49 protein-coding genes are annotated in these 57,671 nt (G+C 62.5%); 14 read left to right on the top strand and 35 right to left on the bottom strand.

Going from position 1 to position 57,671, the window contains the following annotated elements:
* Positions 1-230: 230 nt before the first annotated feature.
* The 14 genes from AC070A_RS08500 to AC070A_RS08435 all read right to left on the bottom strand — a co-directional run bounded on the left by AC070A_RS08500 (position 231) and on the right by AC070A_RS08435 (position 17,795).
* A complete protein-coding gene (locus tag AC070A_RS08500; RefSeq protein WP_058323092.1) occupies positions 231-587 on the bottom strand; it encodes an SPW repeat protein in 357 nt (118 codons plus the stop codon).
* 310 nt (positions 588-897) lie between these two features.
* Entirely contained in the window at positions 898-2,640 is a 1,743-nt protein-coding gene (gene ggt / locus AC070A_RS08495) for a gamma-glutamyltransferase (protein ID WP_192495526.1), read from the bottom strand.
* A 259-nt stretch (positions 2,641-2,899) separates the two neighbouring features.
* A complete protein-coding gene (locus tag AC070A_RS08490) occupies positions 2,900-4,513 on the bottom strand; it encodes a GMC family oxidoreductase (protein WP_112996520.1) in 1,614 nt (537 codons plus the stop codon).
* 22 nt (positions 4,514-4,535) lie between these two features.
* Positions 4,536-5,753, bottom strand: coding sequence for a mandelate racemase/muconate lactonizing enzyme family protein (locus AC070A_RS08485; protein ID WP_113132595.1), 1,218 nt, complete (start codon positions 5,751-5,753; stop codon positions 4,536-4,538).
* Between the two features lie 5 nt (positions 5,754-5,758).
* Positions 5,759-7,036: an MFS transporter gene (locus AC070A_RS08480; protein WP_492383823.1), complete on the bottom strand. Its 1,278-nt coding sequence runs from the start codon at positions 7,034-7,036 to the stop codon at positions 5,759-5,761.
* Positions 7,037-7,145: 109 nt separating this feature from the next.
* The gene (aldA, locus tag AC070A_RS08475; RefSeq protein ID WP_492383822.1) at positions 7,146-8,570 is read right to left on the bottom strand and encodes an aldehyde dehydrogenase; all 1,425 of its coding nucleotides are present in this window, start codon (positions 8,568-8,570) and stop codon (positions 7,146-7,148) included.
* A 194-nt stretch (positions 8,571-8,764) separates the two neighbouring features.
* Complete coding sequence (locus AC070A_RS08470) at positions 8,765-9,643, bottom strand: LysR substrate-binding domain-containing protein (RefSeq protein WP_112996426.1); 879 nt, start codon at positions 9,641-9,643, stop codon at positions 8,765-8,767.
* Between the two features lie 265 nt (positions 9,644-9,908).
* Positions 9,909-11,933, bottom strand: a complete 2,025-nt coding sequence (locus AC070A_RS08465) for a beta-N-acetylhexosaminidase (RefSeq protein WP_492383821.1) — start codon at positions 11,931-11,933, stop codon at positions 9,909-9,911.
* A gap of 82 nt (positions 11,934-12,015) precedes the next feature.
* On the bottom strand, positions 12,016-12,957 hold the full coding sequence (locus AC070A_RS08460; RefSeq protein WP_057255404.1) for an ABC transporter ATP-binding protein: 942 nt from the start codon (positions 12,955-12,957) through the stop codon (positions 12,016-12,018).
* Complete coding sequence (locus AC070A_RS08455) at positions 12,954-13,769, bottom strand: ABC transporter ATP-binding protein (RefSeq protein ID WP_112996428.1); 816 nt, start codon at positions 13,767-13,769, stop codon at positions 12,954-12,956. The genes AC070A_RS08460 and AC070A_RS08455 overlap by 4 nt, the downstream gene beginning before the upstream one ends.
* Positions 13,766-14,668 carry an ABC transporter permease gene (locus AC070A_RS08450; protein ID WP_492383820.1) on the bottom strand — a complete coding sequence of 301 codons (903 nt, stop codon included), beginning with the start codon at positions 14,666-14,668 and terminating at the stop codon, positions 13,766-13,768. The genes AC070A_RS08455 and AC070A_RS08450 overlap by 4 nt, the downstream gene beginning before the upstream one ends.
* The gene (locus AC070A_RS08445) at positions 14,665-15,648 is read right to left on the bottom strand and encodes an ABC transporter permease (RefSeq protein WP_112996430.1); all 984 of its coding nucleotides are present in this window, start codon (positions 15,646-15,648) and stop codon (positions 14,665-14,667) included. The genes AC070A_RS08450 and AC070A_RS08445 overlap by 4 nt, the downstream gene beginning before the upstream one ends.
* 19 nt (positions 15,649-15,667) lie before the next feature.
* Entirely contained in the window at positions 15,668-17,281 is a 1,614-nt protein-coding gene (locus tag AC070A_RS08440; RefSeq protein WP_113132622.1) for an ABC transporter substrate-binding protein, read from the bottom strand.
* Between the two features lie 289 nt (positions 17,282-17,570).
* Positions 17,571-17,795 carry an EamA family transporter gene (locus AC070A_RS08435; protein ID WP_492384392.1) on the bottom strand — a complete coding sequence of 75 codons (225 nt, stop codon included), beginning with the start codon at positions 17,793-17,795 and terminating at the stop codon, positions 17,571-17,573.
* Positions 17,796-17,986: 191 nt separating this feature from the next.
* Between AC070A_RS08435 and AC070A_RS08430 the strand changes: the two genes are divergently transcribed.
* Positions 17,987-18,784, top strand: coding sequence for a C1 family peptidase (locus AC070A_RS08430; RefSeq protein ID WP_112996432.1), 798 nt, complete (start codon positions 17,987-17,989; stop codon positions 18,782-18,784).
* A gap of 45 nt (positions 18,785-18,829) precedes the next feature.
* Here the strand turns inward: AC070A_RS08430 and AC070A_RS08425 are convergent, their stop codons facing one another.
* From AC070A_RS08425 to AC070A_RS08415, 3 genes are read right to left on the bottom strand one after another with little or no spacing between them, the layout of a single operon-like run.
* Positions 18,830-21,988, bottom strand: a complete 3,159-nt coding sequence (locus tag AC070A_RS08425; RefSeq protein ID WP_112996522.1) for an efflux RND transporter permease subunit — start codon at positions 21,986-21,988, stop codon at positions 18,830-18,832.
* Between the two features lie 30 nt (positions 21,989-22,018).
* On the bottom strand, positions 22,019-23,164 hold the full coding sequence (locus AC070A_RS08420; protein ID WP_375293090.1) for an efflux RND transporter periplasmic adaptor subunit: 1,146 nt from the start codon (positions 23,162-23,164) through the stop codon (positions 22,019-22,021).
* Positions 23,165-23,218: 54 nt separating this feature from the next.
* The gene (locus AC070A_RS08415; protein WP_492383819.1) at positions 23,219-23,827 is read right to left on the bottom strand and encodes a TetR/AcrR family transcriptional regulator; all 609 of its coding nucleotides are present in this window, start codon (positions 23,825-23,827) and stop codon (positions 23,219-23,221) included.
* A gap of 242 nt (positions 23,828-24,069) precedes the next feature.
* Between AC070A_RS08415 and AC070A_RS08410 the strand changes: the two genes are divergently transcribed.
* Complete coding sequence (locus AC070A_RS08410) at positions 24,070-25,038, top strand: DUF808 domain-containing protein (RefSeq protein ID WP_057255396.1); 969 nt, start codon at positions 24,070-24,072, stop codon at positions 25,036-25,038.
* 76 nt (positions 25,039-25,114) lie between these two features.
* Here AC070A_RS08410 and speB read toward each other — a convergent pair whose 3' ends face one another.
* Positions 25,115-26,068, bottom strand: coding sequence for an agmatinase (speB, locus tag AC070A_RS08405; protein WP_057255395.1), 954 nt, complete (start codon positions 26,066-26,068; stop codon positions 25,115-25,117).
* Between the two features lie 241 nt (positions 26,069-26,309).
* Between speB and AC070A_RS08400 the strand changes: the two genes are divergently transcribed.
* The 4 genes from AC070A_RS08400 to AC070A_RS08385 are packed head-to-tail and all read left to right on the top strand — an operon-like array spanning position 26,310 to position 30,231.
* Positions 26,310-27,416 carry an extracellular solute-binding protein gene (locus tag AC070A_RS08400; RefSeq protein ID WP_492383818.1) on the top strand — a complete coding sequence of 369 codons (1,107 nt, stop codon included), beginning with the start codon at positions 26,310-26,312 and terminating at the stop codon, positions 27,414-27,416.
* Between the two features lie 30 nt (positions 27,417-27,446).
* The gene (locus AC070A_RS08395) at positions 27,447-28,514 is read left to right on the top strand and encodes an ABC transporter ATP-binding protein (protein WP_057255394.1); all 1,068 of its coding nucleotides are present in this window, start codon (positions 27,447-27,449) and stop codon (positions 28,512-28,514) included.
* 9 nt (positions 28,515-28,523) lie between these two features.
* Complete coding sequence (locus AC070A_RS08390; protein WP_492383817.1) at positions 28,524-29,426, top strand: ABC transporter permease subunit; 903 nt, start codon at positions 28,524-28,526, stop codon at positions 29,424-29,426.
* 10 nt (positions 29,427-29,436) lie between these two features.
* The gene (locus AC070A_RS08385; protein WP_057255392.1) at positions 29,437-30,231 is read left to right on the top strand and encodes an ABC transporter permease; all 795 of its coding nucleotides are present in this window, start codon (positions 29,437-29,439) and stop codon (positions 30,229-30,231) included.
* Between the two features lie 60 nt (positions 30,232-30,291).
* On the opposite strand, the gene AC070A_RS08380 is transcribed toward AC070A_RS08385, so the two are convergent.
* Positions 30,292-31,176 (bottom strand): helix-turn-helix transcriptional regulator, encoded by an 885-nt coding sequence (locus AC070A_RS08380; protein ID WP_492383816.1) that lies wholly within the window; start codon positions 31,174-31,176, stop codon positions 30,292-30,294.
* A 385-nt stretch (positions 31,177-31,561) separates the two neighbouring features.
* Between AC070A_RS08380 and AC070A_RS08375 the strand changes: the two genes are divergently transcribed.
* Both AC070A_RS08375 and AC070A_RS08370 read left to right on the top strand, forming a co-directional pair.
* Entirely contained in the window at positions 31,562-31,939 is a 378-nt protein-coding gene (locus AC070A_RS08375) for a cupin domain-containing protein (RefSeq protein WP_057255390.1), read from the top strand.
* Between the two features lie 14 nt (positions 31,940-31,953).
* Positions 31,954-33,348: an NAD(P)/FAD-dependent oxidoreductase gene (locus AC070A_RS08370; RefSeq protein ID WP_057255389.1), complete on the top strand. Its 1,395-nt coding sequence runs from the start codon at positions 31,954-31,956 to the stop codon at positions 33,346-33,348.
* A gap of 105 nt (positions 33,349-33,453) precedes the next feature.
* Here AC070A_RS08370 and AC070A_RS08365 read toward each other — a convergent pair whose 3' ends face one another.
* From AC070A_RS08365 to AC070A_RS08315, 11 genes are all read right to left on the bottom strand, one after another.
* A complete protein-coding gene (locus AC070A_RS08365) occupies positions 33,454-34,392 on the bottom strand; it encodes a LysR family transcriptional regulator (RefSeq protein ID WP_057255388.1) in 939 nt (312 codons plus the stop codon).
* Positions 34,393-34,492: 100 nt separating this feature from the next.
* Positions 34,493-35,209, bottom strand: a complete 717-nt coding sequence (locus AC070A_RS08360; RefSeq protein WP_057255550.1) for a GntR family transcriptional regulator — start codon at positions 35,207-35,209, stop codon at positions 34,493-34,495.
* Positions 35,210-35,316: 107 nt separating this feature from the next.
* Positions 35,317-36,489, bottom strand: coding sequence for a serine hydrolase domain-containing protein (locus AC070A_RS08355; RefSeq protein ID WP_112996434.1), 1,173 nt, complete (start codon positions 36,487-36,489; stop codon positions 35,317-35,319).
* A 139-nt stretch (positions 36,490-36,628) separates the two neighbouring features.
* Complete coding sequence (locus AC070A_RS08350) at positions 36,629-37,663, bottom strand: extracellular solute-binding protein (RefSeq protein WP_057255386.1); 1,035 nt, start codon at positions 37,661-37,663, stop codon at positions 36,629-36,631.
* Between the two features lie 19 nt (positions 37,664-37,682).
* The gene (locus AC070A_RS08345; protein ID WP_058330137.1) at positions 37,683-38,483 is read right to left on the bottom strand and encodes an ABC transporter permease; all 801 of its coding nucleotides are present in this window, start codon (positions 38,481-38,483) and stop codon (positions 37,683-37,685) included.
* Positions 38,476-39,396 (bottom strand): ABC transporter permease, encoded by a 921-nt coding sequence (locus tag AC070A_RS08340; protein WP_492383815.1) that lies wholly within the window; start codon positions 39,394-39,396, stop codon positions 38,476-38,478. The genes AC070A_RS08345 and AC070A_RS08340 overlap by 8 nt, the downstream gene beginning before the upstream one ends.
* Before the next feature lie 5 nt (positions 39,397-39,401).
* Positions 39,402-40,502: an ABC transporter ATP-binding protein gene (locus tag AC070A_RS08335; RefSeq protein ID WP_492383814.1), complete on the bottom strand. Its 1,101-nt coding sequence runs from the start codon at positions 40,500-40,502 to the stop codon at positions 39,402-39,404.
* A 473-nt stretch (positions 40,503-40,975) separates the two neighbouring features.
* Positions 40,976-42,679 carry an amidohydrolase gene (locus AC070A_RS08330; protein ID WP_112996435.1) on the bottom strand — a complete coding sequence of 568 codons (1,704 nt, stop codon included), beginning with the start codon at positions 42,677-42,679 and terminating at the stop codon, positions 40,976-40,978.
* Positions 42,680-42,787: 108 nt separating this feature from the next.
* Positions 42,788-43,555 carry a DUF899 family protein gene (locus AC070A_RS08325; protein WP_057255382.1) on the bottom strand — a complete coding sequence of 256 codons (768 nt, stop codon included), beginning with the start codon at positions 43,553-43,555 and terminating at the stop codon, positions 42,788-42,790.
* A 118-nt stretch (positions 43,556-43,673) separates the two neighbouring features.
* Complete coding sequence (locus AC070A_RS08320) at positions 43,674-45,146, bottom strand: ComEC/Rec2 family competence protein (protein WP_162728142.1); 1,473 nt, start codon at positions 45,144-45,146, stop codon at positions 43,674-43,676.
* A gap of 234 nt (positions 45,147-45,380) precedes the next feature.
* Entirely contained in the window at positions 45,381-45,791 is a 411-nt protein-coding gene (locus AC070A_RS08315) for a hypothetical protein (protein ID WP_057255380.1), read from the bottom strand.
* Between the two features lie 340 nt (positions 45,792-46,131).
* Between AC070A_RS08315 and AC070A_RS08310 the strand changes: the two genes are divergently transcribed.
* The 5 genes from AC070A_RS08310 to AC070A_RS08290 all read left to right on the top strand — a co-directional run bounded on the left by AC070A_RS08310 (position 46,132) and on the right by AC070A_RS08290 (position 50,845).
* Entirely contained in the window at positions 46,132-46,833 is a 702-nt protein-coding gene (locus AC070A_RS08310) for an RNA polymerase sigma factor (RefSeq protein ID WP_112996437.1), read from the top strand.
* An 89-nt stretch (positions 46,834-46,922) separates the two neighbouring features.
* The gene (locus AC070A_RS08305; protein ID WP_492383813.1) at positions 46,923-47,444 is read left to right on the top strand and encodes a DUF4142 domain-containing protein; all 522 of its coding nucleotides are present in this window, start codon (positions 46,923-46,925) and stop codon (positions 47,442-47,444) included.
* Positions 47,445-47,452: 8 nt separating this feature from the next.
* On the top strand, positions 47,453-47,767 hold the full coding sequence (locus AC070A_RS08300) for a cupredoxin domain-containing protein (protein ID WP_057255377.1): 315 nt from the start codon (positions 47,453-47,455) through the stop codon (positions 47,765-47,767).
* Positions 47,768-47,943: 176 nt separating this feature from the next.
* Positions 47,944-48,966, top strand: coding sequence for an LLM class flavin-dependent oxidoreductase (locus AC070A_RS08295; protein WP_057255376.1), 1,023 nt, complete (start codon positions 47,944-47,946; stop codon positions 48,964-48,966).
* 148 nt (positions 48,967-49,114) lie between these two features.
* Positions 49,115-50,845: an adenylate/guanylate cyclase domain-containing protein gene (locus tag AC070A_RS08290; protein ID WP_057255375.1), complete on the top strand. Its 1,731-nt coding sequence runs from the start codon at positions 49,115-49,117 to the stop codon at positions 50,843-50,845.
* Between the two features lie 98 nt (positions 50,846-50,943).
* Here AC070A_RS08290 and AC070A_RS08285 read toward each other — a convergent pair whose 3' ends face one another.
* The 5 genes from AC070A_RS08285 to AC070A_RS08265 form a co-directional block, all read right to left on the bottom strand.
* The gene (locus AC070A_RS08285) at positions 50,944-51,321 is read right to left on the bottom strand and encodes a hypothetical protein (protein WP_057255374.1); all 378 of its coding nucleotides are present in this window, start codon (positions 51,319-51,321) and stop codon (positions 50,944-50,946) included.
* Positions 51,322-51,442: 121 nt separating this feature from the next.
* A complete protein-coding gene (locus AC070A_RS08280; RefSeq protein WP_057255373.1) occupies positions 51,443-52,213 on the bottom strand; it encodes an ABC transporter ATP-binding protein in 771 nt (256 codons plus the stop codon).
* Positions 52,214-52,222: 9 nt separating this feature from the next.
* Positions 52,223-53,206 carry an ABC transporter substrate-binding protein gene (locus AC070A_RS08275; RefSeq protein WP_057255372.1) on the bottom strand — a complete coding sequence of 328 codons (984 nt, stop codon included), beginning with the start codon at positions 53,204-53,206 and terminating at the stop codon, positions 52,223-52,225.
* A gap of 40 nt (positions 53,207-53,246) precedes the next feature.
* Positions 53,247-54,110 carry an ABC transporter permease gene (locus AC070A_RS08270; RefSeq protein ID WP_192495515.1) on the bottom strand — a complete coding sequence of 288 codons (864 nt, stop codon included), beginning with the start codon at positions 54,108-54,110 and terminating at the stop codon, positions 53,247-53,249.
* 9 nt (positions 54,111-54,119) lie between these two features.
* On the bottom strand, positions 54,120-55,472 hold the full coding sequence (locus tag AC070A_RS08265; RefSeq protein ID WP_492383812.1) for an LLM class flavin-dependent oxidoreductase: 1,353 nt from the start codon (positions 55,470-55,472) through the stop codon (positions 54,120-54,122).
* A 551-nt stretch (positions 55,473-56,023) separates the two neighbouring features.
* On the opposite strand from AC070A_RS08265, the gene AC070A_RS08260 reads away from it, so the two are divergent.
* Entirely contained in the window at positions 56,024-57,385 is a 1,362-nt protein-coding gene (locus tag AC070A_RS08260; RefSeq protein ID WP_058329984.1) for a dicarboxylate/amino acid:cation symporter, read from the top strand.
* Positions 57,386-57,671: the final 286 nt, after the last annotated feature.

Below are 57,671 nucleotides of genomic sequence, written 5' to 3'. Positions count from 1 at the left end.
GCACCATAGGGCAGGATTGAATGCGCGGTGCATCGTCGGGCCTCGCTCGGACGCGTTCGAAGGGAGCTAACTTTTTGAAATCACGCAAATCTGAAAGAAGATCGTTCTACACGGTTTCAGGATTTGCTCTCAATCCGGGTGAAGCTGCAAACTCGAGATTGCATCGACATTACGCCAGCTGTTCGCGGCCCGGAGCTGCGGCGCCGGGCCGCGACCTTCACTGCTCGTCATCATGCATGCGCATGCGGGTGCTGCCGTTCGTCCCAGACCGACCAGATCGCGAGCGCAGTCACCAGTGCCCCGAGGACGACATGCGTCCACATGGGGCTGGCGCTGGTCGAGAAGCCGAGCAGCCAGGGGGAAGCGATCAGCCAGAGCCCGACGACGAGGCTTGCCCATTCCTCCCATTCCGCAAACATGGCAAGTGTTGCGATCGCCAGAACGCCGAGCACGACGGCGGCGGCCCAAGCGTTCCAAGCCGGAACGCTCTCGACAACGAAGCCCATGATCCACGGGGAGATGAACAGGCAGACGGCGAGAACCAGATTGATCCAGTCCTGCGCTTTCTTTCCTTCCATCAGTGCCATGACAACCTCCACGAATGAAGTTTGACCAAAGCGTACGACCGCGTGCGGCGCACGCTCTGGAAATCATAATAAATTCAATCGAAAACGCTTTCAAATCTTTTTCGCGCGAGCACCCGGTGATCGCACATGCGAAAGCGCGCAGCGAACCGGCGATCCGCTGCTTTCAAAGGGTGTCAAAGCACCGACTGGCCGCCTGTTATCTCGGGCTCTAGATCATTCCATTGTTTCATCGAAACACTGAAGTGATCTAAGTCTTTGAAATTACGCAATTCCGGACGGAAAACCGTTTCGCACTTTTCCTGGAATTGCTCTAGTAACCGCGCCCAGCACCTGCGCCGATGCGGCTGTCGACGGCGCCATTGTAGCGGGCGCCGCCGCCGGCCTCGATGTCGGAGAGGCTCTCGCCGCCGACGAGGATGCCGGTCGCCTGCCCCCAGATCGTCCAGCTTTCGTCGATCTGAACGTTATGGCCCATCGCCGACAGCAGCTTGCGGGTGTCGGGCGAGAGCGCATAGGGCTCCATGAACACCTTGTCGGGCAGCCACTGGTGATGGATGCGCGGCGCATCGACGGCTTCCTGGATGTTCATGCCGTGATCGATGACGTTGAGGATCGCCTCGAGCGTAATCGTAATGATGCGTGCGCCACCGGGGCTGCCGATCACCATGAACGGCTTGCCGTCCTTGGAGATGATCGTCGGGCTCATCGACGACAGCGGCGTCTTGCCGGGCGCGATCGCATTGGCCTCGCCCTGGATCAGCCCATAGAGATTGGGAACGCCCGGCTTCGAGGTGAAATCGTCCATCTCGTTGTTGAGCAGGATACCGGTTCCCGGCGCCACCACGCCGGCGCCGAAGGAGCCGTTCAGCGTATAGGTGACGGCGACCGCGTTGCCCTCGTCGTCGATGATCGAATAGTGGGTCGTCTCCTTGCTTTCGCCGAAGCCCTTCGGGATCAGCGTCGCGGAGACACCGGCGCGGAAGGGATCGATCTTGGCACGGATTTCCTTCGCATAGGCCTTGTCGGTGAGCTTGGCGACTGGGTTTTCGACGAAATCGGGATCGCCGAGCGACGTGTTACGGTCGACATAGGCATGGCGCATCGCCTCGATCATCGCGTGAACCGTGTCCGCGGCGCCATAGCCCATGTAGGAAAGCGGATAGCCTTCGAGCACGTTGAGGATTTCACAGATGATCACGCCACCGGAGGACGGCGGCGGCGAGGAGACGATGTCATAGCCGCGATAATTGCACTTGACCGGCTCCAGTTCGCGCACCGCATAGCGCTCGAAGTCCGCCTTGGCGAGCACGCCGCCCTTCTCTGAGCTCGCCTTGACGATCTGATCGGCGATCGCGCCCTTGTAGAAGGCGTCCGGGCCTTTTTCGGCAATGCTCGAAAGCGATGCGGCAAGGTCCGTCTGGACGAGTTTTTCGCCGGCCGCAAAGGCCTTGCCGTCGGGCTTCAGGAAGATCGCGGCCGCGGCCGGATCTTTCGCCAGCCTTTCGGCCCTGCCCTCGAAGGTACTGACATCGCCCTCCTCCAGCACGAAGCCATCCTTGGCTAGCGCGATCGCCGGCGCGATCAGTTCGGCAAGCGGCTTCGTGCCATAGCGGCTCCGCGCAACCTCGAAACCCATGACCGGCCCCGGCACGCCGACGGCGAGATAACCATCGGTGCTCAACCCTTTGATGACATCTCCCTTCCCGTCGAGATACATGGTCTTGGTTGCCGCCTGCGGCGCCCGCTCGCGGAAATCGAGGAAGGTCGTCCTGCCGTCCTTGAAGCGGATGGTCATGAACCCGCCACCGCCGATATTGCCGGCAGTCGGATAGGTGACGGCGAGCGCATAGCCGACTGCAACCGCCGCATCCACCGCGTTGCCGCCGCTCTTCAGGACCGCGACACCTACATCCGAGGCCAGGTGCTGGGCAGTCACCACCATGCCATGCTCGGCCTTAACCGGTTCCGGCGAGGCGGCTCGGCCCTCCGGCGGAGCCAGGCTCAGCGCAAGAAACAAGGTGACGGGCAGGCTCTTCAAGCGAAAACTCAGCATGCGTCTCTCCCTCGCAGGCGTTGCTCGCAGTGCCTTGCCGGCGGCCGCGACGCGGACGCCCGCCACCGCGTTCAACGCGGCGGCAACAATCTTTTGGCCAGGCAAGCACTGATTGTGGGCAGCTATGAAGTCAGCGGAGTATAGCCACGCCCGGTCGGCGATGGCAATTCACACCTGACCGATGGCAGCGTTTGAACGCGAGGGGCTGTCTTGGGGCGGGCTCCCCCCGCAGGCAACGTGGGGAACCATACGGCTCTCTTCAGGCGGCATCCGCCAGGATGAGAGCCGCGCCCTTTTCCGCAACCATCATCGTCGGAGCGTTGATGTTGCCAGCCGTAATGTTCGGGAAGATGGAGGCGTCGACGACGCGCAGACCCGGAACGCCATGAACCCGCAGGCTGCTGTCGACGACGGAGCTCGCCTGGTCCGGCCCCATCGCGCAGGTGCCGCAGAGATGGTAGATCGAGCCTGAGTTTTCGCGAAAATAATCCATCAGCGCGTCGTCGCTCTGAACGCGCGGCGCGGGCGAGATTTCTTCCGCGGTCAGTGAGGAGAGCGCCGTGGCCGACGCGATCCGCCGCACCAGCCGGCTTCCCTGCAGCACTTCGTCGATGTCGCGGTCGGTCGTCAGGTAGTTCGGCCGGATCAGGGGCTTTTGCGCGGGGTCGCCGGATGCGATCTGGATGCTGCCGCGGCTGGTCGGCCGGCAGGAGTTGAAGCAGATCAGGTAGCCCGGATAGGGCTCCGGTTTCAGCCCGGCCTTCGGATCATTCGGGATCCGATAAGACAGGGGATTGAAGTAAAGCTGGATGTTCGGCCGCTCTTCGTCAGGTTTGCCGCGGAAGAAGCCACCGGCCTGATTGACGCTCATCGAGAACGGACCCTTGCCGGTGAGCAGATATTGCAGGCCGAGCCGCATCTGGCCGAACAGGCTGCCGAACTCGTCGTTGAGCGTCGGGATGGTGGCACGATAGTAGAAGCTGGCGCAGAGGTGATCCTGCAGGTTCTGGCCAACCGCCGGCAAATGCCGCTGTGTCTTAACCCCGAGCGAAGACAGCGTCTTGCCGTCGCCGATGCCCGAGACCTGCAGCAGCTGCGGGCTGCCGACGGCCCCGGCGGCAAGGATGACTTCGCGGCCGGCGGTAAAGCGCCGGCGGGCACCGTTCTGGACGACATCGACGCCGGTCACGCGCCCGTCATCCGCAAAGACCAGCCGCTCGGCCTGGGCGTAGCGCTCGATCGTCAGGTTGGGCCGTTTGAGCGCAGGGCGCAAATACTCGGCGCTCGAATGCGAGCGGCGGCCGTTGTTGGTGTTGACGTCGTAGACGCCAGCGCCTTCGAGCGAGGCTCCATTGAAATCCTCGTTCAACGGCAGTTGCAGCGATCCGCAGCTTTCAAGAAAGGCGTCGGTGATCGGATGCGTCATGCCGCGCATCGGGGTGATGTGGATCGGGCCTTCGCCGCCATGCCATTGCGACGATCCGCGCGCATGGGTTTCGAGCCGGCGGAAATAGGGAAGCACGTCGTCATAGCCCCAGCCCGCATTGCCGGCGGCTTTCCAGTCGTCAAAATCGTCGCGCGCGCCGCGCACGTAGATCATCGCGTTGATCGATCCGGAGCCGCCCTGGACCTTGCCGCGCGGCACGTAGATGCTGCGATCCTGAAGCTCGGCTTCCGGCTCGCTCGAATACATCCAGTTCACCTGAGGGTTATAGTAGCTGCGGGCGTAACCGACCGGGATCTTGAACCAGAAGGAATTGTCGTTGCCGCCGGCCTCGATCAAGAGCACCTTGTGGTGACCGTTCTCGCTGAGCCGGCTCGCAAGGATGCAACCCGCCGACCCGGCGCCGACGATGATGTAATCGTAGATCATCTCGTGTCCCTGATATCCGAATTCACCCGCGCGCGGGGGCAAAGGCCTTCACGTCCGCCGGCCGGCTGTCCATCTGGAGGTGCAGACGCTCGCCGGTGTAGGGCGTGTGCTTTTCGACGACGTCCATGTTGAGCTCGATGCCGAGGCCGGGCTCGCGCGAGGGGATGAGGTAGCCGTCCTCGACGGTAAGCTTGGTCTTCAGTACGTCGGCGTGGAACCCGGAGAAATCGAGGATCGCCTCGTGGATGAGGAAGTTCGGCGTGGCAGCCGAAAGCTGGATACTGGCCGCAGCCCCCACCGGACCGTTGTAGAGATGCGGCGCGATCTGGGCGTAATAGGCCTCGGCCATGCCGGCGATCTTCTTCGCCTCGAGCAAGCCGCCGACGCGCGCCACGTTCATTTGCAGGATCGACGCGGCCTTGAGTTCGAGCACGCGCTGGAACTCGTATTTGGTCGTCAGGCGCTCTCCGGTCGAAACCGGAATGGAGGTTGCGCGCGCCACCTCGGCCATCGCCGCTTCCTGTCCCGGCGGCACCGGCTCTTCGAACCAGAGCGGATCGTATTTTTCCAGGCGCTTGGCAAGGCGGATGGCCGAGGACGGAACCATCTGGCCGTGGGTGCCGAAGAGCAGATCCGCACTGCTTCCGACCGCGTCGCGGATCTTGCGGCAGAATTCCTCGCAGCGGTCCATGACGCCGAGCGAAAGCTGGTGGCCGGAATAGTTGGTGTAGGGCCCGGCCGGATCGAACTTGACCGCGGTGAAGCCCATCTCGACCATCTCGACCGCGCATTCGGCGGCGAGATCCGGATCGTTGAAATCGAACTCGCCGGCGGCGTTCTTCGGGTAGAGGTAGGTATAGGCGCGGAGCTTCTCGTGCACCGTTCCGCCGAGGAGATCCGAGACCGGCCGGCCGGCGGCCTTGCCGATGATGTCCCAGCAGGCGATCTCGAGACCCGAGACGATGCCCATCATCGTCGGATCGGGGCGCTGGGTGAAGCCGCTCGAATAGGCCGAGCGCCAGAAGCGCTCGATCTGGTGCGGATCATGGCCGAGCAGGTGCCGCTCGAACACGTCCTCGATCAGCGGCGTCATGGCGCTCGGATGGAACGAGGTCGCATAGATCTCGCCGATGCCTTCGATGCCGCAGGCGGTCGTGAGACGCACGAAGATCCAGTACATGCCGCCAACATGCGGTGGCGGGACGGCGACGGCATAGGTCTTGAGAGACGCGATCTTCATGGGTGTCATCCCTTTTTCTTGAGGCGGGCCATCAGGGCCAGGGTGGCGATGGCGCCGAGGACGCAGACGGCGGCGATATAGCCGAAATAGAGCTGGTAGCCGGTGATGCCCGGATAGCGGTCCGAGAGGTATCCGTTGACCAGCGGCAGGTAGGTGTCGGGCGCGTAGCCGACCAGCGAAATGATGCCGATGGCGAGACCGGTGATGTTCGCCGGCACATGGCAATCGTCGAGGATCGCCCAGTAGAGCCCGCGGATCGTATAGGTGATGAGGCCAACGAGCAGCACCAGCCCGACGAAGAGGACGGTCGAGCCGATGCCAGGCAGGGCGATCATTACCACGAGACTGGCGGCCGCGACTATGAAGCTCAGGAGCAGGATGCCGGTCTTGCCGTAGCGGTCGCCGAGCAAGCCACCGCCGATACCGCCCACCGGGCGCAGCCACAGCTTGACCGTGACGATCAGGCCGGCCATGGCGGCGGAAATGCCGAAGCCGCCCTCCTGCAGATAGGCCGAGAAGCTGTAGGTGGCGAGAAAGACGTGGTAGCCGCAGAAGATGATGGCCGCGACCAGCCAGACCTCGGGAATGCTGAGCAGCGTCCTGATGTCGGCGAGAAGGCTGCCCTCGCGCTTGCGCGCGGTCCTGTCCGCGGCAACCGGTTGCGACACCGCGAAATAGGCGATGCCGACGACGACGCAGAAAATGGCGTAGAGCAGCACGACGTCGCGGAAGCCGGTGGCAAGTCCGGCGCCGCGCGTTTCCGTCGTGAAGACGAAGAGCGCGATGGCGACGCTTGCGAGCAGTGCTTCCACCAGGCCACGTCCGCCGTCGAGGATCCCGAAGAAGCGTCCCTGCTCATTGGCACCGGCGATCAGGTTTACCTGCTTGAGCGTCGCTGCCCAGAAGGTGAGACCCGTGGTGACGCCGAAGCCGCAATAGATGACGAGGAGCGACGAATAACCGGGCAGCGTCGCGTACCAGAGACCAAGGAGGCCAGTGCCCACCATCGACAGCAGGATCAGGATGCGCGGTTGGACGCGGTCGGCAAGCCACCCGCTCGGCAGGTAGCCGACGAGGAAGCTGGTGCCGAGGATGGAATAGAGGACGCCAAGCTCGGTGTTGCTCAGCTTCAGCACCTCCAGCATCGTCGTCTGGTAGGACTGACGAAGATAGAGGATCGGATAGATCGCGCCGGCGGCGATCACGATCAGCGCCAGCTGAAGGTAGCGGCTGCGGGCCGACACGGATGGTGCCGCGACTTCGGTTTCGGCAATTGAGCTCACGGGCAGTCTCCTCCCTGGCCGACAGCGAGAGCATTGCCACCGGCCCGGTATTGATGTTGGTGTCAGAGCAATTCCGGCTTCGGTCCGGAATTGCTGAATCTCAAAGGGTCTAGTGTTTCAGGACGACGAGGCGCGTCTGGGTGAATTCCAGCATGCCGTGCTTGCCGTCGTCGCCGCCGAGACCCGAACGTTTCCAGCCGGCATGGAAGCCTTGATAGGGATCGGCCGGGAAGCGGTTGACGTAGAGTTCGCCGGCCTCGATCGCATCGCTGGCACGCATCACCGTGCGGTAATTCTCGGTGAAGAGCACCGAGCTCAGGCCGAACTGATGGTCGCTCGCCTTTGCCAACGCTTCCTCGAAGGTGGAGTAGCGGAGAACGGCGAGCACCGGGCCGAACACTTCCTCGCGAACGATCTCCATGTCCTGCCGGCAGCCGGAAATCAGCGTCGGCGGGTAGAAATAGCCGTCTCCCTCAGGCAGATAGCCGCCGGTCTCAACGACGGCGCCTTCGGCCTTCGCCCGCTCGACCATCTCGTGCACGCGCTTTTGGGCGGCGACATTGGCGAGCGGCCCCATACGACCAGCATCCTCGGCGCGGTCGCCGAATGCGCGGGCGGTAAAGCCTTCGCGCAGCTTGGCAAGCAGCCGATCATGGACGCTTTCATGAACGTAGAGCCGCTCGGCGCTGGTACAGACCTGGCCGCAATGGGTGGTCTTGGCGGCGATGATCATCTGCGCCACGGCATCGAGATCCGCGTCCGGTTCGACGATGACGGGCGTCTTGCCACCGAGTTCGAGCGACGGCTTGGCGATGTTTTCCTTGCAATATTCGAGCACGACGCGGCCGGCCGAAACGCTGCCTGTCAGCGTGATCATACCGATGCCCGGATGGGTGCAGAGCGTCTTCGCGACATCGTGCGACATGGTGAGGATGTTGACGAGGCCGTCGGGCAGACCCGCTTCGACGATTGCCTCGGCGACGGCAAACGCGGAGGTCGGCGTGTTGTTGCTCGGCCGGACGACGACGGCGTTGCCAGCAATCAACGCCGGGGCGATCTTCCGCACTAGCGTGTAGATCGGATAGTTGAACGGGATCAGGCAGGCGGCGACGCCGATCGGCACGCGCTTCAGGATCAGCGTTTCGCCCGGATTGTCGCTCTCGATCACCTCGCCCTCGATGCGGCGGGCCCATTCAGCGTGGTAGCGCATCAGCTCGGCGCCGTAGATCACTTCGGCGGTCGCATCGGCAAGGCTCTTGCCCGACTCCTTCGCCAGCGCGGCACCGATGCGTTCGGCCCGGCTCTCCAACACCGCCGCCAGCCGGCGCAGCGCGTCACCGCGCTGGATTGCCGGCAAGGCACCCCAGACGCGCTGCGCCTTCACCGCGGCATCGACCGCTGCCTTCGCCTCGTCATCCGTTGCCGCCGGCACGGAGGTGAACACCTGGCCGGTCGCCGGATTGCGCACGTCGATCACAGTCGTAGAGGAGCTTTCGATGAAGCGGCCGCCGGAGAAGTTGCGATAGGGGCTCATGGCATCTCGGAATTGTTCGCCGCGATCCGCACGCCGATGGCGGTGCGGGAGGCGGACTAGCCGGGAGAGAGCTTCACGAGCGATGATCCGGCCTCTCTCCCTGACCGCAACCGTCAGGAAAATTGATGCGACGATGCGGAAAAGGGCACAAGCGAGTAATTTTCGGTGAGAGCATTCCAAAAAGGAATGCTTGCTCACTCGGCCCGGTCGGCGGCGGCCTCCGCCAGCAACCAGGCGCGGAAGGCATCGACCTTGCGGTTGCCTGCCGATTGCGGCCGTGTCACGAACCAGTAGGATTCATGGCCCTCGACTGCAACGTCGAAGAGCTGCACCAACTGACCCGACTGCAATTGGTTGCGGACCATCGAGCGGTCGGCAACGGTGACACCGAGCCCGGCGCAGGCTGCCTCGATCGCCAGATCGAGCAGGTCGAATTCCAGTCCGCCGCGGGTATCGACGTCCTGAAAACCCGCCGCATCCAGCCAGTGCCGCCAGGTCAGATAACGCCGGTCGGGCGAGGCAAGCACATGCAGGAAAGTGAAGCGCTGCAGGTCGGACGGACCTTCGACTTTCGCCCCCTCAAGCAAGGACGGCGCGCAGACGACGACATGTCGCTCCGTCATGAGAATGCTGGCATCGAGCATCGGCCACTCGCCGTCGCCGAAGCGGATCGCGCAGTCCAGAAGCCCGCGCTCGGCAAGCGTATCCGTGGCTTCCGTGCTGAGGCTGATATCGACGTCGGGCAGAGCCTCGCGCAACCGGGCAAGACGCGGCAGTAGCCAGCGCTTGGCAAAGGTCGGCGGCACGTTGATCCTGAGCCGGTTCTGGTTGCTCTTCTCGGTGATGCTGCGCAGCGAAACCTCGATGCTGTGAAACGCCTCCTGGATCGTCGCCAGCAGTTCGGCGCCGGCGGGCGTCAGTTCAAGGTGATGGTGGCGGCGGATGAGAAGGTCTTCGCCGAGCGCGTCCTCGAGGTTGCGGACCTGCCGGCTGACGGCACTCTGCGTCAGGTTGAGCCGCTCGGCCGCCCGCGTGAAACTGCGGGTCTGCCCGACCACCTCGAAGACTTTCATCGCCGACAATCCAGGAAGTCTTCGCATCGATATTTTGGCCTCAGAAAGCTTTGCACACACATCTCCGCGACTGTCGTCGCGGGATCGATGCGCACTTTTGCGTGCCACGCTCCAGCGTACAAGCACGAAAATCCAAATCGCTCCAGGCTGACCGCAAGCACGCGCCCGGCTATCTCCGAACGACAAACGGCGGCTTACGCCGCCGCTTGCCTATCCAATCAATCGCCTGGCCAAGCCCAGACGAAAACTGGAAACTCACTCGCTCCTACTCCGCAGCATAAAAGCCGTAGAGCACCGGCATCAGCCCGACCAGCGCTTCAAAACGCTTGAAGGACTTGCGCTCCGGCCGCGTCCAGCCGGTTTCGGCGAGCGCGGAAAGCCGCGGGAACACCAGCCGATCGAAGACAGCCCGGTCGGTCATCGGCTCCGACCATATGCAGCATTGCACGCCGAGCAGGTGTTTCTTCTGCGCGTCGGTCCAGCCCTCAACCGGATCGAATGTGTAGAGCCTTTCCGGATCCGACCAACCGGCCCAGCTGGCGCCAGGCTCCGACCAGGCCGGGCTGTTGGCCATGTCGAGATAGTAGACCTGACCGGGGCAGACGACGATGTCGTAGCCCTCCTCGGCAAGGGCTGCCGACGCCTCGACCGTGCGCCAGCCAAAAAGTAGCGACTTCGCCTTGTCGATGACGTTGCCATGCGCGGCCTCCTGCCAGCCGCCGGTCACGCAGTTGCGGCTGGCGAGGAACGCCTGCACGCGCGCCAGGAATTCACCCTGCAGTACCGCAGCACCCGATCCATCGATTTCGTCGGCGCCGTGGGTGTTGGTGACGACGTTCAGGCGCTTGGCATGGGTTCCGGCAACCTCGTCTCCGGCAAGCGCCCGAAGCCGTGCGAGCGCCTCAGGCGAGCCCGACCAGGCGCCGAGTGGCACTTCATCGGCGCCGACGTGGATGGCCCGCATCGGGAAGAGTTCGATCAGTTCGTCGAAGATGATCTCCAAGACGCGGTAGGTCTCTTCGCGCGCCGGGTTGAGGCAATTGTTGGGGAAGCCCTGAACCGAAAAGTAGCTGCCTTGTTCCTCGGGATCGCGCAGTTCGGGGATTGCCTGCAGCATCGCGAAGGAATGCCCGGGAATGTCGATTTCCGGCATCACCTCGACACCAAGGCTTGCGGCAAGTGTCACGATCTGCCGGATCGCGGCCTTCGTGTAGTAGCCGCCGGTCGGCTGCGGACCGGAGCCGAGCAGCGGCGGGATCTTGCGGCCATGGCCACGCCAGGCGCCGATTTCCGTCAAGGCCGGATAGGCATCGATCTCGACGCGCCAGGCCTCGTCGTCGGTCAGGTGCCAGTGGAAGCGATTGAGCTTGTTCCAGGCCATCAGCCGCAGGAAACGCTCGACTTCGGCGGTGCTGTAGAACTGTCGCGCGACGTCGAGATGGGTGCCGCGCCATCCGAGCGCCGGCTCGTCCCCGATCTCGCCGCCGGTCGGAAACACGAAGGTGCCCGGATGCAGCCGCGCGCCGCGCAGGATCTGCCCGAGCGTGATCAGGCCATAGAGGAGGCCGGTCTGCGTGCTGCCGGAAACGGCGACGCCGGCGGGAGAGAAGCGGATGACATAGGCTTCCGGGCCGAGGTCGCCGGCCTGCGACAGCGAAACCGGAAAGCCGCCTTCCGATGCCGGGCGGACGATACCCTCGACCGGGAACAGACTTGCGGTGAGATCGGCAAACGCCTTTGCAGCGCTCTGAGCTTCCTCGCCCTCGGGTTTGAGGTCGAGCCCCGGAGGCGCCACCAGTTGCCCGGAAACGGAAACGGCCTGCGGCCACGGCACAATCGAGACCGGGACCGGCGCCACCTTCGGCACCGGATAGACGGCAGCACCACGCTTCAGTTCGGAATTGTCACCGTGCGCCCGCGAAGCAAGCACCGCGACCGGCGCCATTGCGCCATCGGAAAGCACCAGGAAGGCAGCGTTGGCGCCATCGGTCCAATGGCGCGGCTCATAGCTCATCCCGTGTGCCTTCAGCGTCCAGGTGGCGCCCGGCGGCACTTCGAGGCCTTCCGGCGGTGCGAACTCCGCATAGTTGGAGAGGCGGATCAGGAGCCGGCCACCTTCAATCTCGGCAGCTGGGTCGATACGAGCCGGGCCGGAAACGCCGAGGCGAAAACCCTTGAGCACTCGATCCGAGTTGTTGGTCAAGGTCAGTGCATAGACCGACCTGTCAGCTGTGCCGATCGGCACCCAGAGGGTTTCCAGCAGGAATTCAGATTTAGCGGCAAACGTCATCAAACGGCTCCATGAATGTTAGTTTCTGCAGCCGGCCGAAGGCCGGCGGAGTACTCGGGGGCTTGACCTGGGTTCACATAGCTCACGTCGGGGCTTGGCCAAGGGCGCGGACGAAATGGTTTTCGGCGACCTCCTCCATCACGTCCGATGCCGGCCGGCTGAGGCGCCGCACCTCTTCGGCATGGGCAAGGAAGCGGGCACTCTGCCCCGGCACGAACGGGCGATCCGGATCGGGCACGGCCGAAAGAAGAAGCTGGGTATAGGGATGGCGAGGGTTGCCGATGACGTCGGCCGTCTCTCCCCATTCGACCATCTGGCCGGCAAACATCACCACAACCTCCTCGGCGATGTGGGCGGCCGTGGCGATATCATGGGTGATGTAGAGCATTGCGAGATTCCGTTCGCGTTTGATGCGCGCGAGAAGCTCCAGGATATCGAGCCTGATCGAAACGTCGAGCATCGACGTCGGCTCGTCGGCGACGAGCACGTCCGGCGCAACAGCAAGCGCCCGGGCGATGTTGACGCGCTGGCGCTGGCCACCGGAGAGCTCATGCGGAAACTTCCGCGCCGTGATGTTTGGATCAAGGCCGACATCGGCTAGCAGCCGCGCGACCGCGGCCTTCGCTTCGCCGACGTTCTTTGCATGGCCATGCAAAAGCAGCGGCCGCGCGAGGTGATGGTAGACGGAGAACACCGGGTTGAGTGACGCGAAGGGGTCCTGAAAAACCATCTGGATCGCGCGGCGACGCAGCTTCTCGGCGGCGCGGTCACCCGCCTCGGTAACATCGGCGCCGCGAAACTGCATCGTTCCGGCACTCGGCGTATCGAGCCGCGCGACGATGCGTGCGCAGGTCGTCTTGCCGCAACCGGATTCGCCGACGAGGGCCAGAGCCCGGCCAGGCTTCAAAGACAGGGATATTCCTCGCAGCGCCTCGACGGCGCCGAAGCTGCGTCTGATGTCCTTCAGCCGGACGATCGCGTCCTGCTGCTGCGGTATTGTCGTCGCTACCGGCATCACATTCATTCGACGACCCCCAGGCTGCGGACGGTGGGTGGCAGTTGCGGGATCGCGCCCCAGAGTTTGCGCGTGTAATCGTGTTGCGGTGCACTGCTGATCTGTTGGGTGTCGCCGACCTCGACCAATTGCCCCTTCAGCATAACACCGATGCGATGGCAGAGCTGCGCCATCAGGTGCAGATCATGGGTGATAAACAGCACCGAGAAGCCGAGGCTGCGCTGCAGATCGACAAGCTGCTCCAGGATTTCCCGCTGCACCACGACATCGAGCGCCGTCGTCGGCTCGTCCATGATGATCAGTTCCGGCTTCAGCGCCAGGCAGATCGCAATGACGATGCGCTGCCGCATGCCGCCACTGAACTGGTGCGGATAGTCGTCGAGGCGATTGATCGGGATGCCGACGAGCCGGAACATTTCTTCGGCCCGCGCCCGGGCCTGGGGCCGCGTCGCGCCGGTGTGTTTGCGCAGCACGTCGAAGAACTGCGCCTCGACCCGCATCAGCGGGTTGAGCGAGTTCATGGCGCTCTGGAACACCATGCCGATCCGCCGCCAACGGACATTCTGCAAGGCGGATTCAGGCATCTTGAGAAGGTCTTGCCCATCGAGCAGGATCTCGCCGCCAGCCACCCAGGCCGGCGCCTTGGAAAGCCGGGTGATCGCATAGGCAATCGTGCTCTTGCCGCAGCCGGATTCACCGGCAAGGCCGAATAGCTCACCGCGCCGAACCTCGAAAGAGACGTCGTTGACCGCGCGAAAGGCGCCGTCGTCGAGCAAGTAGTCGACATTGAGATTGCGGATCTGAAGCAGCGCATCGCTCATCGGGCTGCCTCCAGTTGGCGGCGGCGCAGCCGCGTGAGACGGAGCCAGCGGCTCAACGCCGGACCGGAGCGAAGCTGCGGATTGGCGATCTCGTCGAAGGTGAAATTGATGAGCGCCAGGCCAAGACCGACGAGGGCAATGCCTGCGGCCGGTACGGCGATGTCCCACCAGGCGCCGACGATGATCGCCGAGGAGTTCTGCGCATTGTAGAGCATGGTGCCCCAGGTCACCCGCAGCGGATCGCCGAAGCCGAGATATTCGAGCGTCGTCTGCGCGACGATCGCGTAGATGATGCTGCCGACGACGTTGATGCCGATCAGCGGCACCAGATTGGGCAGGATTTCCACGAAGATCACCCGCCAATGCGGCTCGCCGACCATACGCGCCGCCACCACGAATTCGCGTTGCCTGAGCGCCATGGTCTGCGACCGGGTCATGCGCGCGCCCCAGGGCCAGGAGGTGAGAGCGATGATCGCCATGATCGCCAGCGGCCCAACGGTGCCGGCAAAGGAGGCGAGCAGGATCAATAGCGGAATGTTGGGGATCACCAGCACGGCATTAGTCGCGAGGTCGAGTGTCGCGTCAGTGCGCCCGCCGAAATAGCCGGCGACGAGGCCGACGATGGTGCCGAGCGCGGTAATGGCAAGGCCGGTGGCAAAGCCGACGGAAAGCGATGGCCGCGCGCCCCAGACGAATTGCGAAAAGACGTCGCGGCCCATCTTCGTCGTGCCGAAATAATGCTCGACCGTCGGTGGCTGGTGCGAGCGGCCGACGCGCTCGCTCGGATCGCCGGGCGCCAGAACCGGTGCGAACAGCGCCATCAGACAGAGCGTGAGAATGATGATAAGGCCGGCGACGGCTTTTTTCTGCCGCCAGAACAAGGAGACGCCCGCATTCATGCCCTGCCCTCCCTTATGCGCGGATCGACCACGCCATAGATGATATCGACCAGGAGATTGGCCCCGAGCGTCGCGATCGTCATCAAGAGCAGCTGTCCCTGGATGACCGGATAATCGCGGGCGACACTCGCGGTATAAAGCGTCAGGCCGAGGCCGGGATAGTTGAAGACGATCTCGGTGACGATCGAACCGCCGAAGACCGCCCCCAGCATCAGCGCCAGGTTGGTCAAAACCGGCAGCATGGCATTGCGCGCCGCATAGCCGAACATCACGGCCGCTTCGGACAGGCCCTTGGCGCGTCCCATGGTGACATAATCTTCGCCAAGCACCGAAATCATGCTGGAGCGCATCGTTGTCTGGAACTCGCCGATGAGATAGGGCGAAAGCGTCAGCACCGGCATGATCGCATGCAGGAAGACGCTGCCGAAGAAGGTAAAGTTCAGCCCGGGATCAAGGCTCGGATCATAGGCGTAGCCGACCGGCAGCAGCCGCAGCGTAACGCCAAAGGTGAACAACGTCGCGAGCGCGATGATGACCGGCGGCACGGCGATCAGCACGACCGAGAAGGGCGAGACGAAGCTGTCGAAACGGCCACCACGACGCCAGGCGGCAATGGCGCCTAAGAGCACGCCGATTGAGAGCGAAAAGGCAATCGCCGTGACGACCAGGAACGCGGTCCAGCCGGCCGAGCGGCCGAGAACCTCGACGACGGTCTGCGGGTAATACTTGACCGAAACACCGAGATCGAAATGGGCCAACCCGACGACGTAGTCGACGAACTGCCGCCAGATCGGCTGCTCGATCGCGCCGAAGCGCGCCTTGATCGCCTCGATGGCCGCGGGCGTCGCCCGCGGTCCGAGCTGGGCGATCATGCTGTCGACGGGGCTCCCCGGCATCAGCCGGGGAACCGCGAAATTCATGACGATCGCGAATAGGAACGCCACGCAATAGACGGCAAGCCGTCGACGGGAAAGTCGCATCGTTGGGGCCTGTTGTCGCTTATTGCACGGGCTTGAGGCGGAGCAGGTGCACCAGCCGCATCCGGTTGTTGTCGTGGTCCTCCGGGTTCATGACAGGTTCGTCCTTGGTGACCCAGCCGGTAAAGCGTTTGGTCGAGAATTGGTACCAGGTCGGGCCGTTGAAGACGGGAACGACAGGCAGGTTGTCGGCAACGATCACCTGCACCTGGTCGAACAGCGTCTTGCGCTCCTCGTCCGTCGCGGCGCGGCGGTATTCATCGAAGACCTTGTCGAGCTCGGGGTTGGAATAGCGCGACGGCGCGCTGGTGATGCGCCCGCCGAAGCCGGTCGACAGCGACTGGAAGTAGCCGCGGAAAGGCGTCGGGCCATCGGCGCGGGAATTCATCACCGCCTCGAAGCTGCCGTCGAGGATCTGCTTCTGCCACTGCTCGTATTCGGGCGTGGCAACCGACGCATTGACGCCGATCTTGCGCAGGCCTTCAGTTGCGATCTGCACCGCGTCGATCCAGTCGGTCCAGCCGTTCGGAACGATGATTGGGAAAGCGATCGGCTTGCCGCTCGGCGTGGTGCGGAAGCCGTCGCCGTCCTTCTTGTAACCGGCGTCGTCGAGCAGCTTGTTGGCCTTGTCGATGTCATAGGCCAGCCACTCGTCCTGCGCACCCTCGGCTGCCTTGTTGCGCCAACTGTCGAAGCGCGGCGGCAGGCCGCTCGCAAGGGTGTTGACGACGGGATAGCCAAAGCCGGCAATATCGACCATCGCGGTGCGATCCATCGCGAGGCTGAAGGCGCGCCGGAAGGTCATGTCGTTGAAGGCCTCGGCATTGCCGGGATTCGACGACTTGAAGTTCATCTGGAAGGCAACGGTTTCCGCCGGTGGCTGCCAGTAACCATTGTGCTCGGCGTCAAGGCCGACATAGGTCTTGTCGATCTGCGGCAGGAACGACCCAAACCAGTCGATCGCGCCTTCCGGCAAAAGCGCCAGCATCTGGTCGTTGCCGGAGATCTGCGGCAACTTCAGGCAATCGACCTTGAGCGAGGCGGCGTCCCAATAGTTGGGGTTGCGGCATTGTTCGTAGACCTGCGGCGTGAAGCGGCGGATCTCGGTCATCGGGCCGGAGCCGACAGGCGTTTCGTTCTTGAAGGCCAGCGGATCCTTCACGTCCTTCCAGATGTGCTCGGGCACCACGGGAAAGTCGGCGAGCGATTCCGGGAAATGCGTGTCGACGCCCTTGAGATTAATCTTCACTTCGGTCGGTGATGGCGCCTCCACCGAGGCGACCGTTTCGCCGACGCCGACGGTATCGACGGCCGGGTTCTTCAACATCATCTCGAGGGTAAACTTCATGTCGGCCGAGGTCAGCGGCTTGCCGTCCGACCATTTCACACCGTCACGCAGGGTATAGGTGATCGACTTCAGATCGTCGGCGAACTTGTAACCTGTCGCCAGCCGCCAGACCGGCTTGCCGCTGTCATAGTCGTTGAATATCACCAGCGGTTCGTAGACGAAATCCATGGTGCTCTGCCGCCGGCCGCCGAGGTCGAACGGGTTGAAGTTCTGCACCCAGCTCGTTTGTTCCTCGATGTGCATGGTGAGCACCGCTTCGGCCCGGGCCTCGGCGGCCCCGACCATCATCAGCGCTGCGGCGACCGGTCCAAGACGCCATCGCGCCGCCGTCACCCTCTTCCTCCCGGCCTCCGGAGCGTTACCCAAAAGCCGCATTTCCTCGACTGCCGTCATGACGAATTCCCCCTCAGGTTTCGTTGATCGATCTATTAAGTCAAGTAATTTGACTTAACGATAAGTCTGCCAAAGAGGCGCTGTCAATCGGGCTAATTCGCCCCGCCTAAAGTTTCGGGAAAAGAGGGTGAGTGGTATTTCTCATTGCAATACCAATTGCGGAAATCGAGCCTCGGGGATCGGTTCAGCCGCCCAATTTTGATCGCAGAACAACCTGTCTCAGCATCGCAAAGAGAATCACGGCGCAGCCCAGGATCTGCGAAAGGCTCAATGGCGTCCCGAGAAATGCCAGCGTGAAAGGCAGCACCCAGACCGGTTCGCAGCACATGATGACCGACGCCCTCGCCGCCGAGATCATCTGCTGCCCGCGAAACTGGAGAACTTCCGGAGTTGCCCCGTTAAAACTCAGGATATCTAACGTGCAAGATCATGATAAACTCTACCATTGCGTGTATCAATTCGAAACATAGCGAACTGCGATCCTTGGCCGGAGCGTGGTTTAGCCTGAGCACGCCTCGAAATACCGGCGGACTGCCGGAACCTGCCCAGTGACATCATTCCTTCAACCTACGCAGCTGGAGCTGCTGACAGGAGGCCTACATGTCCGTGCATGAAGCAATTCTCGATCTCGGCTATGATCCCACCATCAGAGAGGATGGCCCGCTCGTCCGGCCGCCGGTGCCTGCGGCGCTGCCGACCTCGGCCACTGTCGACCCACAATATCTCCCGCCTCCGAAGGCGCAGGGGACGCCACGCCATGTCGGCAGTCCCGGGAGTTGCGCCGCCTGGGCTTCGACCTATGGGCTCGCCACCTACACGGCGGCCGCAGCGGCGAGCCAGTCCCCATCGAGCACCGCGCTGCAGGCAAGCCCAGCCCATATCTATATCGAGGTCATGAAGAGCTATGGGCAAAAGGGCTGTGCAGGATCGCGGCTTGCATCCTACCTCAACCTGCTCAAGCAGAGCGGAACGCCGAATTGGCAGACCGCCCCCTATTATCCGAACTGCCCCGAGCTCTGGTCGAGCTACGACCCCAACGCCGCCGCCGATGGCAGCTTCCAGATTCCCGGCTGGGCCATCGTCGAAACCAGCGATCTCGACGCGATCAAGGCGGTCATCGCCGCCGGCGGTGCGCTTTGTTATGGCACGTCGCTCAACGAAGGCTTCATGAAATACGAAGGCCCCGGCCCGATGACGGGCCCCCTCAACAAGGTCCCGAATGTCGGCCATTGCATGCTAATTATCGGCTACGACGACGATCAGCAGGCGATCCTCATCCAAAACAGCTTCGGACAGGACTGGGGCTGCGAGTGGAACGGACGTCGCGGCTACATCTGGATGAGCTATGAGCTGTTCCAATATCTGGCTCAGGGCCAGGCCATGTATGTCACGGCCTGACCCCAGACAGTTCTAGCCCGAATTGGCTTTGAAAGGGCCGTGGCGTTATTCCGCCGCCACGGCCGGCGGATAAGCAAGCGGCTCATTAAGTTCGGCATCCGCATGGACCTCTTCCGCCTTATCCGGCTCGACCGTGTCCTTCTTGGGCTCGCGCCCGAAGAAGAGCGCGTAGCCGGCGGGCAATACCAGAATGGTCAACACCGTCGCGACCAGGATGCCGCCCATCATGGCGTAGGCGAGCGGTCCCCAGAAGACCCCGCGGGAGATCGGGATCAGGGCCAGCACCGCAGTTAGCGCCGTCAGCGTGATCGGGCGGAAGCGTCGCACGGCCGATCCGATGATCGCCTCGGCGCGGTCCATGCCGGCGGCAATGTCCTGGTCGATCTGGTCGACCAGGATGATCGAGTTGCGCATGATGATGCCGAGCAGCGCGATGACGCCGAGGATCGCGACGAAGCCGAAAGGGGCACCGCTGATGAGCAGGGCCGCCGCCGCACCGATGATGCCGAGCGGTCCGGTGGCGAGAACCAGCATCGCCTTGCCGAAATGCTGGAGCTGGATCATCAACAGCACGACGATGACGCCGAGCATGATTGGCGCCTTGGCGGCGATCGAGGCCTGGCTTTCGGCTGAATCTTCGGCCCCACCCTGAATGGCGATCGAATAGCCGGCAGGCAGGCTGTCGCGCAGCGGTTGCATCTCACCGAACATCTTCATCGCCACGTCGTTCGGCTGCACGCCGTCCGGCAAGGTTCCTCGCACGGTGATCGTCGGCAGGCGGTCACGGCGCCATTCGATGCCCTGCTCGAGTACCGGTACGACCTTGGCGACCTGCGAGAGCGGCACGAAGCCGCCGAAATCGGTCGGGATGTAGATGGAATCGACCGAGCTCAGCAATTTGCGGCTTTCGGCCGGCTCGCGGGCGACGATCGCCACCGTCTCCTCGCCGTCGCGGAAGTTGTCGAGCGGCGCGCCGGTGACGCTCGCCTGCAGCATCTGGCGGATGCGCTGGGATGTGACGCCAAGCGCGCGGGCGCGATCCTGGTCGATGACCAGCTTCATGCCCGCTACCGGCTCCAGCCAATCGTCGTGAACGGCGCCCAGAAGTGGGTTCTCGTGGAACTTCGCCGTTACCCGGTCGGCAATGCGCCTGACCTCTTCGCGGTCCGGACCCATGACGCGCATCTGTACCGGCCAGCCGGTCGGCGGCCCCAGGAACAGGCGGTCGACCTTGGAACGGATCGACGGGAAGTCGGCGGCAAGGATCGCACGCATCTTGGCAATCAGCCGCTCGCGCGCCGGTTCGTCCTTGGCCATGACAAGAAGCTGGGCGAAGTTCGGATTACGCAGTTGCTGGTCGAGCGGCAGGAAGAAGCGCGGGGCTCCCTCGCCGATATAGGTGGCGATGAAGCGCTTGTCCTCATCATCCATCATCCGGGCTTCAAGCGCCTTGGCCTGCTTTTCGACCTCCTTAATGCTCGTGCCCTCGGGCAGCCACAGATCGACCAGGATTTCCGGCCGCGACGACTGCGGGAAGAAGTTCTTCGGAATGAACTGGAAGGCCCAGAGGCTGACGAAGAAGATGGCGAGCGTGGTCGAAAGCACGATGATGCGATGGCGCACCGCCCAGGCAACCGTCGAACGCAGATGACGATAGAAGCGCGTGTCGAAGACGTCGTGATGGTTTCCGGCGTGGCTGCGCTGCTTCAAGAGCATGTTGCCGAGCCAGGGCGTGAAATAGACCGCAACGAACCAGGAGACGACCAGCGCGATGCCGACCACATAAAACAGCGAACGTACATATTCGCCGGCGGTCGAGGCGGCAAAGCCAACAGGAATGAAGCCGGCGGTGGTGATCAGCGTGCCGGTCAGCATCGGGAAGGCGGTGGAGGTATAGGCGAAGCTCGCGGCTTCGACCTTGACCAGTCCCTCCTCCAGTTTTCTTTCCATCATCTCGACGACGATCATGGCGTCGTCGACCAGGAGGCCGAGCGCAATGATGAGGGCGCCGAGCGAGATGCGCTGCAGATCGATGCCAAGCTCGTACATGATGGCGAAGGTCGCGGCGAGCACCAGCGGGATGGTGATCGCGATCACCAGGCCCGAGCGCCAGCCGATCGACAGGAACGATACGATGAGCACGATCGCCAGCGCTTCGCCGAGCGCCTTCATGAACTCGCCGACTGCTTCCTTGACGACCTCAGGCTGGTTGGAGACCTGGTCGACACTGACCCCATAGGGCAGCGACGTCTCGAAGCGCTGATAGGTCTCTTCGACCGCCTTGCCGACATCCGTCACCTTGAAGCCCTTGGCCATGACGACGCCGATCTGGACGCTGTCCTGGCCGTTGAAGCGGAATTTGCGCGAATAGGGATCCTCGAGCCCGGAGCTTACCGTGGCGATATCGCCAAGGCGCGTGACCTGGCCGCCGGCGCGAAGCCTAAGGTTCTTCAGGTCCTCGACCTTGTCGAGGCTGCCTTCGACCGAGATGCGCACCGAGAGGGAACCGGTATCGACGGAGCCGGCCGGGTCGATATTGTTCTGACCGGCAATCGTGCTGCGTAGGTCGTTGAGCGTCAGGCCGCGTTCGGCGAGCACCTTGGAGGAAACGTCGATATAGATCTTCTCCGGCTGGTCGCCGATGATCACAGCCTTCTCGACGCCCGGCGTCGTCAGCAGCATATCGCGCGCCTGGATCGCGAATTTCTTCAGCTCCGGATAGCTGTAGCCCTCGCCGCTTAGTGAATTGAGCGTGATGAAGGTGTCGCCGAACTCATCGTTGAAATAGGGGCCGAGCAAGCTTTCGGGCAGTTCGTTGGAGATGTCGCCGACCTTCTTGCGCACCTGGTAGAATGCGTCCGCCACTTGCTCGGCATTGGTATCGCCTTCAACCTGCAGCGTGATGATCGCACTGCCGGCGCGGGTATAGGAGCGCACGAAATCGAGGTGCGGCGTTTCCTGCAACTTCCGCTCGATCTTGTTGACGACCTGGTCCTGCATTTCCTCGATCGAGGCGCCTGGCCAGAAGGCTTGCACCACCATGACGCGGAAGGTGAAGTCCGGATCCTCCTTCTGCCCCATGCGCATCAGGCCGAAGGCACCGGCGAGAATGATGAGGCCGAACAGGAACCGCGCCATGCTGGGATGCGCGATCGCCCAGCGCGAAAGGTTGAAAGGCCGCTTTTCTTCGGAAGAGGAGGTCATCATCGGCTCGGTTCCGCTATCCTGGTGACGTCAGCGCACAACGGTTTCGGCTGCGGCAGCAGCCTGGTGCGTCGTATCGTTGGAGATCGTCACCTTGAGATCGTCCGTCATGAACTGCGTTCCGGCGGCAACAACGAGATCGCCGACTTTGAGGCCTTCGGTGACCCGCACACCATTGGTGGTGAAGTCTGCAAGCGTGACCGGGCGGCTGCGGACGGTTTCCGTACCGCGGTCGACGACCCAGACGATCGGATAGCCATCCTTCTCAGCCAGCGCGCTCAAGGGTACCGAGACGAACGACACGCCATTGCCGGCAGAAGCTTCGATGGTCGCGGTCATGCCGAGAAGGACGCGTTGGTCGTTCGGCAGGCTGACACGCACCGAGAAGGTGCGCGATTGCTGGTCGGCGCTGCCGGCAACCTCGCGCACGGTGCCATCGAGCGACAGGCCCGCATCGGACCAGATCCCGACCTTGACCGGCAAGCCAACCTTGAAATTGCTGATTTCCGTTTCGGGTACTGCGACCTGGACTTCCTTTTCGCCTTCGACTGCAACGGTGGCGACCGGCGTGCCAGAACCGACGACCTGGCCGACATCGGCGTTGATCGAGGTCACGATGCCCGGCCGGTCGGCGACGAGGCTGGTATAGACCACCTGGTTCTTCGCCTGTGACAGTGCCGACTTTGCTGCATCGCGCGTGGCGACGGCCTGGTTGTAACTCAGCACCGCCTGGTCGAACTGGGCCTGCGAGGCGAATTTCCTGGCAAGCAGCTGCTTGGCGCGGTCGCGCACCAGCTCGACCGTTTCGACCTGACGCTCGGCCGCATCCAGATTGGCGGACGCGCTGCGCACCGCGAGCTCGTAGTCGGTCGGGTCGATGCGGGCGAGAAGATCGCCAACCTTGACGCGGTCACCAACATTGACGACGCGCTCGACGATCTTGCCACTGACGCGGAAGCCGAGATTCATCTCGGTCCGTGCCCGCACGGCGCCGGAATAGCTGAGCTGGCGTACATTGTCGGCCTGGGCGATCTCGACGACCTTGACCGGGCGCACGACTTCAGCGGTTTCGGACTTTTCTTCCGAGCAGCCGGCAAGCGCCGCCGAGAGGGTCGAAATCAGCGCAACGGTGGCAATGAATGAAATACGGCGGCGAAATTCAATCGGCATAAACATAGTCGCACTCCTGAAAAATAGGCCGACGCCGCATTGGCGCCGGAAGCAGTCCGGCTAAACCTTCAGTCCCTTGATTACGAATTCGACCAGCTCTTCCGGTGCCGCGCGGTTTGTCTTGCTGAGACACTGCGCAACCATTTGCGGATGACAGAGCGTGACGGTCGCCGCACCGAAACAGCGCGACGCCGCATCGGCGTCCTGTTCCGGGAACTCGCCGGCGGCGATGCCTTCGCGAATTACGTCGGCGAGAAGCGCGTCGAGCCTGTCGATATGCTTGTCGATGACGTGCCACTCGCGTTCGATGGCAACGACCACCATTTCATGCACCTTCGTATCGTCGAGCATGAGCTCAACGGTCATCTGATGCTGCGCGTGGACGTAACGCCGCAGCCGCTCGCTCGCACTCAATGGCAAGGCGCAGATCTCCTGGGCCATCTGGTAGCTGGCCGCCAGCATGCGGCCGCAGATCGCCTGATGGATCTCCGTCTTCGAGGCGAAGAAGCGGTAGATGTTCGCCGGCGACATGCCGAGTTCCTTGGCAATGTCGGCGACATTGGTCTTGCTGTAGCCGAAATGCCGGAACAACCGCTCCGCTGCGTCGAGGATCCGCGTGATGTTGTCCTGACGCGTCTGATCCACGACGTTATCGCTGCTCACCTGCATCGCTTGCCTTTCGATTTACGACTGACGAATTTTGTATTTCGTCAGTCGTAAATCGAAATGAGACACTCGTCAATGAAAGAATACGCTCGCACGTTCACGATTTGATAACCAACATTGAGCTCGCCGCGCGCGGCCGAACGCCTCCCAATGTCACCCGGCTGTCGTTGACTCGACACGCTATGGTGGTTACTGGCGCTTCTGGAGCCGCGTTTCTCGGATTCTTCTCAAGGGGTTAGCAACTTATGGCCACAGGTCTCATCGCCCTCCTCGACGACATCGCGGCCATTGCCAAGATGGCGGCCGCTTCGCTGGACGACGTCGCGGCCCAGACCGCGAAGGCCAGCGCCAAGGCAGCCGGCGTCGTGATCGACGACGCTGCGGTGACGCCGCGCTACGTGGTGGGGCTGACGCCTGAACGGGAACTGCCGATCATTGCGCGGATCGCCCTTGGTTCACTGAAGAACAAGTTGCTCTTCCTTTTGCCCGGCGCACTGCTGCTCGGCTATTTCGCGCCCTGGGCGATCACGCCGCTGCTGATGCTCGGCGGCATCTATCTCTGCTACGAGGGGGCCGAGAAGCTTTACGGCGCAATCTTTCCGCATGCGGCCCACGCGCACGAGGAAGCGGTTCTCGGGGAAAAGAGCGATCCGCTGGCGCTTGAAAACGAGAGGGTTGCCGGCGCCATCCGTACCGACTTCATTCTCTCGGCCGAGATCATGGCGCTGACCCTGTCGACCGTCGCCGATGCCGACATCTACATGCAGGGCGCTGTACTCGCCGGCGTCGGCATCCTGATTACGCTCGCCGTCTATGGGGTCGTCGCGCTCATCGTCAAAGCCGACGATGCCGGCGTCGCGCTGGCGAAGAACCCGCTGTCCGCCGTACGCGTTTTCGGCCGCGGCCTCGTTCTCGGCATGCCCGCATTCCTGAAAGTTCTTGCTGCGATCGGCACTGCGGCCATGCTCTGGGTCGGCGGCAGCATCCTCGTGCATGGCATGGCGCAACTGGGCCAGGCCGGGCCGGAACACTTCATCCACGATGTCTCCGAAAGCGTTGCCCACACGCTGACGGTCGCCCCGGCGGTCGTCGGCTGGTTCACGACCTCGGCGCTCCAGGCCCTGCTTGCCATCGCCGTCGGCGCCGCAACCATCGTCGTCATGGGCAACGTCGTCGCGCCGATCTGGAGCCGCCTGCGGCCGGCAAAGAGCTAGATACTTTCGCAAACATGGATCGGGAAGGAGGCCGCCCGCGGCCTCCTGATAATTGATTTCCGATCTCTTCGGCGGCCTACCGCTTGTACTTCACGCCCGGCAGCACGCAGAGCATTTCGTAAAGCAGATTCGCCGCGGTGATCGCCGTGGTGCCGGTCGTATCGAAAGGCGGGCTGACCTCGACGAGATCGGCGCCGACGAGATTGAGACCGCGACAGCCGCGGATGATTTCGATCGCCTGAATGACCGTCAGGCCGCCGATCTCGGGCGTGCCGGTGCCCGGCGCATAGGCCGGGTCGAGGCTGTCGATATCGAAGGTCAGGTAGGTCTTGTGGTTGCCGATCTTGGCGCGAATGCCTTCGATCAGCGGCACGAGCGACTTGTGCCAGCATTCCTCGGCCGGCACGACGGTGAAGCCCTTGTCGCGCGACCAGTCGAAGTCATCGGACGCATAGCCGGTGCCGCGCAGACCGATCTGGAACACGAGATTGGGATTGAGGCAGCCATCCTCGAAAGCGCGCCGGAACGGCGTGCCATGCGCGATCTTTTCGCCGAACATCGTGTCGTTGATATCCGCGTGCGCGTCGACATGGATGAGAGCGACCGGACCGTGCTTCTCGGCAATCGCCTTCAGGATCGGATAGCTGATCGTGTGATCGCCGCCGAGCGTCAGCGGAATGCAGTCGTGCTTGAGGATCTCGCCGATGTTGCGGGTGATGATCTCCATGTTGGCCGGCAGGTTGAAGGTGTTGATGGCGATGTCGCCGATGTCCGCCACCTGCAGGCTTTCAAACGGCGCTGCACCGGTCGCCATGTTGTAGGGGCGGATCATCACGGATTCAGCGCGGATCTGCCGCGGCCCGTAGCGCGTTCCGGAACGGTTGGATGCGCCGATATCCATGGGAATGCCGACGAAACAGGCGTCGAGGCCCGCGGCCGACGCTGCCGCCGGCAGGCGCATCATCGTACCCGGACCGCCGAAGCGGGGCATGTCGTTGCCGCCGAGCGGCTGGTTGAATTTCTCTTCCATGGAAGCTCTCCCTTTTGATGTCGCCGGAACCTATCAGGCGCTGCTGGCCGAGAAATGCGGGATTGATCGAATGTTACTTCGATCGCGATCAAACCAACATGTCTGACAGAGCAAATCCAAGCGTCGACTGCCATGTACGACGGTGCCCCGCCTCCCGCACCTAGCCAAAGGGAGTGTTGCCCTCTTAGGACCCGCCAATCACTTTGGTGAAAACAAAAATACGATGTCCTTGGGAGGAACCATGCAAAACTTGACCCGCACCGCACTGCGCTCCATGTTTGCGGCATCGCTCGCCGCTATCGCGGTCTCAACGACCGCCCAGGCGCAGGACAAGCTGTTCATCTACAACTTCTCCGACTACTTCGCCGAAGACACGGTCTCGAACTTCCAGGCCCGCACCGGTGTCGAAACGCGGGTCGACTTCTACGATTCGCTCGAAGTGCTCGAAACCCGGCTGCTCGCCGGCGGCAGCGGCTTCGACGTCGCCTTTCCAAGCGCCACGGTCGGTGAACGCCTCATTCAATCCGGCGCGCTGAAGCCGATCGACGTCACGGCGCTCAAGAACTACGGCAATCTCGACAAGGACCTGCTGAAGCTCGTCGCCGAGCATGACCCGGAGAACAAGTATCTGGTTCCTTACATGTGGCTGACGACGGGCGTCGCCTACAACGCCAAGCTCGTCGGCGAGCGCCTTCCCGATGCGCCGACGAACAGCCTCGACATGTTCTTCAAACCCGAGGTCGCCCAGAAATTCCAGGATTGCGGCATCGGCATCGTCGATGCGCCGAACGAAGTGATCCCGATCGCGCTCAACTATCTCGGCCTCGACCCATACTCCACCAAACAGGACGACCTCGACAAGGCGAAGGAGCTGCTGCTGAAGCTGCGTCCATTCATTCGCCATATGCAGAGCGGCCAGCTTGTGGCCGACATGGCGTCGGGCCAGCTCTGCCTGGCGCTGATGTGGAGCGGCGACGCCGGCATTGCCGCGGCCCGCGCCGAAGAAGCCGAGACCGGCGTCAAGGTCGACTATTCGATCCCGAAGGAAGGAACGATCATCTCCTTCGACACGATGGCGATCCCTACCGATGCGCCGGATCCGGAGCAGGCGCTCTCCTTCATCGACTATATCCTCGAGCCGAAGACGGTTGCTGCGATCAGCAACCACGTCTTCTACGCTAACGCCAATGCCGCGGCGACCGCCGAGGTCGATGCCGGGATCCGCGACAACCCGAACATCTATCCTCCTGCCGAAGTCCGCTCCAAGCTCTTCGTCGACAAGTCGCTGCCACCGCGCCAGACGCGCGAGCGCACCCGCGTCTGGTCGGCTTTCAGGGCCGGCCAATAGCGCGCACCGTCAACAGCAGGACCAGACCCCGTGCAATCCTATATTTCGATCGAGAACCTGGCGAAGTCCTATGGCGTCGTCACGGCCGTCAACAACATCAGCCTGGGCATCGAGAAGGGCGAGTTCTTCTCGCTTCTTGGCCCCTCGGGCTGCGGAAAGTCGACGCTGCTCCGGATGATCGCCGGCTTCGAGACGCCGACATCCGGCGCCATCAAACTGGAAGGGGCCGATGTCACCGACGTGCCGGCGCATAAACGCCCGACCAACATGATGTTCCAGTCCTATGCGCTGTTCCCGCATCTGACGGTCGGCAAAAACATCGCCTTCGGATTGCAGCAGGATGGTCTTGCCAAGAGCGAGATCAGGAAGCGTATCGACGAGGTGGCGGAGAAGCTGCAGCTGACGGCGCTGCTCGACCGCAAGCCGGCGCAGCTTTCCGGCGGCCAGCGTCAGCGCGTGGCGCTCGCCCGTGCGCTGGTCAAACGGCCGAAGGTTCTGCTGCTCGACGAGCCGCTCGGGGCGCTCGACAAAAACCTGCGCACCGAAACGCAACTCGAACTCGTTCGCCTGCAACGGGAGCTCGGCCTCACCTTCATCATCGTCACCCACGATCAGCACGAGGCGATGACGGTCTCCACCCGCATCGCCATCATGAAGCAGGGGCAGGTGCTGCAGGTCGGCTCGCCTTCGGAAGTCTACGAAACGCCGCAGTCCCGCTATGTCGCCAAGTTCCTTGGCGAAACGAACGTGTTTGCCGGTAGCCGAGCGGATCGCAGTGGCAGCGAGCTGCAGATCGACAGCGACGAAGCCGGCGGCCGACTGCATGCGGCCTTTACCGACCGCGTCGCGCTCGATGCGCCGTTCTGGGTCTCGGTCCGCCCCGAGCGGGTGGAACTCGCGACTTCGGGCAGTGGTCTCGAAGGCACGGTTGAACAGCTCACCTATACCGGTGTCGAGCGGCACTACCGCGTCCGGCTGAAGTCTGGTGCGACGCTCGACGCACGCCGGGTCAATCTCGGAGCCGAGAGCGATCTCGGCGTCGGCGATCGGGTGTTTGCGAGCTGGTCGCCGCAGGCAAGCCGGCTCTTGGCCGAATAGGAGGTTCCCATGCTCACGGCAGCGACACCTTCCACAAAGACGAACTGGGGCAAGCGTCTTCTGATCGCCATCCCCTATGCCTGGCTTCTGGTGCTCTTCCTGGCACCCTTCGCGCTGGTTGCGGGCATCAGCCTCTCGACCGTGCGGCTCGGCATGCCGCCCTTCGAGCCGCTGACGGCACGGGACGGCTCGATCCTGAACCTCCGCCTCAACTTCGAGAACTTCCTCTATGTTCTCACCGACGACACCTATCTTCTGGCCTATCTGACGAGCCTCAAGGTTGCGGCGATTTCGACCGCCGCCATGCTCTTCATCGCCTATCCGCTCGCCTATGGCATTGCGTCCTGTTCGCCATCCTCCCGCTCTCTCCTGGTCTTCCTGGTGATCGTTCCGTTCTGGAGCTCGATGCTGATCCGAGTCTATTCCTGGATGAGCATCCTCAGGAACGACGGTCTCCTGAACGCGTTGCTTTTGAAGGTCGGCCTGATCAGCGAACCGCTGCGCATCCTCAACACCGAGACGGCGATCTATATCGGCATCATCTACACCTACCTGCCCTTCATGGTGCTTCCGATCTACTCAACTTTGAGCAGCGCGGACCGCACCCTGATCGAGGCGGCGCGCGATCTCGGCTGCTCCCGCATCTCGGCCTTCTGGCGGGTCACCTTCCCCTTGAGCCTGCCCGGTGTCTTGGCCGGCTGCGCGCTGGTCTTCATCCCCGTCGTCGGCGAGTTCGTCATCCCGGATCTCTTAGGTGGCGCCGATACCCAGATGATCGGCCGCGCCATCTGGCTCGAATTCTTCAACAATCGCGACTGGCCGATGGCCGCCGCCGTGACGATCGTGCTGCTCGCGCTGCTGGTCGTGCCGATCGTCTATTTCCAATCGCGCCAGTCGCGCGAACGAACCTGAGGAGCTGGCCATGACAAAACCAAGCTGGTTCAATCGGCTGTCGATCCTGTTCGGCCTCGCCTTCCTCTATCTGCCGATCGTCGTTCTCGTCATCTACAGCTTCAACGGCTCGAAGCTCGTGACGGTCTGGGGCGGCTTCTCGACTCAATGGTATGCAACCGTTCTCAACAACCCCTCGATCATTGAAGGTGCGAAAGTCAGCTTCCTGGTCGCTGCGGTCTCGGCAACGGCAGCAACCATTCTCGGGACGCTCGCGGCCGTTGTGATGGTGCGGCTGCGTCGTTTCCGCGGCCGGGCACTGTTCAACGGCATGCTGCTTGCGCCCATGGTCATGCCGGAAGTGGTGATGGCCGTCTCGATGCTCTTGATGTTCGTAACGCTCGGGATTGATCGCGGGCCGCTCACCATCACGCTGGCGCACACGACCTTCACGCTCTGCTTTGCGACCGTCGTGCTGCAATCGCGGCTGGTCGAGCTCGACCCGTCGCTGGAAGAAGCGGCCCGCGATCTCGGCTGCCCGCCGGCCAAAGCATTCGTCAGCGTTGCCTTACCGAACATGGTCCCGGCAATCGTCTCCGCCTGGCTACTGTCCTTCACCCTGTCGCTGGATGATCTGGTCATCTCAAGCTTCACGACCGGCCCGGGCGCATCGACCCTGCCGATGAAGATCTATTCGCAAATCAAGTTCGGCGTGACGCCGGAAATCAATGCGATCTCGACGATCATTCTCGGCATCGTGGTTTTGGGACTGGTGGCCGCACAACTGGTCTCGCGACGCTCGGAACAGCGAGCCACCACAGCCTGACCAGAAAGGGCAATTCCAGGAAACGTCTCTCCTGGAATTGCGCCGTTTCAACGCCTTGGATCAGTGTGGCAGAAGCGCGCCACCCGGCGCGAGATAGGTCGCCAGCGGATCTTCGAAGGCATTGCTCGCCGACGATACCGCATCGATGAATAGCGAGAACAGCGCGGTTTGCGAGCTGATGTCGAGCTTGGCATAGAGGTTGCGGCGGTGCAGCTTGACGGTCGCCGGTGAGATGCCGAGCTTTTCAGCGGCCCCCTTGACCGAATATCCGCGCAGGATCATCTGCGCGACCTGGCATTCGCGATCGGTGAGCAGGCTGCGGCCAAAGTTCCGGATTGCCTGCGCCAATGCGCTCTGGAGCGGCGAGCCGTCATCGCCGAGGCTCTCGGGCCTGAGGTCGCGATAATGCCGGAGCACGGCCATGCTGAGCAGCGGCGCCGCGCTCTGCAGGAAATCCTGGTCTTCTCCGCTGAAGGCCGCGTGGGAGTGGCGTCGCGCCAGCGAGATCGCGATCTTCGTGTCGGCATCGATTCCGATGAAGACGTTGAATTCGTCGTGCAGGCCCGAGTGGCGGTAGTAGTCGCGGTAATATTGCGACCGGTCGAAGGACGGATCGATCTGCCTCAGGCGATAAAGACCATCGTCGCCGTTGTCGAACGCCAGCCGGTAGAACGGGTCGAGCCGATACGGGCCCTGCAGGTAGGCTCGAATATCGGACAGGCCCCTGTCCGTACGCCAGTCGTTGAACAGGATCTTCGGCGCTGCGTTTCGCCGATACAGGAGCATCAGACCGGCATCGATTGCGATGTGTCGCTTGAGCGACTGCGCCAGACGATCCTGGAAATCCGAACGGCCGACCCCCTCCATCAGAGATAGCGCCAGATCACCCACACCGGGCACCCGCTGCGTCGCCGCGCAGACTTTGACGATCGTATCGTTGTTCATGTTGTTCTCCTCCAGGCGCAGATTAGGCGAAGGTTTAGTGCGTCGCAAGTAACGGATTTTCACTACGGGAAATCCAAAACTATCATTTGAGCAACCAAAACAACGACATCGGCAGCGAAAGCCAGGCTCCGCAAGGGCTGACGCCGCCCCTGAGCCGGGCTCTCGTCCTCCAAACCTAGCCCTAAGGCGTATTCCGGACATTGACCCGGGCGCCTAGAAAAATGGGGCAAGCCCCATAGTAGATCGGCGGCACGCAAGACGGCATGTGACTGTCGAGACGACACGTTGGTCTCAGGAACCAGGCTGCTTTGCGCGAAAATAAAGCAACGAAACCTTGAAGGGCGGCCGATGTACTTGCCGCTCGTCTTTCTGAACTGGAGTGAACATGTCGAAGGTCATCAAACTCGGGCGCAACGGTGTCGGCCTGCGCGAGCTTGAAAAATGCAGCGTCGTCCCGCCGGAGGCGATCCTGTCCGGTTTTGCAGACGAACTCGGCGATGTTCATTTCGAAAGCCCCGACAAAGCCGTCGTGATCGGCACCTGGCAGTCGACGCCCTACGCGGAAATGCTCTCCTACCCCGATGGCAGCGAATACAGTGTGATCCTCTCGGGCAAGGTCGCAATCACCAACCCGGACGGTTCCATCGAGACCTTCGAGGCCGGCGAAAGCTATGTCCTGCCTGCCGGCGTCGAGGTGCGTTTCGAAGTGCTCGAGACGATGCGCAAGGTCTACGTCCTCTACACCGCACCAGCCGCGAAGTGATGTGAGGCGTCTCCATGACCAAGGTAAGAAGCAAAGCCCTTGCAGATGTGACGATGACGCCCTTCTGGCTCGACCGGCCGGACGCGCCCGAGCCGCGAGAGCGACTGACGCGCCATCTGAAGGCTGACCTGCTCGTCGTCGGCGGCGGCTTTACCGGGTTGTGGGGAGCCATCCAGGCGAAACAGCGCCAGCCCGAAATCGACGTCGTGCTGATCGAAAAGGGTTCGGTCGCCAACGGCGCTTCGGGCCGGCCGGGCGGCGTCGTCTCGACGTCGGTCATGCACGGACTTTCGAATGCCGTGCGCATCTTCCCCAAGGACATCGCCGCGCTCGAGCGGCTTGGCCAGGAAAACATGCACGGCTTCCTGCAGACCCTCGAGGAACACGCCGTCGACTGTCACGCCGAATGGGGTGGAGAGCTGACAGTAGCCGTCGACGATGCCCATATCGAAGCGCTGCACGAAGAGCACGAACTCCATCTCAAATATGGCCACCAGGCCGTCTTCCTCGACCAGGGCGCCGTCCGCAGCGAAATCAATTCGCCACGCTACAAGGCCGGTGTCTGGTCGAAGCACATCTGCGGCACGGTGCATCCGGCGCTGCTTGCCTTCGGGCTGAAGCGGGTTGCGCTCACCCTCGGCGTTGAGATCTTCGAGAACACCGAACTGACCGGCCTTGAAGATCTTGGCGACCGGATGAAGGCTACGACGCCTTCGGGCAGCGTCACCGCGCCCAAGGTTCTTCTCGCCACCAATGCCTTTGCCTCGGGCCACAAAAAGATCAAGCACCGGGTCGTCGCCGTTCGCGACCGGGTGCTGGCAACGGAGCCCCTGTCAGCAGAGCGTATGGCGTCGATCGGCTGGAGCCACCGTCAGGGCGTCTACGACACCCGCACGCAGATGAACTACATGCGGCTCACCAAGGACAACCGGATCATCTTCGGCGGTCGTCTGGCTTACGCCTTTGCCGGCAACCCCTTCCCTTCGGTCGACAAGGAACTCGAAACCTACAAGCCCTTGGCATCCGCCTTCTTCGACACGTTCCCGCAGCTCGAAGGCCTGCGCTTCACCCATGCCTGGAGCGGGCCGATCGATCTCAGTACCCGCATGGCGGTGCACTTCCAGCGCTACTACGGCGAGAAGGTCGTCTATGCAGGCGGCTATTCCGGTTTCGGCGTTTCGGCCTCCCGCTTCGGCGCGCGTATCGCGCTCGACATTCTCGACGGTTCGAAGACGCCGGAGAGCCGGCTGGATTTCGCCACCAGCCTGCCGAACGCTATTCCGCCGGAACCGTTCCGCTGGCTCGGTGCGCAGGTCACCATGTATGCGCTCGATACGGCGGACAAGTCCGGCGGCTGGCGCAAGCCCTGGCTGAAAATGGTTTCGGCGATGGGTTTCCCTCTAAGCTGACGCCTCTCGCCAAAAGGCACCTATCGTTTGACAAAGGCAGAGCCGAGATACCGGCCCTGCCTTTGTTTTCGCGAGCTGGCACTGGGCCGGTCAGGATTGAAGGGCTTATCGACCTGCACGCAAACGAGACGCGCCTCGTCCGGTCTGCGAAACGCCGAATTCACTAACGAGCAGCTTCACGAAAAACGGGATCAGACCCGACTTTGCACGCGTCTTGTCGAAGGCCGCCTGGAACGGCGCCTTGTAGCTGAAGAGATCCGGGCGGATCGGCCGCAGCAAACCCTCGTTCACATAACGGCTGGCGAAATGGTCGGGCAGATAGCCGAGGTAGCGACCGGAGAGGATCAGCCGCGCCTCTGCTTCCATGTCGCTGACCGTCGCGCGCGGATTGGCGATCGAGAAAATCTTGAGGTCACGGGCGTTCCAGTAGGAGCGGCCGATCAGATTGTAGGACCGGATATCGTCGATCTCGATCTCGCTGTCGTCACGGGAAAACAACGGGTGCTCCGCGCCGCAATAGAAGCGTTGCGTCTCCTCGTAGAGATCGACATATTCCAGCCCCAGCGTCGTGCGCGGAAAACTGGCGATCGCGATGTGGAGCTCTCCTGTTATCACATCGCGCAGCAGTTCATGCGGCGGCCGCGTGACGATCGAAAGCGCCACTTCCGGTGCCTCGTCCGTCATCCGGGCAAAGACGCGGTTGAGACGGGAAGACGGGTCAGACAGCGTGTTGTCGATGAGGCCGACGGAGAGCGTACCGTTCAACTGATGCTGCAACCCCTTCATGCGGATGTCGAACTGGTCGATCGAGCCGAAGAGGCGCTTGGCCTCCTCGTAGACGGCGCGCCCTTCTTCCGTGAGGCGAAAGCCGGACCGGCCGCGCTGGCAGAGCGTTAGGCCGAGCCGGCTCTCCAGCGCGGAGATATGGTTGGAAATCGTCGAGAGCGAGAGATTGAGCTCTCCCTGCGCAGCCGCAAAACCGCCCGCCTCCACGATCGTGACGTAGATGCGCAGCAGCCTCACATCCAACGAGTCCAAAGCCATGCAAGGTCCGCCCTTACCTTGATAAAGATCCAAGTGAAGCGCGATTATTATGCATTTTCATGCACTAAGCTAGGGCAGGCGTGAACGAAATCCAGTCCGTTTATGTGGCCGGCCGTACGTCCTCGTCCGAGAGGAACCTCGCGTATTTGAGCATGTAGTCTGCGGCATCGCGGATATCGTGGGCAACGGCCTCGCGTGCCCGCTGCGGGTCTTTCGCCTCGAGAGCCGCTACGATCTTGTCGTGAAAATCGACGTCCAGCACTTCGGTCGCGGTAAACGGCGTTCCCTCGACGAGCTTGCGCAAAAACGGTCCCGCCTGGAGCCAGAGCATTTCGATGATGTAGATCAGGTGCTCGTTGCCGCAGTGGCGGTAGATCGAGAACTTGAAGTCGAAGTTCGCCTGCAGATAGCGGTCGATGTCACCCGCCTTCGCCGCTGCAGTACGCTGATTGCAGTGGTGGCGCACGGTGCGCAGGTTGTTGCCGTTGAGGCGGCTCGCCGCGAGTTCCGTTGCCGTGCCTTCGATGGCGATGCGCGCCTCCGTCAGGCTGACGAAGGATTTGACGGTCAAGAGCGGCACCTCGACGCTGCCGTTCGGCAGAAGTTCGAGGCCCTTCAATGCCTGCAGCCGCTGAAAGGCGGTGCGCACCGGCATCGGGCTCGTCCCGAACTGCTCGGCAACCTTGCGATAGGTGAGCTTCTGGCCCGGTTCGAAATGCCCGGCCATCAACGCCTGCACGATCTGCTGATAGACCTGCTCATACATCGGAACCGGTGTTTCGATGCTGGTGATTTTTGGTGTCTTCTTCGTCGCCATGCTCGAAACCTGGGGCTGCATTGGGAGCGCAGCGCTAAAAGAGAGAGTTTATCTTGGTAGGAGATTCCGCGACATCAGCGCAAGACCTTCCGGATGCTCGAGGCGCGTCAGAGCAGCTTTCCCAAAGCCTTCATGAACGCGATGTTGTCGTAGTCAAATGCCTCCATCACCGGATCCGGCTGGCACGACATTCTGACAACGACCAGTTCGTTTTTGGGATCAACGAAGAGCCATTGGCCATGGATGCCGATGCCGCAGAAGCTGCCCTCGCCGGTCTGATACCATTTGTTGCGGTAGCGCCCCTTCGGGAACAGCGGCGCAAAATCGCTGCGTTGCCACGCCTCATGGCTGCCCTTGGTGAGCGTGTCTTCGACCCAGCTTTCCGAAACGACGCGCCGACCGCGCGCCATGCCGCCGTTGCGCATCATCTCGCCGACGCGCGCAAGATCCCGTGGCGTCAGGGATATTCCAGCCGAAGCGCGACTGGTTCCCTCGCGATCGACCGTGATCGCGATTTCGCCGGTGGTGCCAAGCGGCGTCCAAAGCTTTTCCCGCATCAGATCGGCGATGCGCCTGCCGGACACGCGCTCGAGCAGGATGCCGAGCAGGTCGGTGTTGGGCGAGCGATAGCGGAAAACCTCGCCGTGCGGCGTCGGCAGCCGCTTCAGCGTGCAGAGGAATTCGAACAGCCCCTCGTCGCCGCCACCAGGGTTCCAGAGCATCGCGCGCCTGTAGCGGCCGAAAGCGCTTTCCGGATCGAGATAGGCTTCCTCGATGTCAAGACTGACCGTCATGTCGAGCACATGCCGGACGGTGGCATCCGCATAGGCCGAGCCCGCGGTTTCCGGAAGGTAGTCGATAATGGGTGCGTTCGGGTCCAGCAGGCCCTCGTCCTCAAGGATGCCGGCGACGATCGCGACCATCGACTTGCTGATGGAAAAGGCGATGTGCTTCTCGCCGAAGTTCATGGTCGGCGCCACCCAGTCGCCGATGAATTTGCCGCGCTTCATGATCGTCAGCGCGTCCGCATAGGAGCCGTCAAGAAAGTCGCCGATCCGCTTCTCGCCACTTGGCAGCGACACCGTCTCCGAAAGCAGCCACGACAAATCACGCAGCTCTTCCGTGGGAGCGGTAGAGGCGGCCACGACCGGGGCGCTCGGCACCAGCTCGCCGACGTTCTGGAACGCCCAACGGCTGAAGGGCGCCGTGCGCCAATTGGCGAGCGTTACCTGGTCGCGGCGGAAGCCGTATCTTTCGCTGAACGCGGTCTTGCCGGTCATGGATATGTCCTTTCTTGAATGGATCGACGCAGCGCACGGCACCTGCACCGGACGAACCGTCAGGCGGGAGCGATGGCGGCGCTGGCGAGCAGCGCCGGCGACAGGGCCGCCGGCACTGAAATCAGAGGCTGAAGCGCGCCTACTTGCGAAGATCGGTCCAGATCCGCTTGTAGAGGTCTTGCGCCTCCGGCGAGCAGAGGCGCTGCAATTGCCCACCTTCCCGGCGCTCCGCCGGGATCACGATTTCCGGCGCGTTCTTCATGGTGTCGGGCATGAACTTTTCGGAGCCTGCGATGCCGTTGGCATAGCCATGGAAGGCCGAGTTCATCGCGGCGTTCTCGGGATCCATGACGAAGTTGATGAACAGCTTGGCGTTGTCGACGTTTTTGGCGTCCTTCAGCACCGCCGCGTTGTCACTCCAGACACCGTAGCCTTCCCTGGGGTAGTGGAAGCTGATCGCCGGGTTTTTCATCCGCGCGCGGAAGCCGGCGCCGTTCCAGGCAAGGGTGGCCTTGAAGTCGCCGGCCGCCATTTTCTCGATGGTGTTGTATTCCATGGCGATCCAGTCCGCCTTGGCATTGACAAGCACATCGCGGACCTTCTTCAGCACCGCCTTGTCGGCCGTGCACTGTTCGCCGCCGACATACTGGATGGCGGCAGCCATCACGTCGTTCAGCTCCGGCACGACATTGACCTTGCCCTTCAGTTCTTCCGGCGGATTGAAGACGATGCTCCAGCTGTCGGCATCGCCCTTGTAGGCGTCACCATTGACCACGACGCCGGTGGTGCCGACGGCCCACGGAACCGTATATTTACGGCCGGGGTCGAAGTCGGCATTCACCCATTCGGGCGCAACGTTCTTGAAGTTCTCCATCTGGCCTGGGTCGAGCTCCATCAAGAGCCCTTCCTTCACCCAGATCGGCACATAGACCTGGTTGACGACGACGACGTCATAGCCGGAGCCGCCCTGCCTTGCCTTGGCAAGCGCGGTGTCACTCGAGTCATAGTCGGTGACGGTGACCTTGACGTCGAACGCCTGCTCGAACTTCTTGACCATCTCCGGGCTGGTGTAGTTGCCCCAGTTGTAGATGTTCAGTTCGCCTTCGGCATGCGCAATGCCCGTCGAGGCGATGAGTGCGGCAAGCAGAAGGGTCATGCGGTTTGCACGTATCATTTGGTTCCTCCCATTTTGATCAGGTGCGTTTTCGGCTGACGACGAAAAACAGCGTGACGATGACGACCGACAGCAGCAGGAAGGCCGTCGAAATCGCATTCATTTCAGGCGTGATGCCGCGGCGGATCTGGCCGAGCATGTAGGTGGGCAGCGTGTCCTGGCCGCCGGACTTCACGAATTCGGTGATGACGACGTCGTCGAGCGAGAGCACGAAGGCGAGCATGAAGGCGCCGAGGATGCCCGGCCAGAGCAGGGGCAGCGTCACCCGGCGGAACGTGTAGAGCGGCTTGGCGTAGAGATCGGCCGCCGCCCGCTCGAGGCTCAGATCCATGTTCTCGAGCCGGGCACGGATCGGCAGATAGGCAAAGGGGATGCAGAACGCCGTATGTGCGGCGATCAGGTAGCCGAGCCCGGAATAGCCGGTGACGGCCTTCAGTTGCGCGACGATGATGAGCAACGCAACCGCCGTGACGATTTCCGGAACCATCAGAGGCTGGTTGATGAAGGCATAGATGAAGGTCTGACCCCGGTAGCGCCGCGTCCGCGTCGTCGCCAGCGCCGCCATGGTGGCGAAGACGGTGGCCAAAGTCGCCGCGACAGTCGCGATCTGGAAGGAGCGGACCGACGCGTCGATGACGTCGCTGTTCGTCAGGGCGACCTCAAACCAGTGCAGCGAGAAGCCACCCCAGGCCGCCACCGAAGGCGCGCTGTTGAAGGCGTAGACCACCAAGGTGACGACCGGCAGGTAGAGCAGCGCAAAGCAGGCGATTGCAATGGCCGTGAAGCCGGGCTGATGGCGGACGGAAAAGCCCTTACGCATGGCGTTCATCCTTCGCCGAGTTATTGCGCGCGTAGACGAGCAGCGCCGCCATCACGATGATCATCACGGTAATCGAAAGCGCCGAGCCGAGCGGCCAGTTCCGCCCCTGGCCGAACTGCAGTTCGATCAGGTTGGAGAACATCATGTTCTTGCCGCCGCCGAGAACGCTCGGCGAAACGAAGGCGCCGATCGCCGGGATGAAGACGAGGATCGAGCCGGCGATGATGCCCGGCTTGGCGAGCGGCAGGATGATCTTGCGCAACACGCGCCAGCGTGTGGCGTAGAGATCGTAGCCCGCTTCGACCAGGCGGAAATCGAGCCGCTCGAGGCTGGCATAGATCGGCAGCACCATCAGCGGCAGGTAGACATAGACCATGCCGATCAGGATGGCCGTGTCGGTGAAGAGGATCTGGATGGGTTCCTGGATCATGCCGAGCTTGATCAGAGCCGTATTCAGGATGCCTTCGTTGCGGATGATCTGCAGGATCGCGAGCGTCCGGATCAGAAGGTTGGTCCAGAACGGAATGGTGATCAGGAACTGCCAGAGATCGCGGCTTCGCTCGTTGCGCGTCGCCATGAAATAGGCGGTCGGAAAGCCGAAGAAGAGCGTTGCCACCGTCGTGATCAAGGCGAGCTTCACCGAGCGCCAGAAGATATCGACATGGGCGGTCGCGAGCGACAACGTGTCATCGAAGATGTCGCGCTCGAAGAACACGCCGATCCAGGCGTCGGGTGAGAACTGCCATTTGACGTCGCCGTAATCGCCCGGCGTCAGGAACGAATAGGCGAGCACGATGAACAGCGGGCCGATGGCCGCGAGAAAGATCGTCAGCAATGCGGGCGAGGCAAGAAGCCAGCGTCTGCGCGCGTCGACGGCTTCCAGTTTCGTCGTGAGATCGTTGGCGCTGGTCATGGGTCTCAAGCCCTCACGACCTGTGCTGCTCCCTCGGCAATCGCCACGGCCACCGCTTGGCCCGCCTCGACAGCGCTGCCTGAAACGGAACCGTTCTGTTGCCGCACCGTAAAGGCTTCTCCACCACTCAGGCGCAGATGGAGATGCGTATCGGTGCCGAAATAAACGACCTTCTCGACTATGCCCCTAAGATCACCTGAGCCTTCGACGACGCTGGCGTGCTCGGGCCGGACGATGAAGGTCACGTCGCCGGATGCCGGCGCGTCCGACGCAGCGTTGACGACGACCGATTGGCCGGATTTCAACGTAACCTTTGCCTTACCGTTGGCGACACCGTGAAGCGCTCCGGTGAGGAAGTTCGTCTCGCCGATGAAGCTTGCGACGAAGCGATCCGCCGGCCTGTTGTAGATCTCGCGCGGGGTGCCGATCTGCAGGATGCGACCGGCCGACATCACCGCGATGCGATCGGACATGGTCAGCGCCTCCTCCTGGTCGTGGGTGACAAAGATGAAGGTGATGCCGGTCTCGTACTGCAACCGCTTCAACTCGGACTGCATCTCCTTGCGCAGCTTGTAGTCCAGCGCCGATAGCGGCTCGTCGAGCAGCAGCACCTTCGGCTGCGGCGCCAGCGCCCTTGCCAGCGCGACACGCTGCTGCTGGCCGCCCGACATCTGGTTTGTGCGGCGCCCGGCCAGATGCTCCAGTTGCACGAGCCGCAGCATTTCCGCCACCCGCGCCTTGACCTCGGTGCGGGGCTTGCCGAGCGCTTCCAGGCCGAAAGCCACGTTCTCGGCCACCGTCATATGCGGAAACAGCGCATAGTTCTGGAAGACGGTGTTTACCGGCCGCTGGAATGGCGGCAGGCTGGTGATATCCGAACCATTGAGCAGGATTTCGCCGCTCGTCGGATAGTCGAAACCGGCGATCATGCGCAGCAGCGTCGTCTTGCCGCAGCCGGATGGACCGAGAAGCGTGAAGAACTCGTTTTCCCGAACCGAGACGGTTGCGTTGTCGAGCGCGACGAAGGCGCTCTCCCCCGCCCCGTAGGCTTTGCGTAGGGCGCGGATATCGACCGCACAGTCATCGGATATCGTGGTGTTTTTCATGTTTCCTCCCGACGAAGTCGAGCGCTCGCCGCAGCATGGCGATGCCGCAACCACGTCCGTCCTCCGACATTTTTTTGGAACGTATAGTGTGATCTCAGATCACGCAATAGGAATTATATTTGCGAGTGCTGAATTTTGGTTGCGAAGCGAAACAAGAGACGATTTATGATTTAAAATCAATATTATGGAGCAACACGCCATAAGCACGCGACTGCGTGAAAAGATCCGTAATCGACACCGAAAGGCCCCGAAAACTCGTTTTCGTGGGAGCCGGTAATCGGATCAGAAAAGGGAGGCGGCGTGGCCGGAAGGAAGGGCAGGCTCCCTCAAAACACGGCATGGACCGGCACCGTTCATGCCAAATCGGCCGGCGCCACAGGCACCGGCCGATAGTGATCTAGATTACCGGAAGACAGGCAGTTGTCGCTTCCCGTAGGCGATCGACAATGGCAATGGGTTCCTCCGCTCGAGACTTACGGCTGGCGATAGACCTCGCTTCCGGCGAGATAGGTCGCCTCAACCTTGCGCTCCCGGATGGAACGATCGAGCGGATCCGGTAGCGTGCCGTCGATCACCACGAAATCCGCCCATTTGCCGACACTGATCGAGCCGATCTGAGCGCCCCAGGGCGTCATGTCGGCACCGGCTTGCGTGAGGCCGTGCAGCGCCTGGTCGAAGCTGACAGCCTGTTCCGGGTGCCACGGACCATCACCGAGCCCGAACGGGCTCTCGCGGAAGACGGCGTCGTTGATCTGGGTCAGAGGGCTCAAGGGCGAGGTCGGCCAGTCCGAGCCGAACACCAGCGGCACACCGGCGTCGAGCATCGAATGCCAGACATAGGCCCGCGGCTCGCGTTCGGTACCGATGCGCTCGGTGATGTATTTGCCGATCGTGCCGGTCGCATGGTTCGGCTGCATCGAGGCAACGACGCCCAGCTCCTTGAAGCGCTGGATGTCCTTGGTCTCGACGACCTCGATATGTTCGATGCGGTTCGGCTGCGGTCGCGGCACGGAGGCTTCGGCAAAGGCATCGAGCACGAGGCTGACGCCACCGTCGCCGATCGCATGCACCGCCGTCGGGAAGCCGTTTTCGTTGGAGGCCTTGATCGCGGCTGCAAGCTGCTCCTTGGTTTCGAACGGCTTGCCCTTCCAGCCGTGCTGGTCGGAATAGTCCTCATGCATGTAGGCGGTACGCGTCGAGAGCACGCCGTCGATCACCGACTTGGTGTAACCGAGCTTGAGCATCGGCCCCTTCTTCTCCTGCTCGCCGGAATCCGCGGCGACCTTGTCGACCTCGTCGCGATCCTTCACGGCGGCGGCGATCTTCTTCGGGTCACCCTCGAAGAAGCCGTACCAGACGCGAAGCGGCATCTTCTTTTCGGCGAGGATCGCGGCATAGTCGTGCACGGCGGCGAGATCGGACATGTCGTTGACGCCGGTGATGCCGAGGCTGTTGGCAAATTTCATCGTCTGCAGCAGGGCCCCGCGCCGTTCCGCATCGGCGACCGCCGGCCGATGTTTCTCGACGAGGTCGCCAGCGCTCTCGAGCAGAATGCCGCTCGGCTCGCCCTTGTCGTTGAGCACGACTTCGCCGCCCTCCTCGACCTTGGACGTCGCGGTCACGCCGCCCACTTCGAGCGCCTTGGAATTGACCCAGTAGGAATGGAAATCGATGTCGCGCAGGATGACGACGCGATCCGGCACCACGGCATCGAGATCCTCCTTGGTCGGTAGCTTGCCTTCGCCGAGCGTGTAATCCCAACCGCCGCCCATCAGCCAGACGCCCTTGGGCAGGCGCGCATCGGCTTCCTTGATCTTTTCGAGCCAGGTCTTCTTGTCCGGAATGTAGGAGAGATCGACACCGGTCACCATGTCCATGCCGGACGTGAGATGCGTATGGCCGTCGATGAAGCCCGGGGTGACGGTCTTGCCGCCGGCGTCAATCACCTTTGTTTCGGCGTCGGCCAGCCCCTTGATCTCGTCATTGCTGCCGATCGCAGTGAACTTGCCGTTCTCGACCGCGAAGGCCTGAGCCTTGGGCGTACTCTGATCGACCGTGCGCACGTCGCCGTTCAGCACGATCAGATCCGGCGCCGCCCAAACCGGCTGCGCTGCGCAAACCATGATCGCCAGGACCGAGGTCGCGCTCAGCGCCCGGGTTACTGCTGCCAATGTCATGAAATTCTCCTCCCGCGACTGCATCCCTCCACCCCCGGCGAGCCGCGCGACACCGGCGTTGAATGGATGATGCTGCAAGTCGGGAAGGCAGCGATATACTCCCTCGGGCTAGGTTTGCCGTTCGTCCATCTCCGCCCGATAGGTTTCGGCATCGAATTGTTCGTTGACGTCGGGCCGACCGCCTGGTGTCAGGTCGAGCAGGGTCCACATCGGTTCGACAGTGCCGAGATGCCGCGGATCCTGCCCGGGATCGGCTGGCTCGAACAACAGTTCGGAAGCCCAACTCAGACTGATCAGCCCGTCGTCATCCTTGTGGAATATGGTCAGGATCGGCACCTGCTGCCCATCCTCGCTCTCACCGTGATAGTCGCGCTTGAAGCTGTTGTTGGCGGCCGAAAGCAGCTTCAAATCCCGCCAGCCGCGGTCGGCAGCGAAGGCGGAAACCCTTTCGATCGGCGCCTTCGCGACGGCGGCGATGTTGACGCCGAAGCCTTCGACATGCCGCACAGCGCCCTCCCAATTGTCGAGCAGGGCGGTACAGGAGGGGCACGGCCCATCCTCCAGAGCACAACCTGCGATCGGGCCGCTCCGCGGTCCGGCGCGCCTATCGGAGCGATGGCGCGGAAACATGTAGTGATAGAGGATCAGGGTGTTGGTGCCCGGTCGAAACAGCTCGGAGAGCCGAACCTTGGCCGCAGAGCCCGTCTCATCAATATGGTCGAATTCATAATCCTCAAGGACATGCCCGCCCGGCGGGAGTGCACGGATTTCCGCGGCGACGCTTTCCATTTCGCGCCTGAGTGCTGCCTCCCGTTGCAACAACCTGTTGCGCGCATCGCGGTAGCTGGGGCTTTCGTTCGGAAAGGTCACGCTCATGGATACCTCCATCAAAGCGGATGCGCAGGCATCATAACATAGTCCGTTGCGCGCCGGGTCGCACCTGACGTGAGTCACCCACTCCGAGCGCACCTTGCGAAGAGGCACACGATCGCTCCTACGGCGCTGCAGGCGCCGATCGTTTGACCACGCTCTTTTCGAAAACGACATCGCCCGTGGGCGATACGTTGAAGCGATAGGCCTCGTTCATGAACCTCTTGCCGGAATGGGTAAAGGCGAGAACCCGCTCGCCGTCGGTCCGCACATGCGAAATCCCGAAATTCGTGCGCTCGAACGCGAAGACTTTCTTGCTGGCGTCAGTCGGATCCTGCACGTAACCCAGCGTTTTGAAGAATGCGGCCAGCTCCGTGCAGAAAATGATCGCCGGCGTGGTGCGCGCAGCTTTCCCAAGCGCCGCCATCAGCGTTGCGCGAGGGTGGATGTATTCCTTGGCTTCACTCTCATCTCCCGATGAAATCAGCGAAACGACGGCGCCGATTTCCTTGAGAAATTCCATGTCGAAATCGGCAGAGCCATGATGAGGCGCCTTGAGGATTTCCGATCGCAGGGCGGCCGACGGCAAGGCCTCGCGCAAGCGCTGGCTTGCTTCCTGGTTCATGTCCCCGGTGAACATGAACCGCACATTGCCGAACCGCAGCCGAAAATTGATGGAGTGGCCGTTGATCGTGTGCGACGCAGAATAGGCGCCCTGGCCGCTCGCCGCCACAGTGCCGAGCATCAAGTTGGCGTCGTCGGGCGGCGACCGCAGAAAGCGCAACGCAGGCTGGCCGCCGACAGTCTCGACGATTGGCCCGAGAATATCGACGGCGATCGACTCATCCTGAAGAAAGTCGAAGGCGCCGGCGGAAAGGTGGTCGATCCGTCGACGCTCGATGCCGTTGCCGGTAACCGTCTGAACCCGCCCCTCCCAGGCGGCAAGCGTGTCGACCCATTTGTTGAAGGGACGATTCCTCTCTTCGCGCGGCACGGCCGCCTGGTCGTCGACGAGGCCGACGATGAATACACGCTCGTCCACCGCTACGGTCTGCCCGAGCAGCTCAGTATCCTTGCGCCGTTTCTGATTGCCGTCTTCGCTCGGCCGTTTGACGATACCGTTGTGATAAACCCGCCTCGGCGCGATGAAGATCCGCTTGCTCGGGCGGCTGTCGGCCTCCGACTTACGCAGTTCCACCAACCCCTCGAAATGGTCGGCATCCCCATGGGTGATCAGGATCAGATCGACCACCAGTGGATCGGTGTCGCTCGTATTCGGGAAGCGGGCGTTGGCGTGACGGGCAAAGAGCTGGTTGTCACCGCCATCGATGAAAATCACCTTGCCTTCAGGGGTCTCCAGAATGAGACCATCGCCCTGTTGCACGTCCACCATCGACAGCCGCAGCAAGCCCGTGTCGCGCAGCCTGGTCTCGGCCCGGATGAAGCCTTCGTCGATTTTTCCGCGTGCGCCGAGGATTTCGACACGCATACGACTGCCTTCGGTCGAGAGCACGTTGCAGCGGTCGCCCCAGTAATACTGCCCTTGACTGCCATCGGCACGGCGGAGATTTACGACGTCATCATCAAGATATCGCATGAGCGCCCCCGTCATTGGACAGGGACAGCTTATGGTAGCATTTTGTCATATTCAATCGACAACTCGATCGGTTTCGCGCCAAATCCGGTGGTCGAAGGTCGCCATAACTGGCTGCCCGATTTCACCTCAACCGACCCCCTCCGACGATCATGTCCTGTCGCCGGCATTAAAGACGGGAGGTGAGGGAAGCTTCCGGCTGGCGCCCTGGCTTCCCTGGGGTGAGGCCGATCTAGCTCAGCTAAAGAGCGCCTTCAGTCGCGGCCAGAGGCCGATGGCCGAGCGAACCCGCCGGGCGGCATAGGCAGCACGTACCGAGCTGCCGAAATTGCAATCGCAGACGATGTCGTGCAGTTGGTGGTCCGATATTTCAAAGAACCGTTTTGCTTCGCCGTAGCTGTCATCGGCAAGGCCCACGAGCCGCAATTGCGGATCCTCGAATGCGACGGTCATGGGGGAACCGTTGACCTGCATGGCTTGCCGAACGGCAGCGGTCGCACGTTCGGTACCGGAAAGCGTGCCCAGCCGGCGATCGGGATTGCTTTCCAAGAGTTCGGCCCAACGTTGGAGCCGTTCCGTTCTCGTCATGACGGGAGCGGGACGGATTTCGGCGAGCGCTTGCAATTGTTCAATCGATTGATGCTTCATAGTCGTCTCTCCTGGTCCGAAGATGCGACCTCGGTGTGCGCCCCTCCACACGCAGGTCGCCGCTTCACCAACTCGCCAGCGGGAACCACAGTTCCCTTGCCAATAAAAAAAATATCGTCGACGCGTACCTCCGCGCGAAGCGCGGCTTTGCCCTCAACTTTCGCTGGCAAAAGTGCCCGAATTCTTCGCCCTCACCCGGCGAAACTACGCGCGGCAGGTGCCGAAAACAGCGGGCGCTCATTTTCAATATCCGTCCCCCTCAGCAGCGGGTATTCTTTCCTTCAACCGATCGGGAACGATTTTGCCGGATCCGCATCAAACGGTGGTTTGGAGGTGGATGATGAAGGATGTTCTCTTGCAAACAACACCGCTCGCGCTCGACCCCGATCATTTGACGGACCACGATCTCGCCCAGGGTGCGCTCGCCAATGATCCCGAAGCGTTCCGCACCATCATGCGCCGGTATAATCAGCGGCTCTTCCGCATCGCACGCGCCGTGGTGCGCAACGACAGCGTCGCCGAGGATGTGGTGCAGGAGGCCTATCTTCGCGCCTTCGAACACTTGGAAACGTTTCGCGGCGACGCCAGCCTCGCCACCTGGCTTCATCGCGTGGTGCTCAATGAGGCGCTCGGACGTCTGCGAAAGTCGTCCACCCGACGAGAAGTTCCGCTGGCAACCGAGCAGGCGAGCGCCGACATCGTGCCTTTTCCCAATGCGGCAAGCTCGGAGGATCCGGAGCGAGCCCTTGCCCAACGGCAGATTCTGCGCCTGGTGGAAGAGGCGACGGACGCTTTGCCGGAAGCGTTTCGCCTGGTCTTCACCGCGCGCGTCATTGAAGCCATGAGCGTCGAGGAAACCGCCGCCCTGCTTGGCATCAAGCCGGAGACGGTCAGAAGCCGCCTGCACCGCGCCCGCCAGCTCCTGCGCCAGCATATCGACCGCAAGATCGGACCCGTTCTGATGAATGCGTTCCCCTTTGCCGGTCGCCGCTGCGAACGGCTGACGGCGGCCGTCATGAGCCGGCTCGGGTTCGTCGGGTGAAATTTTCGGGAACCTTCGTCCGTGGCGCGCATCCAATGGGTGTCATCCACAGAGACCGGCGGCAACGCTCCGCCGGAGAGGAGTTCCCGATGTATGCCCGCCTGACCTCCGCCCTCGCCCTCGCCTGCCTCATCAGTGGCGCCAGCCTTGCGGCGGGCAGCGGGATCACCGATCCCCAGATCGCCCATATTGCCTACACCGCCGGCGTCATCGACATCGAGGCGGCCAAGCAGGCTCTCAAGATTTCCAAGGACAAGGACGTCATCGCCTTCGCCAACGACATGCTGCGTGACCACGAGGCTGTGAACAAACAGGCCCTCGATCTCGTCAAGAAGCTCAACGTGAAGCCCGAGGACAACGACATCAGCCGCGCGCTGACGAAGGCCGCCACGCAAGAGCGCGAAAAGCTGGCGAAACTGAGCGGCACCGACTTCGACAAGGCCTATGTTGCCAACGAGGTTGCCTACCACAAGCAGGTCAACGGCGCGCTCGAAACCCTGCTGATCCCGTCAGCGAAGAACGCCGAACTCAAGGATCTGCTGGAGACCGGCCTCAAGCTGTTTCAGGGCCACCAGCAACATGCCGAGCATGTCGCTGCCATGATGAAGTAGGTTGCGCCGTGATCTCGAAACTGAGCCTTGGTGCTCTTTGCGGTCTGGTCCTGATTCTGGCCGGACCGCCGGTGCGGGCCGAAACCATCCGGGTCACGGTCGAAAAGCTCGTCTTTTCGCCCGCCGAGATCAGCGCTGTCGTCGGCGACGTGATCGAATGGCAGAACAAGGACGTCATGGCGCACACGGCAACGGCCAAGGACGGTTTCGACGTGGTGATCCCACCCGGAAAAACGGCGACGCTCACCGTCACCAGGGCCGGCACTTTCGACTATTACTGCCGCTTTCACCCGAACATGAAGGCGCGCCTGCAAGTGCGGTGAAAGCGGAAGACCGCTCTTTTACGGTTGGGATGAGGGGCCCCCACTCCCGACCACGACGGCGGCGCAACATCATCAGAGCGCGTCGCCGTTCACGGTGAAGTCACCGAACGCCGTCTGTATCCAAAGCCGGAATCATGCGATGAAGCCGTCGGTTTCATTCGACAGGCGGCACGAGCATGAAGAAGATCGGTTTTCTTTCCTTCGGACACTGGACACCTTCGCCCCAGTCGCAGACGCGATCCGCGGCCGACGCATTGCTGCAGTCGATCGATCTCGCCGTCGCGGCCGAGGAACTGGGCGCTGACGGCGCCTATTTCCGCGTCCATCACTTCGCCCGCCAACTCGCCTCGCCGTTCCCGCTGCTGGCGGCGGTCGGCGCCAAGACCAGCCGGATCGAGATCGGCACCGCCGTCATCGACATGCGCTACGAAAACCCGCTCTACATGGCCGAGGATGCGGGTGCCGCCGACCTCATCGCCGGCGGACGCCTGCAGCTTGGCATCAGCCGCGGCTCGCCGGAACAGGTAATCGACGGCTGGCGCCACTTCGGCTACCAGCCGGCCGAAGGCGAAACAGAAAGCGACATGGCAAGACGGCATGCAGAGGTTCTGCTCGACGTCCTGCGCGGCGAAGGTTTCGCTGCGCCCAACCCGCGGCCGATGTTCCCCAATCCTCCCGGCCTGCTGCGCGTCGAACCACACTCCGCAGGGCTTAGGGAGCGCATCTGGTGGGGCGCCAGCTCAAACGCCACCGCTGTCTGGGCTGCGAAACTCGGCATGAACCTGCAGAGCTCGACGCTGAAGGACGATGAGACCGGCCTGCCGTTCCATGTCCAGCAGGCGGACCAGATTCGCGCCTACCGGGAAGCGTGGAAGGCGGCTGGTCACACGCGCGAGCCGCGCGTTTCGGTCAGCCGCAGCATCTTCGCGCTAGTGGATGATCGCGACCGCGTCTACTTCGGCGGCGGAAACCAGCACGAGGACAAGATCGGTTTCATCGACGACAAGACGCGGGCGATCTTCGGGCGCAGCTACGCCGCCGAACCGCATGTTCTCATAGAGCAATTGGCCAAGGACGAAGCGATAGCGGAAGCCGACACGCTGCTGTTGACCGTTCCGAACCAGCTCGGCGTCGACTACAACGCCCATGTGATCGAGGCGATCCTGAAGCACGTCGCACCCGCTCTCGGCTGGCGCTAGGGCCGGCAGCCCGCCTCGGCGGAAGCAGGCAGGATTGTCGCGATTGGAGCTCCGATTGCCGACGATCGAGCCCATAAGCATTCCCTCATAGACATTTCCGGCGGACGTCCTACAATTCCGTGCACCCCATTCTGCGGAAGGGCGCGATATGGCTGAAGAACGCGCTCAACGGCGTCTCGCCGCTATCGTGGCTGCCGATGTCGTCGGTTACAGCCGCCTCGTCGAACTGGACGAAGGCGGTACACTTGCGGCGTTGAAAGAACGCCGTAAGCAGATTCTCGATCCCCTTGTCCGCGAGCACAACGGCCGCATCGTCAAGACGATGGGCGATGGTGTGCTGGTGGAGTTTGCCAGTGCCGTGAATGCAGTCAGCTGTGCGATCGACATTCAGAAGGGCATGGCAACAGCCAATCAGGGCCTTGCCGACGACCGCCGAATTCTTCTGCGCGTCGGCATCAATCTCGGCGATGTCGTCGTCGAAAGCGGCGATCTCTACGGCGACGGCGTCATTGTCGCCGCGCGGCTTCAGACCATGGCTGGTCCCGGCGAAATCTACGTCTCCGGCAACATTTACGACCAGGTGCGGCGGCGCCTCTTTTGCGATTTCGACGCGCTTGGCCCCCACGCGATCAAGAACATAGTCGAGCCGGTTTCTCTTTATCGCATCAGCACGGCGACCTTGAGCCAAGGCAGCGGCGCCAGGGCCTCCTTGCCGTTGCCCATCAAGCCCTCCATCGCCGTCCTTCCCTTCACCAATATGAGCAACGAGCCGGAGCAGGAGGTCTTCGTCGACGGCTTGACCGAAGACCTGATCACCGACCTCTCCAGGGCCGGCGGGCTGTTCGTCATCGCCAGCAATTCGGTTTTCGCCTACAAGGGCCGGCATGAGGATGTGCGCCGCATCGCGCGCGAACTCGGCGTTCGCTACGTGCTGGAAGGCAGTGCCCGACGGGCGGCCGGGCGTGTTCGCATCAACGCCCAACTGATCGACGCCTTGCAGGGCGATCACCTGTGGGCGGAGAGGTTTGATCGCAGCCTGGAGGATATGTTCGCCGTTCAGGACGAAGTGACGAGCAGGATCGTCGAGGCCCTGGTCGGGCGCCTAACTGACGCACCGGCCCGGAACCGCCCATCGAACCTGAAAGCCTATGACTATTGCGTCCGGGCGCGCACGCTCGGTCTGCAGACCGCAGGGGCAGCCAGAGAGGCGATCTTTCTTCTCGAGCGGGCGCTCGCATTCGATCAGGACTATGCTGAGGCGCACCGGCTCCTGGCACTGAACCTCTGGCTGAGCTGGGAATTCTGGGACCAGCCGATCGTTCCCTATCGGCAACGCGCCGTCAGCGAGGCGCAGAATGCGGTAGCGCTCGACCCCAACGACGCCGGGAACCGCTGGGTCCTGGGCATCATTCTCGGTCACGAGTGCCGCTGGGAGGAATCCGACGCCGAATTCGACCTGGCGCTGACGCTTGATCCGAACCATGCCGACGCCTGGGCGATGCGCTCCGACCTTATCGTCCTTTGTGGTCGACCGGCACAAGCGATCGAACACGTTCACAAAGCGCTCCGACTCAACCCGCATCCGCCGGGCTGGTACTACTGGATGCTTGGGCAAGCGCAATACGCCATTCGCGACTACGAGGCCGCGGTCCAGACCTTGCGCCACCCGGAAACCTACCGGGCGACATCGCGCCGCCTGCTTGCTGCCAGTCTGGCGCGGCTCGGTCGCCTGGACGAGGCACGGACCGAAGCGCAATTGTTTTTGATGAACAATCCGAACTTCACGATCGGCCAATGGGCCGCATCGCAACCGTTCCGGGACGAGACGATGCGGCAGCACTTCGTGGAAGGCTACCGCCTGCTGGACCTGCCCGAATAGGCGGCCCCATTCGGGAGACGCGCCAACCGACAGACGCGTGAGATCGCTATACCACGCGTCGCCTCTAAGCATTGTCGGTTGGATCCGCGGCAGCGGGCTTAAGGAACCTGTGGCGGATGCGCGACACCGAGATAGTAGTCGCCCTCGCCGCCGCTCTGATACTCACCCGTGTAGCGCTGGCGGGCGTCGCCCAATGTGCGTGCCGGCGGGCGATAGACGTAGCCTGGCGCTGGATCCATATAGATACTGCCTGTTGGCATCGGATCGACATAGACCGCCCCTGGCGCCGGCTCCACATAGACAGGCCCAGGTGCGGGCTCGAGATAATACGGACCCGTCGACATCAACCTATTCTGGGTGCCTGGCGGATTGTGCGGATCGATACCAGTATAAAAGCCGTTGGCCAGCACCGGACCAGCTGCCCCACTCAAGGCAAAGACGATTGCGGCGAATGACATCCTCTTGGAAACTCTCATAGCGTTGCTCCTGTCTCGGCTTCGCATCCGGCCCCGCGCAGGAGGCCCAGCAGGCTGCGCCTCCTGTCGGATGCTGCCCGAGAGATAAACGCCTGATCGCTGCAACCGTTCCGCCGCAGCCTCAATGCAGACCGAAGAGATTGAGCAGTTCTTCGCGGTGGCGGACAAATTCGGGCGCGCTGCGATCGCGGGGTCGCGGCAGATCGATCTCGATCAGCCTTGGTTCGCCACCCTTCTCGCGTGGCAGGATCAGGATACGGTCGGCGAGGTAGATCGCCTCCTCGAGATCATGGGTGACGAGAACGGTCGTCACATCCTCATCCCGCCAGATCCGTGCCAGTTCCTGCTGCATGCTGATCTTTGTCATGGCGTCGAGCGCGCCGAGCGGCTCGTCGAGCAGCAGGATTTCGGGCTGGACCGCCAGCGCACGAGCAATGCCGACGCGCTGCGCCATGCCGCCGGAGAGTTGCCGGGGATAGGCGCTTTCAAACTGCTGCAGGCCGACGAGCTGGACATAGCGTCGTGCCCGGTGCCTCGCCTCGCCGCGCGAGAGCCCCTGCGTCTCCAGCCCGAAGCCGACATTGTCGAGCACCGTCAGCCAAGGCAGCAACCTCGGCTCCTGGAAGATCACCGCGCGGTCGGTGCCGACGCCTTTCGTCAGCTTGCCGTCGATCAGCACCTCTCCGGCATCCGGATCCTCGAGCCCTGCCAGAACCCGCAGCAAGGTCGTCTTGCCGGAACCGCTGGCGCCGACGATCGCGAGCGTCTCACCTGAGCGGATGTTGAGGTTGATATCCCTGAGGACGGGCAATGGCGCGCCGTTCAGGCGGTAGGACTTGGAGAGATGGCGGATCGCCACCTCTCCACGACGAAGGTTCTGGGCAACGCTCATGGCCGGTCCTCAGTTGCTGGCCGATGCGCCGTCGACGGCGAAGAGCACGTCCTTTGGCGTCAGCTGGCCTTCCTTGAGCTTGCCTTCACGCACCAGAACGTCGATCCAGAACTGAAGGTCACGCTCGACGGGCAGGCCGCCCGCACGCACGCCGTAGCCACGGAAATACTGGGCGATGTCAGGATTTTCGCCACGCGCCTGCAATGCCTTTGCGAGGATTTCCTTGGTTTCCTCGGGATGCTCACGCGCGTAGTCCAGCGCACGGGCCGACTGCAGGACGAAGGTCTTGGCGGCTTCCGGATGTTCCTTGATGAAATCCCGGCGCAGCACGACGAAGCCTCCGGCAATCTCGCCGAGCACATCGGTGTCGTCGAAGATCGCACGCAGGCCACCCTTCTTGCGGGCTGCCCCTTCGAAGGTCGTCTGCCAGTAGCCGAAAGCGGAAATATCCACCTGGCCGGAGCGCAGAACCTGCTCCAGCTGCGGACCGGGGACGACAACCTGGTTGGCGGCGTCTGTCGGCAACCCGACCGAATGCAGGGCTTCGCGGATCGTATAGTCGAGATGGGCGCCCAGCGTGTTGACGGCAATGCTCTTGCCGGCGATGTCCTTGATGCTCTTGATGGGGCTGTCTTCGAGCACGTAGAAGATCGACTGCACCTCGTCATTGATGCCGTTCGAGGGATAGGCGGCGACGAAGTCGTTGCCGCTGATGATCGAATTCAGGACGGCGGACGTCGCGGCACCGCCGATCTCGACGTCGCCCGAGGCCAGCGCGATCAGCGAGGCCGGGCCGCCCGTGGCGTAGCCGACGCTCTCGATCGTGATGCCGGTGCCCTCGAAGTATCCGAGTTCCTGGGCAAGCTCGTGCGCCGACAGGCCACCCTGGCTCGCGAGATAGCGCAGCTTCACGTCATCGGCCGCGGCCGCCGGTGCGACAAGGCCGAGGGTGATTGCAGCAGACAGAAGAAGGTTGCGGGCATGGAAGGTCATATCGATATCCTTTCGAAGGAGAAATCTGGCAAAGAAACGATCAGGCGTTGGGTTGCGACCAGCGGCAGAGGTTGCGCTGGAGCAGAACGAGCAGCGCGTTGGCGGCGAGCCCGAGCAGGGCGAGCAACAGGATCGCCGCGAACATCAGCGGGATCTGGAAGTTGTATTGGGCGTTCATGACCTGGAAGCCGATGCCCTTGTTGGCGCCGATCATCTCGGCGGCGATCAACAGCAGAAGCGCCGTGGTGGCCGAGAGGCGCAGGCCTACGAAAATCGCCGGCACCGAGGCAGGCAGCACCACGCGGCGGAACACGGTGAGCGGTCCGGCACCGTAGGTTCGGGCCATCTCGATCAGCTTCTTGTCGACCTCTTTGACGCCGCCGATCGTCGAAAGCAGGACCGGAAACAGCGTCGCCCAGAAGATCACGAAAACCTTTGAGGTCTCGCCGAGGCCGAGCAGCAGGATGAAGACCGGATAGAGCGCCAGGGCCGAGGTCTGGCGAAAGAGCTGCAGGATCGGGTCGAGCGCCTGTTCGACAAGCCGTACCTGGCCCATGAACAGGCCGAGCGGGATGCCGACTACGACAGCGGCCGCAAAGGCGATGCCCGATCGCTGCAGGCTGATGGCGATATCGTCCAGTAGCGCGCCGCTGGCAAGACCGCCCCACAGCGTGGACAGGATCACATCGAGAGGCGGAAAGACCGCTGGATTGACCCAGCCAAGCGTGCTGGAAAGTTGCCAGAAGGCGAGAAACCCGAGTACGACACCATAGCGTGCGACGATCGAGCCAAGCAGGGCGCGCCAGCGGGAAACGATGGCCGGGACGGCTGTAGAGACCTGACCGTCAGCGCGGCCGAGACCAAAGCTCGCTGCAAGCGACGTGTTGACGTGTTCGTAGGACATGATCGCACCTCACTCTGCTGCCTGAACGGCCGATCGCACGTCGGCCCAGCGGTTGACGGGAATGGGCAGACCGAGATTTTCCCGGAGCGTCCGACCCTCATAGGCCGTGCGGAAAAGGCCGCGACGCTGCAGTTCCGGGACCACCAGCTCGACAAAGTCGTCAAGCGCCGTCGGAAACCAGGGCGGCAGGATGTTGAAGCCATCGGCCGCTTCGTTTTCGAACCACTCCTGCAGGGTGTCGGCGATCTGTTCTGCCGTTCCGACGATCGTGTAGTGGCCGCGCGCTGACGCAATCCATTGATAGAGCTGGCGAATGCTGAAGTTGTTTTCGTCGGCGATCTGGCGGATCAGCGCCTGCCGGCTCTTCATGCCCTCGGTTGGCGGTGCCGGCGGCAGCGGCCCATCGACATCGTAGCCATGGAGATCGAGCGTGCCGCCGGTCAGGCCATTGAGCAGGCCGATGCCATCCTCCTCGACGATGAGCGAGGTCAGGCGATCGTACTTTTCGCGCGCTTCGGCCTCCGTTCTGCCGACGAAGGGGGAGACCCCGGGCATGACCAGAATGTGGTCCGGGTTGCGGCCGAGACCGCGCGCACGTGCCTTGATGTCGCGATAAAATTCCTGCGCCGTCTCAATGTGCTGGTGCGCAGTGAAGATCACCTCAGCCGTCGCGGCCGCCAGCCCGCGACCGTCGTCGGACTGGCCCGCCTGGACGATGACAGGATGCCCTTGCGGAGAGCGCGAGATGTTGAGCGGGCCGCGCACCTTGAAATGTTCGCCGCGATGGTCGGTATCGTGCAGCTTCGCCGGGTCGTAGAAGATGCCCGTTTGCTTGTCGCGAATGAACGCATCGTCCTCGAAGCTGTCCCAGAGCTTCGTGACCACGTCGACATGCTCGGCCGCGCGCCGATAGCGTTCGGCATGCGGAAGCTGCGTCTCGCGGTTGAAGTTCTGCGCCGTCGCATCGCCCGTTGTCGTCACCACATTCCATCCGGCGCGGCCGCCGGAAATGAGATCGAGCGAAGCGAATTTGCGTGCCGTGGTGTAGGGCTCTTCATAGGTCGTCGACGAGGTCGCGATGAAGCCGAGATGGGTGGTGAGCGGCGCCAGCGCCGAAAACAGGGTCACCGGCTCGAAGCCCGCCACCCGGGCGTTTCCGCCCTCGCGCGCCCCGCCGAAGCCGATCGCCAGCCCATCTGCCAGGAAATAGGCGTCGAACAGACCGCGTTCCGCCGTCAGCGCCAGTTGCTTGTGAAATTCGAAACTGGTCGCCCCGTCGGCCGGCTGGTCGGGGTGGCGCCAGGCGGCGATATGCTGTCCGCCACCGGGAAGAAATGCTCCAAGCCTGATCCTGCGTGTCATCTCAATCCTCTCCTCTTCTCGCTGCAAATTCTTGGGCGTCAAGTCACGGATGAAGGGCTGTCTGCGACCAGACCCACGACCTTGGCTGCCAGAAAGACAGGCTACATTATCCATAATGTTTATAGAGAAAGAGTATTTCCCGTGCGCCCGAGGCAAGTGAAAAGATTTTCGACGCAGGCGCAGAAAGCGAGATCAATCGCCGTGTACCGGGGGACTGAGAGCTTGGGAGAGAAAGGCTGGTTGCGCCGTGACTTGTTGCGAGGCGAGCGCGGTGAGCCGAGCAATCCTGAGGACTCTCCACGGCTGTGGCCACAGCCTGGAACGCGCGATATCGCCGCAGCGCATACCGCTTCGGCCGAAATACCGTCGCTCCGCGAGACCCGGGCGGTGCCTGGACAATCAGCCAATCGCACCGGGGAAATTATTCTACTCTGAGTGGTTTTCGAGCCAAAGGGTTTCTTATCCTGAATCGGGCACTCGACTATTTTTTGGGCACTTGCGGCGGCCTTTGCCAAAAATGCGGCCACCGCCATCCAATGAGAGTAGAAGACGTGTCCCAAGCAACCATCAAATCTCCCCCGAAACCGATTTACGCCTCCTTCGGCTTTCAAGTCCTCGCGGCCATGGTGATCGGCCTGCTGCTCGGCCTCGTCGCCCGCAACATGGGCGTCGATGCCAGCGGCAACGCCAACTGGCTGACGGTAACCCTGCAGACGATCGGTTCGATCTTCGTCCAGCTTTTGCGCGCCCTCGTGCCGCCGCTCGTCTTCACCGCCATCGTCGCCTCGATCGCCAATCTGGCGACGCTGCAGAATGCCGCGAAACTCGTCTGGCAGACGCTGCTCTGGTTCGCGATCACATCGCTGATTGCCGTCGTCATCGGCATCGCCCTCGGACTGATCCTTCAGCCGGGCGTCGGCTCTGCCGTTTCGCAGGAAGCCGCCAAGGCGCCCTCCTACTCCGGCTCGTGGCTTGATTTCCTGAAGGGCCTGGTGCCCGCCAACGTGCTCGGCCTCGAAGCCAGCACCAAGGTCACCGACACGGGTGCTACCACCTCGCTCAATTTCAACGTCTTGCAGATCCTCGTCGTTTCGATCGCCGTCGGTGCCGCTGCGCTGAAGGTCGGTGATGCCGCCAAGCCGTTCCTCGCCTTCAACCAGTCGCTGCTCGCCATCGTCCGCAAGATCCTCTGGTGGGTCATCCGCCTGACTCCGATCGGCACGATCGGCCTGCTCGGCCGCGCCGTCGCCCAATATGGCTGGGAAACGCTGGCGCAACTCGGCTGGTATGCCGCGGCTGTCTATATCGGCCTTGCGATCGTGCTCTTCGTCGTCTACCCGGCGCTGCTCATCGGCCACGGCCTGAAGCCGTCGCGCTTCTTTGCCGGCGCCTGGCCGGCGATCCAGCTCGCCTTCGTCTCCCGTTCTTCCGTAGGCACCCTGCCCGTCACCGAAACGGTGACCGAAAAGAGCCTCGGCGTTCCCCGCGAATACGCCGCCTTCGCCGTACCGCTCGGCGCGACCACCAAAATGGACGGCTGCGCCGCGATCTACCCGGCCATCTCGGCGATCTTCATCGCGCAGTTCTTCGGGCTGCCACTCGGCATCCAGGAATATGTGCTGATCGTCTTCGTCTCTGTACTCGGCTCCGCCGCCACCGCCGGCCTCACCGGCGCGACCGTCATGCTGACGCTGACGCTCTCGACGCTCGGTCTGCCGCTCGAAGGCGTCGGCCTGCTGCTCGCCATCGACCCGATCCTCGACATGGGCCGCACGGCGGTCAACGTCGCCGGCCAGGCACTGGTGCCGACGATCGTCTCCAAGCGCGAGGGCATTCTCGACGAGACCGTCTACAACGGCGACAAGGTCGTCGATGACCTTGAGCCGCTCGTGGCTGCGGCACGCGCGGCCTAGCGCTCCAAAAATTGACCATGCGGGCTACGACGGCCCGCATGTGCCCGCTCGGCAAGGTGCGCAACTACCATCAACTCAAACGTACCCGACCTGCGAGACACCTATTTGCAGCGGGCCGCAAAATCCCCCTTTCGCCGATCAAGCAGAGCTTGCACAAGCGAGCCGAGCAGTGTCTCTTCTATCGAGACTTATTGAGTGCTTGGCCGGATCGCGTACGCTGGCGGGCCCTGCGCTTTGCTCAGGCATCGCCGCCGGCGTGCTGCGTCCTCTGGCTATGAAGAGGACC

The sequence above is a fragment of the Ensifer sp. GW101-20A05 genome (genome assembly GCF_059424735.1).
This window is presented reverse-complemented; position numbering and strand designations above follow the sequence as displayed.

Coding starts and splice junctions, on each gene's coding strand:
- AC070A_RS08430 (WP_112996432.1), top strand. CDS start 17,987: ATGTCCGTGCATGAAGCAATTCTCGATCTCGGCTATGATCCCACCATC.
- AC070A_RS08420 (WP_375293090.1), bottom strand. CDS start 23,164: ATGTTTATGCCGATTGAATTTCGCCGCCGTATTTCATTCATTGCCACC.
- AC070A_RS08355 (WP_112996434.1), bottom strand. CDS start 36,489: ATGACCGGCAAGACCGCGTTCAGCGAAAGATACGGCTTCCGCCGCGAC.
- AC070A_RS08345 (WP_058330137.1), bottom strand. CDS start 38,483: ATGCGTAAGGGCTTTTCCGTCCGCCATCAGCCCGGCTTCACGGCCATT.
- AC070A_RS08375 (WP_057255390.1), top strand. CDS start 31,562: ATGTCGAAGGTCATCAAACTCGGGCGCAACGGTGTCGGCCTGCGCGAG.
- AC070A_RS08455 (WP_112996428.1), bottom strand. CDS start 13,769: ATGAGCGATGCGCTGCTTCAGATCCGCAATCTCAATGTCGACTACTTG.
- AC070A_RS08350 (WP_057255386.1), bottom strand. CDS start 37,663: ATGATACGTGCAAACCGCATGACCCTTCTGCTTGCCGCACTCATCGCC.
- AC070A_RS08390 (WP_492383817.1), top strand. CDS start 28,524: ATGCTCACGGCAGCGACACCTTCCACAAAGACGAACTGGGGCAAGCGT.
- aldA (WP_492383822.1), bottom strand. CDS start 8,570: ATGAGCCCCTATCGCAACTTCTCCGGCGGCCGCTTCATCGAAAGCTCC.
- AC070A_RS08450 (WP_492383820.1), bottom strand. CDS start 14,668: ATGAATGCGGGCGTCTCCTTGTTCTGGCGGCAGAAAAAAGCCGTCGCC.
- AC070A_RS08320 (WP_162728142.1), bottom strand. CDS start 45,146: ATGCGATATCTTGATGATGACGTCGTAAATCTCCGCCGTGCCGATGGC.
- AC070A_RS08485 (WP_113132595.1), bottom strand. CDS start 5,753: ATGAAGATCGCGTCTCTCAAGACCTATGCCGTCGCCGTCCCGCCACCG.
- AC070A_RS08305 (WP_492383813.1), top strand. CDS start 46,923: ATGTATGCCCGCCTGACCTCCGCCCTCGCCCTCGCCTGCCTCATCAGT.
- AC070A_RS08295 (WP_057255376.1), top strand. CDS start 47,944: ATGAAGAAGATCGGTTTTCTTTCCTTCGGACACTGGACACCTTCGCCC.
- AC070A_RS08425 (WP_112996522.1), bottom strand. CDS start 21,988: ATGACCTCCTCTTCCGAAGAAAAGCGGCCTTTCAACCTTTCGCGCTGG.
- AC070A_RS08440 (WP_113132622.1), bottom strand. CDS start 17,281: ATGATGGTCGGGGCCGCCGAGGCCCGGGCCGAAGCGGTGCTCACCATG.
- AC070A_RS08265 (WP_492383812.1), bottom strand. CDS start 55,472: ATGACACGCAGGATCAGGCTTGGAGCATTTCTTCCCGGTGGCGGACAG.
- AC070A_RS08285 (WP_057255374.1), bottom strand. CDS start 51,321: ATGAGAGTTTCCAAGAGGATGTCATTCGCCGCAATCGTCTTTGCCTTG.
- AC070A_RS08340 (WP_492383815.1), bottom strand. CDS start 39,396: ATGACCAGCGCCAACGATCTCACGACGAAACTGGAAGCCGTCGACGCG.
- AC070A_RS08385 (WP_057255392.1), top strand. CDS start 29,437: ATGACAAAACCAAGCTGGTTCAATCGGCTGTCGATCCTGTTCGGCCTC.
- AC070A_RS08470 (WP_112996426.1), bottom strand. CDS start 9,643: ATGAAAGTCTTCGAGGTGGTCGGGCAGACCCGCAGTTTCACGCGGGCG.
- AC070A_RS08465 (WP_492383821.1), bottom strand. CDS start 11,933: ATGACGTTTGCCGCTAAATCTGAATTCCTGCTGGAAACCCTCTGGGTG.
- AC070A_RS08380 (WP_492383816.1), bottom strand. CDS start 31,176: ATGAACAACGATACGATCGTCAAAGTCTGCGCGGCGACGCAGCGGGTG.
- AC070A_RS08270 (WP_192495515.1), bottom strand. CDS start 54,110: ATGTCCTACGAACACGTCAACACGTCGCTTGCAGCGAGCTTTGGTCTC.
- AC070A_RS08460 (WP_057255404.1), bottom strand. CDS start 12,957: ATGAATGTGATGCCGGTAGCGACGACAATACCGCAGCAGCAGGACGCG.
- AC070A_RS08500 (WP_058323092.1), bottom strand. CDS start 587: ATGGCACTGATGGAAGGAAAGAAAGCGCAGGACTGGATCAATCTGGTT.
- speB (WP_057255395.1), bottom strand. CDS start 26,068: ATGGAAGAGAAATTCAACCAGCCGCTCGGCGGCAACGACATGCCCCGC.
- AC070A_RS08400 (WP_492383818.1), top strand. CDS start 26,310: ATGCAAAACTTGACCCGCACCGCACTGCGCTCCATGTTTGCGGCATCG.
- AC070A_RS08325 (WP_057255382.1), bottom strand. CDS start 43,555: ATGAGCGTGACCTTTCCGAACGAAAGCCCCAGCTACCGCGATGCGCGC.
- AC070A_RS08335 (WP_492383814.1), bottom strand. CDS start 40,502: ATGAAAAACACCACGATATCCGATGACTGTGCGGTCGATATCCGCGCC.
- ggt (WP_192495526.1), bottom strand. CDS start 2,640: ATGCTGAGTTTTCGCTTGAAGAGCCTGCCCGTCACCTTGTTTCTTGCG.
- AC070A_RS08330 (WP_112996435.1), bottom strand. CDS start 42,679: ATGACATTGGCAGCAGTAACCCGGGCGCTGAGCGCGACCTCGGTCCTG.
- AC070A_RS08415 (WP_492383819.1), bottom strand. CDS start 23,827: ATGCAGGTGAGCAGCGATAACGTCGTGGATCAGACGCGTCAGGACAAC.
- AC070A_RS08410 (WP_057255396.1), top strand. CDS start 24,070: ATGGCCACAGGTCTCATCGCCCTCCTCGACGACATCGCGGCCATTGCC.
- AC070A_RS08315 (WP_057255380.1), bottom strand. CDS start 45,791: ATGAAGCATCAATCGATTGAACAATTGCAAGCGCTCGCCGAAATCCGT.
- AC070A_RS08370 (WP_057255389.1), top strand. CDS start 31,954: ATGACCAAGGTAAGAAGCAAAGCCCTTGCAGATGTGACGATGACGCCC.
- AC070A_RS08280 (WP_057255373.1), bottom strand. CDS start 52,213: ATGAGCGTTGCCCAGAACCTTCGTCGTGGAGAGGTGGCGATCCGCCAT.
- AC070A_RS08490 (WP_112996520.1), bottom strand. CDS start 4,513: ATGATCTACGATTACATCATCGTCGGCGCCGGGTCGGCGGGTTGCATC.
- AC070A_RS08365 (WP_057255388.1), bottom strand. CDS start 34,392: ATGGCTTTGGACTCGTTGGATGTGAGGCTGCTGCGCATCTACGTCACG.
- AC070A_RS08310 (WP_112996437.1), top strand. CDS start 46,132: ATGAAGGATGTTCTCTTGCAAACAACACCGCTCGCGCTCGACCCCGAT.
- AC070A_RS08360 (WP_057255550.1), bottom strand. CDS start 35,209: ATGGCGACGAAGAAGACACCAAAAATCACCAGCATCGAAACACCGGTT.
- AC070A_RS08275 (WP_057255372.1), bottom strand. CDS start 53,206: ATGACCTTCCATGCCCGCAACCTTCTTCTGTCTGCTGCAATCACCCTC.
- AC070A_RS08290 (WP_057255375.1), top strand. CDS start 49,115: ATGGCTGAAGAACGCGCTCAACGGCGTCTCGCCGCTATCGTGGCTGCC.
- AC070A_RS08445 (WP_112996430.1), bottom strand. CDS start 15,648: ATGCGACTTTCCCGTCGACGGCTTGCCGTCTATTGCGTGGCGTTCCTA.